Annotated in this window: 51 protein-coding genes and 3 tRNA genes (1 of these 54 running past the window's edge); 38 read left to right on the top strand and 16 right to left on the bottom strand. The window is 34.3% G+C overall.

The features are described 5' to 3' along the window. The 9 genes from BBI01_RS00260 to BBI01_RS00220 form a co-directional block, all read right to left on the bottom strand. On the bottom strand, positions 1 to 44 hold the 5' end (the start) of the coding sequence (locus BBI01_RS00260; RefSeq protein WP_065392690.1) for a BatD family protein. It extends 1,696 nt beyond the left edge of the window; the window shows 44 of its 1,740 coding nt (coding positions 1–44); the start codon lies at positions 42 to 44; its stop codon lies beyond the left edge, outside the window. Continuing rightward, positions 44 to 787 carry a tetratricopeptide repeat protein gene (locus tag BBI01_RS00255; RefSeq protein WP_083189966.1) on the bottom strand — a complete coding sequence of 248 codons (744 nt, stop codon included), beginning with the start codon at positions 785 to 787 and terminating at the stop codon, positions 44 to 46. Before BBI01_RS00255 ends, BBI01_RS00260 begins: the two co-directional genes overlap by 1 nt. A 97-nt stretch (positions 788 to 884) precedes the next feature. Continuing rightward, complete coding sequence (locus BBI01_RS00250) at positions 885 to 1,892, bottom strand: vWA domain-containing protein (protein WP_065392688.1); 1,008 nt, start codon at positions 1,890 to 1,892, stop codon at positions 885 to 887. Then, positions 1,892 to 2,884 (bottom strand): VWA domain-containing protein, encoded by a 993-nt coding sequence (locus BBI01_RS00245; protein ID WP_065392687.1) that lies wholly within the window; start codon positions 2,882 to 2,884, stop codon positions 1,892 to 1,894. The genes BBI01_RS00250 and BBI01_RS00245 overlap by 1 nt, the downstream gene beginning before the upstream one ends. Further along, the gene (locus tag BBI01_RS00240) at positions 2,877 to 3,773 is read right to left on the bottom strand and encodes a BatD family protein (RefSeq protein WP_065392686.1); all 897 of its coding nucleotides are present in this window, start codon (positions 3,771 to 3,773) and stop codon (positions 2,877 to 2,879) included. Before BBI01_RS00240 ends, BBI01_RS00245 begins: the two co-directional genes overlap by 8 nt. 55 nt (positions 3,774 to 3,828) lie before the next feature. Beyond that, entirely contained in the window at positions 3,829 to 4,692 is an 864-nt protein-coding gene (locus BBI01_RS00235; protein ID WP_065392685.1) for a DUF58 domain-containing protein, read from the bottom strand. Positions 4,693 to 4,754: 62 nt separating this feature from the next. After that, entirely contained in the window at positions 4,755 to 5,210 is a 456-nt protein-coding gene (locus BBI01_RS00230; RefSeq protein WP_065392684.1) for a GNAT family N-acetyltransferase, read from the bottom strand. Beyond that, positions 5,210 to 6,214: an AAA family ATPase gene (locus BBI01_RS00225; protein ID WP_065393314.1), complete on the bottom strand. Its 1,005-nt coding sequence runs from the start codon at positions 6,212 to 6,214 to the stop codon at positions 5,210 to 5,212. The genes BBI01_RS00230 and BBI01_RS00225 overlap by 1 nt, the downstream gene beginning before the upstream one ends. A gap of 273 nt (positions 6,215 to 6,487) precedes the next feature. Next, positions 6,488 to 7,789 carry a hypothetical protein gene (locus tag BBI01_RS00220; protein ID WP_065392683.1) on the bottom strand — a complete coding sequence of 434 codons (1,302 nt, stop codon included), beginning with the start codon at positions 7,787 to 7,789 and terminating at the stop codon, positions 6,488 to 6,490. Positions 7,790 to 8,018: 229 nt separating this feature from the next. Between BBI01_RS00220 and BBI01_RS00215 the strand changes: the two genes are divergently transcribed. From BBI01_RS00215 to BBI01_RS00190, 7 genes are all read left to right on the top strand, one after another. Continuing rightward, positions 8,019 to 9,356, top strand: coding sequence for a peptide-N-glycosidase F-related protein (locus BBI01_RS00215; RefSeq protein ID WP_065392682.1), 1,338 nt, complete (start codon positions 8,019 to 8,021; stop codon positions 9,354 to 9,356). A 299-nt stretch (positions 9,357 to 9,655) separates the two neighbouring features. After that, positions 9,656 to 10,126, top strand: a complete 471-nt coding sequence (locus tag BBI01_RS00210; RefSeq protein WP_047095244.1) for a DinB family protein — start codon at positions 9,656 to 9,658, stop codon at positions 10,124 to 10,126. A 105-nt stretch (positions 10,127 to 10,231) separates the two neighbouring features. Further along, a complete protein-coding gene (gene rlmB / locus BBI01_RS00205; RefSeq protein WP_065393313.1) occupies positions 10,232 to 10,969 on the top strand; it encodes a 23S rRNA (guanosine(2251)-2'-O)-methyltransferase RlmB in 738 nt (245 codons plus the stop codon). A gap of 37 nt (positions 10,970 to 11,006) precedes the next feature. Next, positions 11,007 to 12,056 (top strand): DUF6263 family protein, encoded by a 1,050-nt coding sequence (locus BBI01_RS00200; RefSeq protein WP_065392681.1) that lies wholly within the window; start codon positions 11,007 to 11,009, stop codon positions 12,054 to 12,056. 72 nt (positions 12,057 to 12,128) lie between these two features. Continuing rightward, positions 12,129 to 12,359, top strand: coding sequence for a hypothetical protein (locus BBI01_RS22275; RefSeq protein ID WP_083189964.1), 231 nt, complete (start codon positions 12,129 to 12,131; stop codon positions 12,357 to 12,359). A 31-nt stretch (positions 12,360 to 12,390) separates the two neighbouring features. Then, the gene (locus BBI01_RS00195; protein ID WP_065392680.1) at positions 12,391 to 14,931 is read left to right on the top strand and encodes a YfhO family protein; all 2,541 of its coding nucleotides are present in this window, start codon (positions 12,391 to 12,393) and stop codon (positions 14,929 to 14,931) included. 146 nt (positions 14,932 to 15,077) lie between these two features. Further along, the gene (locus BBI01_RS00190; RefSeq protein ID WP_065392679.1) at positions 15,078 to 16,373 is read left to right on the top strand and encodes a glycosyltransferase family protein; all 1,296 of its coding nucleotides are present in this window, start codon (positions 15,078 to 15,080) and stop codon (positions 16,371 to 16,373) included. Positions 16,374 to 16,518: 145 nt separating this feature from the next. Here the strand turns inward: BBI01_RS00190 and BBI01_RS00185 are convergent, their stop codons facing one another. Further along, positions 16,519 to 17,160: a hypothetical protein gene (locus BBI01_RS00185; RefSeq protein ID WP_065392678.1), complete on the bottom strand. Its 642-nt coding sequence runs from the start codon at positions 17,158 to 17,160 to the stop codon at positions 16,519 to 16,521. Positions 17,161 to 17,320: 160 nt separating this feature from the next. Here BBI01_RS00185 and BBI01_RS00180 point away from each other — a divergent pair, with 160 nt between their 5' ends. The 12 genes from BBI01_RS00180 (at position 17,321) to BBI01_RS00125 (ending at position 31,871) form a co-directional block, all read left to right on the top strand. Next, positions 17,321 to 18,289, top strand: coding sequence for a YpdA family putative bacillithiol disulfide reductase (locus tag BBI01_RS00180; RefSeq protein ID WP_065392677.1), 969 nt, complete (start codon positions 17,321 to 17,323; stop codon positions 18,287 to 18,289). A 189-nt stretch (positions 18,290 to 18,478) separates the two neighbouring features. Then, complete coding sequence (gene tssD, locus BBI01_RS00175; RefSeq protein WP_047434135.1) at positions 18,479 to 18,883, top strand: type VI secretion system tube protein TssD; 405 nt, start codon at positions 18,479 to 18,481, stop codon at positions 18,881 to 18,883. A 206-nt stretch (positions 18,884 to 19,089) separates the two neighbouring features. Next, positions 19,090 to 21,024, top strand: coding sequence for a type VI secretion system Vgr family protein (locus tag BBI01_RS00170; RefSeq protein WP_065392676.1), 1,935 nt, complete (start codon positions 19,090 to 19,092; stop codon positions 21,022 to 21,024). Positions 21,025 to 21,026: 2 nt separating this feature from the next. Beyond that, on the top strand, positions 21,027 to 24,116 hold the full coding sequence (locus BBI01_RS00165) for an HET-C-related protein (RefSeq protein WP_065392675.1): 3,090 nt from the start codon (positions 21,027 to 21,029) through the stop codon (positions 24,114 to 24,116). Further along, positions 24,106 to 25,077 (top strand): DUF7738 domain-containing protein, encoded by a 972-nt coding sequence (locus BBI01_RS00160; RefSeq protein ID WP_123862036.1) that lies wholly within the window; start codon positions 24,106 to 24,108, stop codon positions 25,075 to 25,077. Before BBI01_RS00165 ends, BBI01_RS00160 begins: the two co-directional genes overlap by 11 nt. A 105-nt stretch (positions 25,078 to 25,182) precedes the next feature. Beyond that, complete coding sequence (locus BBI01_RS00155; RefSeq protein WP_065392673.1) at positions 25,183 to 26,097, top strand: DUF7738 domain-containing protein; 915 nt, start codon at positions 25,183 to 25,185, stop codon at positions 26,095 to 26,097. 30 nt (positions 26,098 to 26,127) lie between these two features. Continuing rightward, positions 26,128 to 27,084 carry a hypothetical protein gene (locus tag BBI01_RS00150; RefSeq protein WP_065392672.1) on the top strand — a complete coding sequence of 319 codons (957 nt, stop codon included), beginning with the start codon at positions 26,128 to 26,130 and terminating at the stop codon, positions 27,082 to 27,084. A 42-nt stretch (positions 27,085 to 27,126) separates the two neighbouring features. Then, complete coding sequence (locus BBI01_RS00145) at positions 27,127 to 27,618, top strand: DUF4280 domain-containing protein (protein ID WP_065392671.1); 492 nt, start codon at positions 27,127 to 27,129, stop codon at positions 27,616 to 27,618. A gap of 9 nt (positions 27,619 to 27,627) precedes the next feature. Beyond that, positions 27,628 to 29,832, top strand: coding sequence for a hypothetical protein (locus BBI01_RS00140; RefSeq protein WP_065392670.1), 2,205 nt, complete (start codon positions 27,628 to 27,630; stop codon positions 29,830 to 29,832). Further along, complete coding sequence (locus BBI01_RS00135; RefSeq protein ID WP_065392669.1) at positions 29,832 to 30,551, top strand: hypothetical protein; 720 nt, start codon at positions 29,832 to 29,834, stop codon at positions 30,549 to 30,551. The genes BBI01_RS00140 and BBI01_RS00135 overlap by 1 nt, the downstream gene beginning before the upstream one ends. 3 nt (positions 30,552 to 30,554) lie before the next feature. Further along, positions 30,555 to 31,331: a hypothetical protein gene (locus BBI01_RS00130; protein WP_065392668.1), complete on the top strand. Its 777-nt coding sequence runs from the start codon at positions 30,555 to 30,557 to the stop codon at positions 31,329 to 31,331. A gap of 27 nt (positions 31,332 to 31,358) precedes the next feature. Then, complete coding sequence (locus BBI01_RS00125; RefSeq protein WP_065392667.1) at positions 31,359 to 31,871, top strand: hypothetical protein; 513 nt, start codon at positions 31,359 to 31,361, stop codon at positions 31,869 to 31,871. 83 nt (positions 31,872 to 31,954) lie between these two features. Here BBI01_RS00125 and BBI01_RS00120 read toward each other — a convergent pair whose 3' ends face one another. After that, on the bottom strand, positions 31,955 to 33,133 hold the full coding sequence (locus BBI01_RS00120; protein WP_083189958.1) for an MFS transporter: 1,179 nt from the start codon (positions 33,131 to 33,133) through the stop codon (positions 31,955 to 31,957). A gap of 309 nt (positions 33,134 to 33,442) precedes the next feature. Here BBI01_RS00120 and BBI01_RS00115 point away from each other — a divergent pair, with 309 nt between their 5' ends. Next, positions 33,443 to 34,321 (top strand): AraC family transcriptional regulator, encoded by an 879-nt coding sequence (locus BBI01_RS00115; protein WP_065392665.1) that lies wholly within the window; start codon positions 33,443 to 33,445, stop codon positions 34,319 to 34,321. An 89-nt stretch (positions 34,322 to 34,410) separates the two neighbouring features. Next, a complete protein-coding gene (locus BBI01_RS00110; RefSeq protein WP_065392664.1) occupies positions 34,411 to 36,354 on the top strand; it encodes an oleate hydratase in 1,944 nt (647 codons plus the stop codon). A 145-nt stretch (positions 36,355 to 36,499) separates the two neighbouring features. On the opposite strand, the gene BBI01_RS00105 is transcribed toward BBI01_RS00110, so the two are convergent. After that, a complete protein-coding gene (locus BBI01_RS00105) occupies positions 36,500 to 38,173 on the bottom strand; it encodes a glutamine--tRNA ligase/YqeY domain fusion protein (protein WP_065392663.1) in 1,674 nt (557 codons plus the stop codon). 154 nt (positions 38,174 to 38,327) lie between these two features. On the opposite strand from BBI01_RS00105, the gene BBI01_RS00100 reads away from it, so the two are divergent. Then, positions 38,328 to 39,458: an alpha/beta hydrolase gene (locus tag BBI01_RS00100; protein WP_065392662.1), complete on the top strand. Its 1,131-nt coding sequence runs from the start codon at positions 38,328 to 38,330 to the stop codon at positions 39,456 to 39,458. Positions 39,459 to 39,945: 487 nt separating this feature from the next. Continuing rightward, on the top strand, positions 39,946 to 40,098 hold the full coding sequence (locus BBI01_RS22625; protein WP_165602191.1) for a bacteriocin-like protein: 153 nt from the start codon (positions 39,946 to 39,948) through the stop codon (positions 40,096 to 40,098). 8 nt (positions 40,099 to 40,106) lie between these two features. Here the strand turns inward: BBI01_RS22625 and menC are convergent, their stop codons facing one another. Both menC and fbp read right to left on the bottom strand, forming a co-directional pair. Continuing rightward, complete coding sequence (gene menC, locus BBI01_RS00095; protein ID WP_065392661.1) at positions 40,107 to 41,111, bottom strand: o-succinylbenzoate synthase; 1,005 nt, start codon at positions 41,109 to 41,111, stop codon at positions 40,107 to 40,109. Next, a complete protein-coding gene (fbp, locus tag BBI01_RS00090; RefSeq protein WP_065392660.1) occupies positions 41,112 to 42,128 on the bottom strand; it encodes a class 1 fructose-bisphosphatase in 1,017 nt (338 codons plus the stop codon). A 516-nt stretch (positions 42,129 to 42,644) separates the two neighbouring features. Here fbp and BBI01_RS00085 point away from each other — a divergent pair. The 4 genes from BBI01_RS00085 to BBI01_RS00070 all read left to right on the top strand — a co-directional run bounded on the left by BBI01_RS00085 (position 42,645) and on the right by BBI01_RS00070 (position 46,272). After that, positions 42,645 to 43,883 (top strand): aspartate kinase, encoded by a 1,239-nt coding sequence (locus BBI01_RS00085; RefSeq protein WP_065392659.1) that lies wholly within the window; start codon positions 42,645 to 42,647, stop codon positions 43,881 to 43,883. 22 nt (positions 43,884 to 43,905) lie between these two features. Further along, entirely contained in the window at positions 43,906 to 45,747 is a 1,842-nt protein-coding gene (locus BBI01_RS00080; protein WP_065392658.1) for a bifunctional lysophospholipid acyltransferase family protein/GNAT family N-acetyltransferase, read from the top strand. Between the two features lie 109 nt (positions 45,748 to 45,856). Beyond that, a tRNA-Phe gene (locus BBI01_RS00075) sits at positions 45,857 to 45,929 on the top strand. Between the two features lie 270 nt (positions 45,930 to 46,199). Then, a tRNA-Phe gene (locus BBI01_RS00070) sits at positions 46,200 to 46,272 on the top strand. A gap of 52 nt (positions 46,273 to 46,324) precedes the next feature. Here BBI01_RS00070 and BBI01_RS00065 read toward each other — a convergent pair. Further along, the gene (locus BBI01_RS00065; RefSeq protein ID WP_065392657.1) at positions 46,325 to 47,311 is read right to left on the bottom strand and encodes a class I SAM-dependent methyltransferase; all 987 of its coding nucleotides are present in this window, start codon (positions 47,309 to 47,311) and stop codon (positions 46,325 to 46,327) included. 270 nt (positions 47,312 to 47,581) lie between these two features. On the opposite strand from BBI01_RS00065, the gene BBI01_RS00060 reads away from it, so the two are divergent. From BBI01_RS00060 to BBI01_RS00045, 4 genes are all read left to right on the top strand, one after another. Then, positions 47,582 to 48,049 carry a hypothetical protein gene (locus tag BBI01_RS00060; protein WP_123862035.1) on the top strand — a complete coding sequence of 156 codons (468 nt, stop codon included), beginning with the start codon at positions 47,582 to 47,584 and terminating at the stop codon, positions 48,047 to 48,049. Positions 48,050 to 48,102: 53 nt separating this feature from the next. Next, positions 48,103 to 48,915, top strand: coding sequence for a helix-turn-helix domain-containing protein (locus tag BBI01_RS00055; RefSeq protein WP_065392655.1), 813 nt, complete (start codon positions 48,103 to 48,105; stop codon positions 48,913 to 48,915). A gap of 165 nt (positions 48,916 to 49,080) precedes the next feature. Further along, a tRNA-Phe gene (locus tag BBI01_RS00050) sits at positions 49,081 to 49,153 on the top strand. A 247-nt stretch (positions 49,154 to 49,400) separates the two neighbouring features. Further along, on the top strand, positions 49,401 to 50,621 hold the full coding sequence (locus BBI01_RS00045; RefSeq protein WP_065392654.1) for a site-specific integrase: 1,221 nt from the start codon (positions 49,401 to 49,403) through the stop codon (positions 50,619 to 50,621). 481 nt (positions 50,622 to 51,102) lie between these two features. Here BBI01_RS00045 and BBI01_RS00040 read toward each other — a convergent pair whose 3' ends face one another. Continuing rightward, entirely contained in the window at positions 51,103 to 51,426 is a 324-nt protein-coding gene (locus BBI01_RS00040) for a winged helix-turn-helix transcriptional regulator (RefSeq protein WP_065392653.1), read from the bottom strand. Between the two features lie 126 nt (positions 51,427 to 51,552). On the opposite strand from BBI01_RS00040, the gene BBI01_RS00035 reads away from it, so the two are divergent. The 7 genes from BBI01_RS00035 (at position 51,553) to BBI01_RS00005 (ending at position 57,452) form a co-directional block, all read left to right on the top strand. Next, on the top strand, positions 51,553 to 52,152 hold the full coding sequence (locus tag BBI01_RS00035; protein ID WP_065392652.1) for an isochorismatase family protein: 600 nt from the start codon (positions 51,553 to 51,555) through the stop codon (positions 52,150 to 52,152). A gap of 13 nt (positions 52,153 to 52,165) precedes the next feature. Beyond that, positions 52,166 to 52,894, top strand: coding sequence for a pirin family protein (locus tag BBI01_RS00030; protein WP_065393312.1), 729 nt, complete (start codon positions 52,166 to 52,168; stop codon positions 52,892 to 52,894). A 129-nt stretch (positions 52,895 to 53,023) separates the two neighbouring features. Then, a complete protein-coding gene (locus BBI01_RS00025) occupies positions 53,024 to 53,530 on the top strand; it encodes a cupin domain-containing protein (RefSeq protein WP_065392651.1) in 507 nt (168 codons plus the stop codon). 264 nt (positions 53,531 to 53,794) lie between these two features. After that, entirely contained in the window at positions 53,795 to 54,517 is a 723-nt protein-coding gene (locus BBI01_RS00020; RefSeq protein ID WP_065392650.1) for a hypothetical protein, read from the top strand. 28 nt (positions 54,518 to 54,545) lie between these two features. Continuing rightward, positions 54,546 to 54,848 (top strand): ANTAR domain-containing protein, encoded by a 303-nt coding sequence (locus BBI01_RS00015; RefSeq protein WP_065392649.1) that lies wholly within the window; start codon positions 54,546 to 54,548, stop codon positions 54,846 to 54,848. A gap of 61 nt (positions 54,849 to 54,909) precedes the next feature. Further along, the gene (locus tag BBI01_RS00010; protein WP_065392648.1) at positions 54,910 to 55,932 is read left to right on the top strand and encodes an LLM class flavin-dependent oxidoreductase; all 1,023 of its coding nucleotides are present in this window, start codon (positions 54,910 to 54,912) and stop codon (positions 55,930 to 55,932) included. A 317-nt stretch (positions 55,933 to 56,249) separates the two neighbouring features. Continuing rightward, a complete protein-coding gene (locus BBI01_RS00005; RefSeq protein ID WP_065392647.1) occupies positions 56,250 to 57,452 on the top strand; it encodes a hypothetical protein in 1,203 nt (400 codons plus the stop codon). Positions 57,453 to 57,671 lie beyond the last annotated feature (219 nt).

Genomic DNA, 57,671 nt, shown 5'->3' with positions numbered 1-57,671 from the left:
ACGGATGCCAGAGTCAGCAATATGTAAATCCATTTATTCTGCATCACCAATCTTTCTCGTTGCTTTCAGGCATCGAATAAGAATTCTTATTTAAAATTCTTTTGGCGGTTTCTTTTTCCTTATTGTTTATTTTATCCAGGAGAGCATCTTCCAGGTTCTTTGGCATTTTCCCTTCATTATTCTGATTCTGCTGAGGGTTATTCCCCTGATCACTTTTGCCTTCATTCTGCTGACCTTTTCCCTGATCCTGTTTTTGGTCTTTATCACCTTTCTGATCTTCACCTTTGTTCTGATCATTTCCGCCACCGCCTTTGCCTGAGCTATTCTGCTGGTTTTTCTTCTGCTCGTTTTCTTTTTCCTTCAGCTTGGCAATCTCATAATTTTTTCGGGTTGCTTCACTGTATGGATTTTGCTTCAGAGCCTTTTTATAATAATCTGCCGCTTTTTCCGGCTGGTTCATCTGCATGTAGGCATTCCCTAAATTATGAAGTGCTGCTGCTTTATCGGGAAGAGTCTGCGAAAGCTGTTCTGCCTTTTCAAACTCTGCTTTTGCCTCTTCATACTTCTTACTTTTATATAGTGCATTCCCCATATTGTAGTGAGCCGTAAAATCTTTTTCATTGGATTTTACAGCTTCCATATATTTGGAAGAAGCTCCATCATAGTCTTTACCATCAAATTTTTGGTTGCCTTCATGAACTAATGTTCTATAGTTCTCCTGCCCAAACATAAAGCCTGAGAAGGGGAAAGCAACTATTAACGCTAAAAATATGATTTTAGTATTCATCACTTGCAAAATTATTCCTTTATATGTTAAGAAACAGGGTTTTATTTGTTAAAATTCGGTTAAAGTAGCCTTTATAATCATTATTCATAATAGGAGACTACACATTGAAGTCATTTTTAGGATTAAAAATATAAATTAAAAAGAAAAACATGATAGATACAGCCAAAAAATATTGGTAATAATGATTGGCATTTTGTGATTTCACAAGCGTTTCTGATCCTGAAGTCTTCTTATTGATAGCCTCAATGATTCTGTCCGGAGCTTCATTGATATTATTTCCGTCAATGTAAGTACCACCTGTAGATCCTGCCATTTTATTTAAGGCTTCGGTCTGTCTTTTTGAAATTACCGTATTTCCGTTTACATCAGATTTGTAGCCCATCAATTGTCCGGCAGTGTATTCCGGAACAGGAGCTCCTTCGTCTGAACCTATTCCTACAGAAGTAATGATAATTCCTTCTTTATTGGCAAGTCTTATAGCAGCATTATCATTTCCTTCATTATCTTCACCATCACTCAATAATATTACTTTTCTTGATCCTTTGCTTACATTTTTAAATTTTTCAGCTGCCGCCTGCATTCCCTTCAGAAAGTCTGTCCCTTGAATTTTCATGGAATTGGTTTCTATTCCGGTAACGTAGGTTTCGGCGGAGCTATAGTCTGTGGTCAGCGGCATAATTGAAGTCGCTTGCCCTGCAAAAATTACAATTCCGATCTTATCGTTATTCATTTTCTGCATGGTTTGTATCATGAGATTCTTAGCCTCAACCAGACGGCTTGGCTCAATATCTTCCGCATTCATAGAATTGGAGACATCCAACATGAAGATCACATTATTCAATTTCTGATTACTCTTTACTTCTTCTGAACCATTCAGTAGGTCAATAATAGAGAATATCAAAAATAACGTACCTAAGAGGTATAAAGCAGGAAAAAACTTTGTAAATCCTGAATTCTTTTCAAATAAATTATCGTGAAACTGGCTTGCTGCAAAGAGGTCTCTTTTTTTCTTTCTCCATTTTAAAAAACGGATCAAAAAGGAAGCTAACAGCGGCAGAAGCAACAGTAAAAATAAATACCAATAATTTCCTAACGACCAACTCATCAGCTTAAAATTTTATAAAATACCCATCTCAACAACGCATCAAAAAATAACACGCCTAATGCTATCCAAAGAAAAACAGTAAAGTATTCATGATAGTTGTAAAGTCTTGAAACCTTCACATCTGATTTTTCCAACTGATTAATCTCATCATATACTTCTTCAAGGCTACTGTTTGAAGTCGCTCTGAAATATTTACCTCCAGTAGTTTCCGCAATTTCTCTCAATGTATTTTCATCAATAGTCACTTCTGCTTCAGTGAAGACCAGATCACCGAAAAAATCTACAGCGGTAGGCATCAGCGCATATCCATTTGTTCCTATACCGATTGTATATACCTTAATATCATTATTTTTTGCAAGTTCAGCAGCAAGCTGTGGCGGAATAGCGTTTTCAATATTACTTACTCCATCCGTCATCAGAATAATCACCTTACTTTTAGCTTTACTTTTAACCAAATGGTTTACCGCAACGGACAGACCTTCTCCAATTGCTGTTCCGGGTTCAAGCCCTGCTGAGTTCAGGTTTTTAATTTCATCAATAACCACCTGGTGATCTGATGTTACGGGAACTTTTGTAAAGGCTTCTGCAGCATATGCTACCACTCCTATCCTATCATTGGGACGTTTCTGTACAAATTTTATGGCAATATCCTTTAACGCAGTGATACGATCAGGATTAAGATCTTTTGCCAGCATACTGAGAGAAACGTCAATAGAAAGCATTATATCTACTCCTTTCGTATCGTCTCTGTCTTGTGAAACGGTAAAGGTTCTGGGTCTTGCCATCGCAATGATCAGAGCAGAAAGAATGATATACTTTGATATTTTCAATAAAAAAAGTACACCCTGAATTCCACCACTGGCATCCATATTTTTTGTGGTAGGAACTTTGATCCCTTTTCTTTTCTGTTTTCTGATATCTTTTATAAGAAGCGGAATAAACAGCAGAAAAAGTAACAAGAACCACGGACTGTAAAACTCAAAATCAAACATCTTTTCTTAAGTTTTCAAATTCTAAGTCTTTGGATGATCTCTTCACAAAATCCCTGATGTTTGCAAAGTCTTTTTCCATGGTTTCCTGATCCGGAAAGGTTTTGGCAAATTTCACCAGATCTCCTCTAAGAAAGACATCTTCAACAATTTTTTCATTGTCCTGAGAAATGGTATTATTCTTTTTCATTACATCAATAAGGTCATCCGTAAGAAGAACATCTGCTGGAAGATGATATTGCTTAGTGATAAAGTTTCTGGAAATATCAATCAGTTCAACATAAAATGAACGGAAGTTTCCTGCTTCTATATATTTTTTCTTTTTAAGGGAATCCAATTCCTTTAAAGTCTGATTGGTTGCTACAGCAGGAGTACTTTTTGCTTTTCTGCCCCATTTTACGATCATAATGATGGCAAGTATAAGCGCAATTCCGGCTAGAGCAGCCAGAATATAGAATTTATAAAGCTCCCAATAGTCTTTTGCTTCTAATTTTACATCCTTATTTTTCATAATATCATTAATCTGATCAGCTTTTTGGGCTGTATTAATGACTTCAATCTCGTAAGGAATTGTTTTAAGAACTTTGTCGCCTACTTTAAAATCAAGTTCAGGAATTGTAAATTTCCCTTCTTCAAAAACTGCAAATTCTATTTTTCTCTCGTATAGGTTAATATTCTGTCCGATGCTGTCCTTAGTTTCTTCAAAATGGAAAGGAAGCAATTCATTTTTAGGTGCAGAAATCACTTCCTGCCCACGCAGATTATCAACCTTAATAATAAGATGGTTGATTTCACCCAAGGCAATGGTTTTCTTCTCTACATTGGAAGACAATATCTGTGAAAAAGCATTTGCACAGATCAGAAAAGACAGTATTAAAAATATTTTTCTCAATGTTCAATAAATAATAAAGGCAGAACCTTATGTTTTAATGTGGGTAAAACCCGGTTTACTTTTTCTGAAAGTAATTATACAACAATTTTGAATAATCCGAGCCTGTATTAATATTCATAAAACTAGCTGAACTATTTGCAAAGTCTTCTTCCAATGCTCTCAGTTTTTGCTTTTGGGCTTCCGCGAAAGTATATCTCCACCTCGCACTGGAAGTATTCGCCCATATTTGTTTTCCTGTTTCGGCATCATATAATAAGGTATATCCTACATCAGCAATTTCGTTATCTTTTTCATCAAATATTCTCATTCCCAACAGCTGATGTTTCTTGGATGCTACTCTCAGCATTTTGGAATCATATTCATCTTCAAAGTCTGAAAATAAAAAAACGAGGGATTTTCTTTTAAAGATTCCCATCATATATTCCAGAGCTTTATCTATTTTGGATTCGGCAGGAACGTAATCTGCTGTCAGAATAGTACTGATAATGGAAAGAATATGTTTTCTTCCTTTCTGGGGAGGAATTACTTTGTATACTTTATCTGCAAACAGGATCAATCCTACTTTATCATTATTTCCAGCTGCTGAAAATCCTAAACTTGCTGCAATTTCTGCTACATATTCTCTTTTCAGCTGAACTTTGGTTCCATAATCCATTGAAGCGGAAATATCCACCAAAATCATCATAGTAAGTTCTCTTTCCTCTTCCATCACCTTTACGAAAGGTTCACGGAAACGTGCTGTTTTGTTCCAGTCGATTCTTCTGATCTCATCACCAAACTGGTAAGGGCGCACCTCTGAAAAAGTCATTCCCTGTCCTTTAAAGGCACTGTGATATTGCCCCATCAAAGCAGCCTCCGTCTTTTTTCTGGTACGGATTTCTATCTGCTTTACTTTTTTTACAATATCTTTTATCTGCATAAAGGGGTTATGTTTAAGGGTTCCCGGGATTTGAGTTCCGGGATTTCCTTATGTTTTAATTCTTACTTAAACTCAATGGATACATTCAACCATTCGTCATCAAATTTCGGACTGTATTTTTTATAAAAATTGATTGCAGGCTCATTCCAGTTCAATACCTGAAATACCATTCCACTGTACTGGTTTGACTTTCCGTATGCTAAAGTAGCATCAAACAATAGTTTTCCGATCTTTTTCCCTCTCATTCTTTCTGTCACAACAAGATCTTCAAGATATAATCTTCTGCCCTTCCAGGTAGAATATCTGTCATAATACAATGAAATTCCAACAATTTCCCCATTTAATTCAGCCACGAAAGATCCCCAAACGGGAGATGTACCAAAGCCGTCTGCTGTAAACTCATCTAATGTTACAGTAACTTCGTGTAATGCTTTTTCGTATTCTGCAAGTTCTTTAATTAGCTCCAGCATTGAAGCACAGTCCTCCTGAACTGCTTTTCTGATTATAACATCACTCATTATGGCGCCTGAATTTTTGCTAAGATTCTGTTGATAATTTCTTCTGTTGTAATTTCCTCCGCTTCAGCTTCGAATGTTAAGCCCATTCTATGCCTCAACACATCTTTTGCCAATGCTTTTACATCTTCTGGAATAACGAAAGCTCTTCCTTTTAAGAATGCATAAGATCTTGAAGCAATGGCAAGATTAATAGAAGCTCTTGGAGATGCCCCGAAACTTATATAGTTTTTAAGTTCAGACAAGCCGTAGTTTTCAGGATAACGGGTTGCAAATACCATATCCAGAATATATTTTTCGATCTTTTCGTCAAGATAAATCTGATTGATCAATTCTTTAGCATCTACAATATCCTGAAGTGAAATAACCGGCTTTACTGTTGGCTGATGAGATGTGGAAACCATTCTCATTACCTGTCTTTCATCTTCAAAAGAAGGATAATCGATAGTACATTTCAGCATGAAACGGTCACTTTGGGCTTCTGGTAACAGATAAGTTCCTTCCTGATCGATAGGGTTCTGTGTTGCCAAAACTAAGAAAGGTTTTGGCAGCTTCATGGTTTCGTCACCGATGGTCACCTGCTTTTCCTGCATTACTTCTAAAAGTGCAGATTGTACCTTTGCCGGAGCACGGTTGATCTCATCTGCAAGTACAAAATTAGCAAATACAGGACCTTTTTTTATAGAGAAATCATTGTCTTTGATATTATAGATCATTGTTCCCACAACGTCTGCCGGAAGCAAATCCGGAGTAAACTGAATCCTCGAGAACTCACCATGAACAGCATCCGCCAAGGTTTTAATAGCTAGAGTTTTTGCCAGCCCCGGAACTCCTTCAAGAAGAACGTGACCATTTCCTAAAAGCCCTACCAAAAGACGGTCTATCATGTATTCCTGTCCAATAATAACCTTGTTGATTTCTTGCCTCAGAAGAGAAAATAAATAGTTTTTTTCTTTTACTTTTTCCGTCAACTGACGGATATCTTCTGCTTGATATGTATCTGACATAGCTTGATTTAAAATAAGTGGTAAATTTCTGATAAATACTTGCATTAATCAACACAATGAATGCCATATTTGAGTTAAAGTTTGTTAAAAATTTTGGGTTTAACAAGCCTTTTAGATTTCTACATGGGGATAATATGAGTTCTTTGATATAGATCCCGTTGTTTGTTATCATCTTTTATATTATCATTCAATCTGTTATAAAAAATGTTGTGATAAATTAATACCACAACATCTTTTTTATTTTAATGTAGAAACTTTCTTAAAGTAAAAAAATTATGGTCTTGTTATATTTATCGTAAATACATCTTCTGGTTTATCTACAGAATCCTCATAAGAACCTACGTTTACATAATATTCTGTTCCTGCAGTAGTCTGAACTACAATTGTTTCAGAGGAACCACCCCCATTATTATCCATTGTTCCTACACAGACCAAATTATTACATGTTCCGCTATACACTCCTATTTTAGGATCAAAAGAAGCTACTCCAGGGCTCACTTTAATAGTATACGGAGTTCCGTTTCCTGTAAATTTAAACCATAAACCATCGTTCATTCCATCATTTGCGCAAGCTAATACAAATCCACCGTTATTAGTGGAAGACATTCCGTCTGCCTGCACATATGTATAAGGATATTCTGAAACTTGTAATGCTCCGGAGCATGCATCATTTGCAGGGATAGGAGGAATTGTTTTAAAAGTATAATCTGTACAGCCGGAAGATTCTCCGTTAACTGAAACAGACGTAACTTTTAAATAATAATTAGTATTACGGTTAAGAACAATAGATGGAGAAAGGCTAAAGCTTGTTCCATTTACAGTCTGATGATTAATCACATCCGTACCCCCAAGAGTTGTACCTAAAGAAATCCTATAAGAATCAGCTCCTGAAACCTGTTGCCAGTTGATAGTAGGTGACAAAGAAATAAATTGGGCATTGTTCGCAGGATACATTACAATTGGGCACCCCGGAGCAAGATTAGCCGTTAATCCCGTAATACTTATTGCGGATTTATAATCTACTCTTATTCCACCCGGAGGAGATGCAGGATCCACTACTGCACGATCACCTTTATAGACAAGCGTAGAGTTCTGTAAATATGGATAAACTTTAAACGCTTCGTCAAAATTATTAATATCAATACTTGGCGAATTTTCTTTCACTGCCACAACAAGGTTATCAGTATTATTATACGCAAAAGGAGCTGTAAAAATCACTTCAACTTTATTACCGGTCTTAGTTACTGTACCCGCAAATACCTGCGTAAGCTGCGAGGACGGAATCCAGTCTGTACCGGATGTAAAAGTCATTTTCGTCGTATTTCCTAGATAGATTGTCCAGTTTGAAGAATCATTTATCGTAGCAGAGGGATCAACATAAAAGGTAAAACCTGTAATATTTCCGGCTGCATTAGCATTGATTTCCTGCTTAGGATATATCTGCTGAACATAGGAATAGGAAAAAAAACTACTTACAGGAGCACTTCCTACGGCTGAACTTCCAATATTTAGATTAATTTGAGCATTTACACTCAGGACTACAAACAAGAAAGATAAAAGTAAAATTCTTTTCATTATTAATAATATTAACAATAATTACCTTGCTAATTTAACAATAAAAACAGAAATTACTATAATAAAAAAAACATTAACAGCATAAATTTATAACAAATGATATTTCAGGACAAAAACACTTAATTATTTTAAATTTTACTCAACAAAACAACATAAATAACAAAAATAACACTTGATAAAAGTAAATTTAAATGCATATTTTAATATATTTACAACAAATATCCACGATATGTTTAAAAGATTACTTTTTTCAAGTCTCCTATTATCCGGACTCTTCAAATCACAATCTACCAGCATGACCAATCTGATTTCAGATGCAGTATATTATGATGGTTATGCATCTACAGTATCTACTCCTGTTCCTCCAGGTTTAATAAGATTAGGAAACACAAGATATGCCCGAAAATTAACGGATGCTGAATTAAATTCCTTTAAAGCAAAAATTGCCATGAGAGTAACAATAGGTGCTTTATGTGATAATTATGACCGACTTGGAGAAGTATTTCTGGCTATGGTACCAAAAAATCAGGCTACCTATGAAATGAATGATCCTAATGTAAAAAGAATTGAGGTAGGAAGATACATCACCCCTTTCATGAACAAGAACCGTTCTCCTATTGAAGTTCCTTACACTTACGATATCAGCAATCTTTACAGCGTATTTCACGATACCACTCTTCGCAGTACTTATGATTTATATATGGAACTTGATGTTTTTGGAGTTCCATATGCAGCACAAACTCAGGTTCAGGGATGTACCGGCAGGATTGATGTATTTTCGGGAACACTCACTTTTTTCTCAACAGATAATGGCGCCACTCCAAGTGACTACAACACTCTTGTTCCACTCCTTAGCTATAACCGATTAAACAACTATAACAGTACGGATGTTACTGGTGAAACTGTAAGACTTGTCAACTTCAATCTTCCGGAATCAGTGAACAATGCTAAGTTTTTTGTCATTTCCACTCCTCACGGAGCCGATAATGGTGGTGAAGAATATATCAGAAGACAAAACTACACCTATCTGGACGATGTACAGGTACTCACCTATACCCCAGGAGGAATTTCCTGTGAACCTTACAGAGTATACAACACTCAAGGTAACGGAATTTACGGAGCAACACCATCATCATTTGCAGAATGGACATCGTGGAATAATTGGTGCCCTGGAAATTCTGTTCCCATCAGAGGATTTACTTTACCAAGTGTATCAGCTGGAAATCACACTTTAAAGCATACCATACCAACGGCTGTTTTCAATCAACAGAAAGGGGAAGTTTATCTTTCTGTATATATGCAGGGAAAAACGAATGCTTCGCTGAACGTTCAAGATGTTAAAACAATAGATGTTAACATCTACCCTAATCCTACCGCTGATTTTGTCAATATTAAATCAAAAGAAGATGTTGCATCAATGACTCTTTTTAGCATAGACGGGCGCAAGTTGTCAGAAACATTCAAAGAAAACAGAATTAATCTTTCATCATACAGTGCGGGAATCTATTTTTTGAATATTGTATTGAAAAACGGAGTCACCTTCAAACATAAGATTATCAAGAAATAAGCTCTAGATTCTTAAATTAATCTAAAGAAAATCATAAAAAACAGTCAAAAAACTAACATAATTCCCTCTTTTGAATATTTTCACGAGAGGGATTTTCATTCATAAAAACAGGCAATTAAATAGACGGTTAAAGTTAAATTTTCTAAAAGCTATTACAATCCCATCATTTTTTTTCACAAAAAGAAAATAATAAATAATGCTTTTTTTCACGAATCAGGAATTTTTACTTTAATCCCTCAGGCAAAAAATTGTCATTCCCAGATTATTAAACTATTTTTGGAGATTAAAATTTCTGCAAAATGAATTATCATTTTCAAGCACACAGACAGGTAAGAAAAAATCTTTTAGACATCCTACAGAACACCTCTCACGAGGATCTGTTGCTGATTCCGGATGGTTTCAACAATAATATTTACTGGAATATTGCCCATACGGTTGCCACACAGCAACTTCTGCACTATTACCTTAGCGGAAACCCTTTCCGTATTGATAAATACTGGATTGAGACCTACAAAAAAGGGACATTACCTAATTTAAATGTTCAAAAATCAGAAGTGGAAGATCTTGAGTTTTTACTTACTGAAACCTCAAAAATTCTGATGAAAGATTATGACAGTGATTTCTTTTCAGATTATACTCCATACACAACCAGTTTTGGTATGGATTTGAAGAGTATTCAGGATGCTATTATCTTTAACAACATGCATGAAAGCTTGCATTATGGATATGTAATGGCGCAGAAAAGAGCAATTTTAGGAGAAAAATATTAATAGGAAGCAGGAATAAAGGAGGCTGGAAGTTTGTAGTCCACATCAACCATGAACCATCCAATCCCGAAACCTGACAACCTTAAACATAAAATTTTAAACAAATCAATGAAAGACGATTTTATTTTCGGGCTGCGTCCCGTGATTGAAGCAATTGAAGCGGGAAAAACGATTGACAAGATCTTTGTGCAAAATGCACTTCAGGGTCCTATTTATGCTGAACTGAAAGCGATTTTAGCAAAAAATAAAATCCGTCCCAATTATGTTCCGGTTGAAAAACTGAACCGTTTTACAAGAAAGAATCACCAAGGTGTGGTTGCTTTTATTTCGGATGTTCCGTTTCATAAAGTGGAGGATATTGTTCCGCAATTATTTGAAGAAGGAAAAACTCCTTTCTTATTGATTTTGGACAGACTTACTGATGTAAGAAACTTCGGAGCCATCTGTAGAACGGCTGAATGTGTAGGAGTAGACGCTGTAATTATTCCTGAGAAAGGAGCAGCTCCTATTAATTCTGATGCTATCAAAACTTCTGCAGGAGGTATTTATAATATCAAAATCTGTAAAGAAAACAATCTTGCCCATACAGTAGATTTCTTACAGCAAAGTGGAATTACTGTGTTTGCTGCATCTGAAAAGGCACAAAAGCTGATCTATGATGTAAACTTTACAGAACCATGCGCTATCGTTATGGGTAATGAAGAAACCGGAATTTCTAAAGAAGTACTGCATCATTCTGATGAAAAAATAAAACTTCCTATTGAGGGAAAAACTCAATCACTGAACGTTTCTGTAGCATGTGGAGCCATCTTATATGAAGCTGTAAGACAGAAAATGTTGAAATAATTAGTACCAATAACACAACACTTAAAAAAATTAGAAAATGAAAAACATAGCAGCATTAGCGCTAATCTCATCTATAGCTCTTGTTTCTTGTAAAAAAGAAACGGCAAAAGTAACTAAAGTAGATCCTAAAACCGGAAAAACTGTTACCGTAGAAGTTCCGGCTGATTCTGTAGCTAAGGTTGTAGAAAATCCAGCTATTAAAGACTCTGCAGGTATCGTTACGCAGACTTTTAAACTTGAAAAAGGAAAAACATATCCTCTTACAACGTATCAGAGAGACACGAAAACGATGACTGACCCACAGGGGAAATCTATGACGGCTACTTCGGAATCTACAGATGAAATGAACTTCACTGTAAACGATATTAAAGGAAATGTCTATGAAATGACCCTTAATCTTGTTGCTAAAAGAAGCTCTCAGTCTGCACAGGGAAAAACAATTGTAGTAGATACCAAACTTCCTATTCCTAAAGAAGATGAGCTTAAAATGATATGGAATATCAATAGAGCCCTTACAAGCAATAAGCTTGACATGAAAATGGACAACAAAGGGAATGTAATTTCTATCACTGGTTTTGATGCTGTTTACGCAAAAGTATCCACTGCTGTAGGAACGTTAATCAAAGACGCTAATGAAAAAGCAAGCGTTGTGGCAAGCTTAAAAGAATCTTTCAACGAGAAAGTATTGAAGGACCAATTCAATAAAAACCTTGTTATTATCCCTAAAAAAGGAGTAAAAATAGGTGAAAAATGGACAACTTCTGAAAATGCCGACCCTAGCGGAAGCATTAAAGTAACTTCAAACTATGTACTAAAGAGCTTAGGAAACGGAGTTGCTGAAATCGGTGTGACAGGTGGTATCCCTAAAAAAGCTGACAAAAAGACCCAAGGAGGAATTACTCACAGCTTAAGCAGTGAACTTGTTCAGAACGGTACCATTAAATTTGACGAAAATACAGGATGGATTACCAACCAGAACATCACTGTAAAAACAACACAGATTGAAACGCTTTCTGATGGAAAACAATCACAGTCTATGAAAAGTGTTTCTAATTCTGCTGTAATGGTAAATCCTTCTGCAAAATAATTAAAAACAAAACGTTTAAGGTTCAGGATAAAAACAATCAACACTGAGCCTTAAACTTTAAATTCAAAAGTTATGAAGTACATTCTTGAGTTAGTACTCTCTGCTATCGTTATTTTCTTTGTCTGGAATATTCTGAAAAGGATCTTCTTTAAGACTTTTTACAGCTACAGGTTCAATAATCAGAGCCAAAATAACAGACATGAGGACATCAACAACTCGAATAAGAATAACAAACAAAACCTTAAATGGGATGCAGAAACCGTAGACTATGAAGAGGTAAAAGAGAGTAATGACAAAAGGTAGAAAATCCAAGAAATAAAAGATAATAACCAGCATGGCAAAAAATAAAAACTTAATTTATATTGCAATTTCATTAGTAGTATTTATAGTTTTAGCATTTTTATATTCAACCCCTGTATTTTCAGGAAAACAGCTTTTCCAGCATGATATTGTTCAATACAGAGGAGGCGCAAAAGAACTACTAGACTATAGAGCCAATACAGGAAATGAAACCTATTGGAGTGATTCCATGTTCGGGGGAATGCCGACTTATCAGATGGGTAGCCAGTTTAAAGGTGATATCATCAAGAAAATCGACAGCAATCTGAATTTTCTGCCAAGACCGGTCAATTATCTCTTCCTGCTTTTTGCAGGTTTTTTCCTTTTGGGAATGGTAGTGGTCAGAAACTGGAAATACGCCCTGTTGGGTGCTACATTCTTCGGACTTTCCACTTATTTTTACATCATTATTGCGGCGGGACACAACGGAAAAGTAAATACCATTGAATATTTTGCTCCGCTTCTTGCCGGAATTCTATTAGTTTATATCCGAAAACAATACATCTGGGGATTCATTGTAACAACCCTTTTTATGGGACTTCAAATTGCAGCGAACCACCCGCAGATGACCTATTATCTTTTCCTTGCATTAGGATTCTTATTCCTGTCTGAACTGATCAGAGCGATTCAGAAAAAGACACCGATGAAACATTTCCTTATTTCTTCAGGAATCATTGCTGCATCTTGTGTAATCGGGGTTGGAATGAACTCTCAGAGAATCATGGCAAATTCTGAGTACGTAAAAGAAACCGTACGTGGAAAACAGATTTTAACAAACGACAGTCATACTTCAGGGAAATCCGGAATGGATAAAGAAAGTATGCTGATGTGGAGCTACGGACAACTTGAAACATTAAACCTATTCATTCCAAGATTAATGGGTGGTGGAAGCCAGGAGCCTGAAGCAAAAGCAATGATGAACAGAGTGCAGGAACTTGTACAGGAAAATGTAGGTTTACAAGCTGAAATGGACAGAATTTCAAAAGGTTTCAGCGGAATGACCTATTGGGGAGATCAGCCCGGTACTTCCGGACCGGCTTATCAGGGAGCTATTGTATGTTTCCTTGCCGTACTAGGATTCTTCTTCGCATCGAAAAAATACCGTTATTGGATTTTGAGTGCTTCAATTTTAACCATTCTATTGGCTTGGGGAAGCAACTTTATGCCGTTATCCGATTTCTTCATTGATTTTGTTCCGTTTTACAACAAATTCAGAGCACCATCTTCAATCCTTGTCGTAGTTGAATTACTATTCCCTTTAATTGCTATTTTAGGGCTATACAGATTCTTTACAGATGAAAAGCTTACAGAGGAATACAAACAAAAGATCCTCATGTATGTAAGTGGTGGAACATTGGGATTATTATTAATTCTTTTAGTTTTCGGAAAATCTTTACTTGGATTCTCTACAGCTAATGAGAAGACATACTTCCCTCCTTTCTTACTGGATTATCTTGTAGATGAAAGATATAAACTGTTCAGAATAGATGCTATAAAAGCATTCATCTATGTGGCAATTGCAGCAGCAGCATTATTCTTAAGCTTAAAGAAAAAACTTAACCAGAATATTGCTTTGGTTGTGATTGGTGTAATAAGTTTATTTGATTTATGGACGGTAAACAAACGTTATTTAAATGACGAAAACTATGTAGACAAGATCTTTGCTGAAAATCCTTTCCAAACTGAAAGCTCAGACTTATTAGTAGAAAAAGTACAGGGAAATCCAAACCTTGAATCTATTTTATCTACAGTAAATATCAACAAGACATTAGAAATAATTGCTGATAAAGACAAAGCACACTACAGAATCTATAACCAGACTTTAGGAGTAACAAGTGAAACAAATACCTCTTACTTCAAAGCTTCTATCGGAGGTTATCACGCTGTAAAACTGAGAAGATATGACGATGTCCTTAATGAGTATATCAATAGTATTGACAGTGTAAAAACACCAAACGTCCTAAATCTATTGAATGCAAAGTATATGGTTTTCGGAGGTCCTGAACAACCACAGGTTGTTCCCAATCCAAAAGCTAACGGAAACGCATGGTTTGTAAGCGACATTAAATTTGTAGAAACTCCAAACGAAGAAATCAAGTCAATCGGAGTTATCGATAATAAAAAGACAGCTGTTGTAGCTTCTTCTGACAAATCTTATTTTGATAATAAACCTGTTCAGGCAGACTCTACGGCATTCATCAATCTGACGAAATATGAACCTAATGAACTGGAATTCAAATCTCAGTCGAAAACCCCTCAGCTTGCCGTTTTCTCTGAAATTTATTACCCACACGGATGGAAAGTTTCTGTAGACGGAAAAGAAGTTCCTTACATTAAAGCAGATTATTTACTTCGTGCAGTGCATGTACCGGCAGGAAGTCATCAAATCAGAATGGTTTTCGAACCTGAGGTAATTGAAAAGGGAAAATGGTTTTCTCTTCTTAGCTTCGGATTATTCATCGCATTGGCTGCATTTGGAATTTTCTGGATGAATAAAAACAAAAAGAAAGAAGCTTTAGTTGAACCTAATGCATAATTTATTATTGTAAGCTAAAGAAGACTAAATTTAATTAAAGAATACAATTCCAATTGGAAATTTCTGAATGAAGAGCTAGAATGAGATTCTTCACTACGCTTCGCTCCGTTCAGAATGACAAATGAATAATAGACGATTCATAAATAATGGAACAAAAGAAAATATTGATCATCACCTATTACTGGCCTCCTGCGGGAGGTCCTGGTGTTCAAAGATGGCTGAAGTTTGCAAAATATCTGCCGGAATTTGGCTGGAAACCGGTCATTTATACTCCTGAAAATCCAAGTTATCCATTACTGGATGAAACCCTGATGAAGGACGTTCCTAAAGATATTGAAATCGTAAGAACTAAAATATGGGAACCTTATCAGCTGGCTGAAAAGCTTAATAAAAGCAATAAAAAATTTAAGGCGGGACAATTTGATGTTGGTAAAAATCAAAGCTGGAAATCTAAATTATCTATTTGGGTAAGAGGAAACTTTTTCATTCCTGATGCAAGAGTTTTCTGGGTAAAACCTTCCATTCAGTTTCTTGAGAAATATATACAAGAAAATAATATTAATACAATTGTAACTTCAGGTCCACCCCACTCTCTTCACCTGATTGGATTAGGATTAAAAGATAAATTTCCCAATCTTAAATGGATTGCCGACTTTCGCGATCCATGGACTGAAATTTCCTATTACAAGCACTTAAAATTAACCAAAAGCTCTGATAAAAAACACCGCCAACTGGAAAGTGCAGTATTCAAAAATGCAGACATTACACTTGCTACAAGTTATACGGATGCTGAAAATTTCCGTAAAGGAGGAGCTAATTCAGTTTGTATTACTAATGGATTTGATGAAAGTGACTCCGACAAGGCAAAAGAACAAACTGAAAACATACTGAAGGATAAGTTCACTCTAAGCTATATCGGTGTTTTGGAACAACTCAGAAACCCTGAAAATCTTTGGAAAGTTCTGGATGAATTGGTAAAAGAAAACACTGATTTTGCCAACCATTTTAGTTTAAAATTTGTCGGAAGAATTGATGATAAGATCTTAAATTTTATTGAAAATTCAAGTTTAAAAAATCATATCCTGAACCTTGGATATCTTGCCCATGGTAAAGCTGTGGAAGAAATGCAAAACTCAGAAATATTACTGATCACAAATTTCCCAAATGAATCCTCAAAAGGAATTATTCCCGGAAAAATATTCGAATATCTGGCTTCAGGAAAACAGATTTTATCATTTGGTCCCGATCAGGCTGATGTCTCAAAAATATTGGATGAAACTCAAGCTGGAAAACATTTCAGCTACAGTGATTCTGAAACTGTAAAAAAATTCATCCTTGAGAAATTCGATCTCTGGAAAAGCGGTCAACTATCTGAAAACACTCAACACATTGAGCAGTTTTCACGAAAAAATCTTACCAAGCAACTCAGCGAAATTTTATAAAGAAAACAAGTTAGAAGCTGGAAGAAGGGGTTTATAAAATTTGGAAAAACAATTGTCATTTTTCACCTTCAGAATATATTTGAAAATCACTTTTACCTTTTATAACTAAAACTTCTTCCAGCTTCCTACATCCGGCTTCTAACTTTTAAATCGTCCATTGGTCATTTACAACAGCAATCAGGTAATATTTCCCCTGAAATTCTTCAAAAACAAAACGCAGCGTTTTCCAATCCATTTCACTAGTTTTTTCAGTTCCTTTGATATAGTTTTCTGTAAAGTCTTTATGAGGATATATTTTTTCAAGATTATTCAGAGAATTACCACCAGCTATAAATTTACTCTGAGAATATTGGGAGGTCGTAAAATCACCTGAAAAAACCCATTTTCCGAGATAATCATTGATTGTAGCCTTGTAAGGATCACCGGATCCATCCATTTCTCCCCAGGTGAATAATGTTTTTGTAGGCTGGTATTTTTCAAATTCTGCTTTAGAAAAATGTTTGTCTTTCTTAGGATCTACAAAAGCATACATAGAAAAACTAATTCCTTTTTCAGGATGGATAAATGTTGCAAAAGTTTTATAATCTTTAGCTTTTAAAGTTTGTAAAACCTCATCATTTGTCTTCTTCAAACCTGCCATTTTCAAGGTATCATTCTTCACAACTTTTGCACTGTCCGGATTTATTCTGGCAATTGTATCAATTTCATTTGGGACTGGTTTTCCAGGCTCTTTCTTACAGGCAACCACCAAACCCAATACAAGCATTGAAATAAGTAATCTTTTCATAATTTATAATTTTATAATAGTTTTAAAAAGCACCAAAACTGATGCCACAGCTTATAGAGCACGAGATACATCGTTTATGCTTTATAATATTAAAATATAGATATTTTAGATTTAAACGATTCATTCACTCCTTTTCCCATTTACATCGTACCTTTGTTAAATGGAAATTTTGGATATTCTTATTATCGGAGCAGGACCTATTGGCTTAAACTGTGCTATTGAAGCTCAAAAAAACAATCTGAATTATTTAATTATTGAAAAAGGAACCATAGTAAATTCCTTATATCATTATCCTTTATATATGCGTTTCTTTTCTACAGCTGAAAAGCTTGAAATTGACAACGTTCCTTTTATTTCTACAGCCCCAAAACCAGGCAGACAGGATGCTTTAGAATATTATCAGGGTATTGCAAGACAGAAAGACCTCAACATTCATCTTTATGAAAAAGTTTTAAAAGTCTCTAAAGAAAACGGAATATTTCAGATTGAAACAACAAAAGCAAATTATTTGGCAAAAAATGTAGTGGTTGCTACAGGATTCTATGATATTCCAAACCTCATGAATATTCCGGGAGAAAATCTTCCAAAAGTAAAACATTACTACACTGAGCCTTATCCATATGCAAGACAAAAAATTGTAGTGGTAGGATCAAGCAATTCAGCGGTGGACGCAGCCCTTGAAACGTATAGAAAAGGTGCCGAAGTTACCATGATCATTCGTCATTCCGAAATTTCAAAGAGTGTAAAATATTGGGTAAAACCTGATATTGAGAACAGAATTGCAGAAGGAAGCATTAAAGCTCATTTTAATGCAGAAATCATAGAAATAAAGGAAAACTCTGTAGTTTTTAAAGATGAAAATCAGCATACTCATGAGATTGAAAATGATTTTGTACTGGCAATGACAGGTTATCTTCCGGATTTTGATTTTCTGAGAAATTCAGGAATAGAACTGAATGGAGATTACCTGAATCCACAGTATAATTTTGAAACTATGGAAACAAATATTCCTGATCTTTATCTTGCCGGAGTAGTCTGCGGTGGGAAAGATACTCATCTTTGGTTCATTGAGAATTCGAGGATTCATGCGAATATAATTATCAACTCTATCCTTTCTAAAAATTCCTAAAATACAGCCAAACCACGACTACAAGCTACTAATAAACAAATATATACATAAAAAACCTAACACTTGTTAGTAGAAGAACTACTACACTTTTTAAAATTTTCTCGCATTTCTTTTAATTATATTATAAATACCTCTATTTTTGGAAACATATAGATCAAATTACATAATATTAATTAAAAACTATTAATCATGGCAGAAAGAAATTCTAGAGGAATTTTAAAATTCAACAACGGTGAAGGGCAAAAATTATTAAAGCTTAATTATAGCGTTTCAAGATCTACAGACGTTTCTGGACGTGTAGCATCTGACCCTTCTAATGCATTGATCAAAATCACAGTAGAAGCTACTGATAAATCTGACATTCTTGAAAGCTTACTAAACGGAAAATACAAACCTACAGTAGGAGAAATTACATTCAACAAGTCTCACGAAGAAGGAACTTTAACAACATTAAAGTGGAACAACGGTTACGTAATCCAGCATGAAGTAGACTTCGATGCAGTGGATGACAACAGTATGTATATCAGCTTTGTAGTGAGTGCAGAGCAAATTGACCTTGGTAATTCTTCTTATTTCGGTGCGTGGCCGTCTTAATCTTAAGAAAATCACTTACAATATTAGAACTAACAGGGCAGAATTCAAAAAAGGATTCTGTCTTGTCAGTTTGATTATCATTACAAATTCATACAATTTGTCCTGATACACAATGAAAATCAACAGATTATCACTTAAAATTTAAAGAGAAAAAATTATTTCAACGATAATCTGCAAAACAAACTAACAAAAACACAATATTAATCATGGAGGGTAATTTTTCATTTCAACCGAATCGTTATAAAGCGCCTGATAATGCTGATAAAATTTCAGGAAACCATATTCCGGGAATCAACCGTGTGGTAAAGCTGGATATCATCATTGAAGGAAAGACCATCAAACACTTCAAACATTTTCGTTTGCAGCAAAGTGCGAGACGCCATCATCAATTTGAGCTTACACTGGCTCATGATACGTTAGGGGAAGCTCAAAATCATAATCTTGAAGAAGCCCGTTTGTTTCTGGGCAAACGAATAACAGTAGTTTTTAAATATAAAGACTATGAAAATGAGAGCCCAGAAAGAACCTTTGTAGGGGTGATTACCAAAGCTGCTTTCAGCCAGGAAAGAATGAGCCTTGGAAATATTGTATTGAAAGGTCACAGCCCTACTATTCTTATGGATTCTGCTCCTCATACGCAGAGTTTCGGTGGAAGCCAGTCTGTAAATACAGGAATAATTGCAGATAAAATCATTAAAGAAACGCTCGGCTCTGAAAAATTTGATTTCAGGGTAGATGCTCAGAATAAAAGTTACATCAACTACAGCTCACAATATAACGAAACCCATTACAACTATCTGGCACGAACTGCTGAGGCATATGGGGAACAGTTTTATTATGACGGAGAGGTTCTTCACTTCGGAAAACTTCCAGCTCCTGAAAAACCGGTACGTCTTATCTACGGAAGCAATGCAACGGATGTACAGATAGAATTAAAAGCTGTACATACAAAACCTGAATTTTTCGGATACAACAGCAGCGAACATACTAAAATGACAGGATCGGAAAGCAGTATCAGACATCTTGGAGAGGTTCCTGCTAAAGCTTATGAGCTTAACAGCAACATTTTCAAGGCACGTTCACTTTCTCCTGCTCCTGTAAATGCCAATATGTTCATGGATGTGGATGATTCTCAGAAAAGTGCAGCAGGAAGCGCGGCTGTAGAAGTTTTTACCGTTTCCGGAAATACAACGGTTCCTTTTCTATATCCTGGCTGTACCGCTGATATTCAGATGCGTAAACCAGACAGTAATGAAACGGCATATTTTACAAAAGTTACCATCACTGAAACATCCCATGAGGTAGATGCCCGAGGATATTATAAAGGAAGTTTTGAAGCAATTGCAGAAGGAACAGGTTTCATGCCTAAGCCGGATTTTATCATTCCGAATGCTGAGCCTCAGGTTGCTACTGTAATCTCTAATACTGACCCTCTCAACCAAGGAAGAATACAAGTAAGGTTTGATTGGCAGAGAAATCCAGACACCACTCATTTTATCAGAATGATGAGCCCTGATGCCGGAGGAACGGATGCTATTACTCAAAACAGAGGTTTTGTAGCTATTCCGGAAGTGGGAGATCAGGTTATGGTAGGTTTTGAATATCATCATCCGGATTTTCCTTTCGCAATGGGAGGAATGTTCCACGGACAGGTAGCTCTTGGTGGTGGGCTGAATAATCACATAAAATCTATTCAGACAAGAAGTGGAAATAAAGTAATCTTTAATGATAAGGAGGGTAGTATTTTCATAGAGGATCCAAGCGGAAATACTTATTTGATGGACGGTAAAGGAAATATTACCGTAACCGCGCCTAAAAATATGTATTTTAAAGCTGGTGAAAATATAGATATGATAGCTGGTAAGAATTTTACATTAAATGCAGGAGAAAATATATCAAACTCAGCCAATGTAAATATTACTTCAATTGCCGGAACAGATATTATTCAAAATGCAGCCGGTGATATCAGAGAGACTTCTGATAACAGACAGGAAATGGCTGAGAAAGGCATTCACAGACAATCGGAAACTTCACAGTCATTGGCTGGTAAGATCTCCATGTTCAGCGATAAGGAGAATATGACGCTGCAAAGTGCAAAGATCATTGAGAACAACAGTGCAGACAAAGCTAAACTCTTCTAGCCATGGCAATTGTAAAACAGGCAAAAAACATCAAGGTAGCCGTTAATAAGGACTATATTATACAAGCTGAAAATATCAATGAAGTTTCAGATAAAATCAATATTGAGTCATTTAAAGAAAACCTTAGCCTTAATAGTAATAAAAAGGTTGAACAACATGGTAAAGATGGAGGGGTAAAGCACCAATCCTACTCTCCTAAAGAATTAAAAATTGAAGAGAGCGACTATACTTTGGAAAGTACATTTGCTCTGGAACAGCTTTTTTCTTTTGCCAAGAAAGATAGTATGGCTATGTTTTGCTTCTGGATGGCTGATATCTTTGGTAATGATATACCTTTGGAAGCTTACGAAAAGTTATATAAAAACGCCAGTGATAAGAAACAGTCTATTAATCCGAAAATCACAGTTATCAAAGAACTGGACGGCATAGGAGCTTCTTATTATACGGGTGAGAATAAAAAGTACTTCAACCATATTCTTGTATCACAAGGTTTTATAGATAATGCAATAAAAAGTAATGGTCATCATAAGTTATTGATGCTTGCTTTAGTAGAAGAATTCGGGCACCATCTGGATTATCTGTTAAGATTTGAGTATTCATCACAAGAAGGAGATGCTGAAGGAGACGAAGGAGCTAAATTTTCTTCAAGCATAAATACGAAATATAAAAAGTTTTTTATAGATCCTTTTGAACAAAAAGAACAGCATTACGCTACTGCCAATATTAAAGGAACAGAAAAAAAACTGATCTGGGATTTTGCGGATCTGCATACACAATTAAAAGAATATGTAGACAACCGTACTGAATATGATGATCATTATTTTGCTGGTTTTGAGTTTTTCGGAGCTGGTATGGGAGATGATCTTCATGGGCTGGGACATGAAGCTATTGAAAAGAATGCATTAAGTAAGATTGAAAGATATAAGAGTGATAAAAATGTAGAAAGAAAACAGATTTACTTTGGTAACTGGCTCAGAGACTTTTCACAGTTTGTAGATCCTATGATTGTACGTCCCATGGCTAATGCTCTGGATATACTCAGTAAAGAATATAAAGATAAACATCAGAATAAGGAGGAAAACTCAAAATTATTAGATGATTTAGAAAAATTACTGGAAGAAAACAGAGTTACAAAAAATGATCTGAGAACTTATGACCTTCCGGTAGGCTTTGAATTTAAAATGACAGAAGCAAAAATTATATGGGAACCTTCTGCATTTTCTCCTGTGAAATTAAGTAGAGAAGCTATTACTACTCTGGTAGAATTCCTGGGGCTGAAAGAATTTGGAGAATTAGAAAAGGAAGCTAAAAATGAAGAGGGAAAGCCTGAAAATTACATGAAATATATTCAGGACTTCAGAAGTAAATATGCTAAAATAACTCCTGAATTACTAGGAGTTTACAAACCTCAGGAACATATAGACAACCCTGCTGCTCTTCATCCTAAGTTAATTTGTGACGCTATAAAAAAGAAGAACAAAGAAAAGGGAACAAACAAACCATGCCCACCACCTGATTTTAATCATAAATTAGATCCGGATTTTGTAAAAGATCCTGTAGATCAACAGTGGGAGCCTAATGTACAGTTTGGAACAAAAAATTATATCAGAGGTAATGGTTCTGTTCCATTTGAAAGTGCTTTTGAATGTTTTAATAAATTTATTGATAAGTCTAACCCTAATACAGTAGAAGGAAGAATAAATTTTGGTGCGGCACTCCATATTGTTGAAGATTATTATGCACACAGCAATTTTTGTGAAATTGCTGTAATGAAAGTATATGACCCGGAAGTTTTTCCTTGGGATAATTTAAAAGCCAGCTGTGTAAAAGGAACATTAAAAAGTCATACATCAGATAGTGGTGCTAAATCTAATACCCATGCTATTCATTCGATTTTAGAAAAAGAAAGGTTTAAATTTTATACAATTACCAATACACAATTACAACCCCAAGCTGTAAAGAACTTTACAAAAGCCAACAATACAATATATCCTGCCGATTATTATCAAAATCTTTATAAAGATGAATCATACAGCTATCTTAAACACGCCCAAAATAAAGGATATTATTATTCTCATGCAGCATGCCCTATAGTACAGACAGGAAGTTTTGGACCTTTGGATACAATTGCCAGTATAGCACCCAAAGTGAATAATAAAATCTTTTCCATCAAAGTTGAAAAACAGGAAGATCTGAAAGCAGGGGAAAGAACATTTAATGATGCTTTGATTTACGAACTATTGAAAGATATTTCTAAAGCTCAAACCTCAGATACTAAACAAAAAAACGAAACGTATAAAGGAACTGATGACAATCTTTACTCCGAAACCTTCTTAAAATACCTAAAATTCAGAGATTTTATGGTGGAAGAACGTGTATTAGGTTATTCCTTTAAAGATATTACAAATGCATTTGGTATATTTGACTTTATAACCCAATATATAAAAGTTATCCAGAATAGTTTCTATCATTTTTTAGCCTTAACTGCCATTAATATGATAGATGATTATCAAACTTATCTTGAAAATGAACTCACTTTACTTGAGCAAGGGAACTGGAAAGTAAATTCTTACGGGCCTACACATACTCAGCTTGCTAAAGATAATGGTTTGCAGCCATTACATCATCTGGCAGTAAAACTAGCTGAAAACAGAGTGGAAAAACTCGGAAAGCTATTTGCAGGAAGTAAAGACTGGAATACACAGATCAAAAAAATAGGAAGAGAAGAAATTTTCACTCATCCTATGTATACTGACTGGATGGATAAGGCTGTTATAGACTGGTGTTATGATCATCCCCGTTCAGTAACGCTTGCCCGTGAAGCAAGTGTTGTTCTTTGGGGAATAAAACATGGGTATCAAGAACTTGCGGAATTGCATCATCAAATTAAAATTATTAGTGAATTTAATACAAGTTCAGACCAACAAAAAGAATTTCAATCTGCTATGGCAGGACTTCCTGATCAATGGCATAGAGGCTGGAATAAATTAAAAAGCCTTTGGGAAAAACAAAAAGACTTACCTGAGTTAAAATTAAAAACAGCTGAAGAAAGCTATCAGGAAGTATTAAAAGAAAGCGGACATGGACAATAAACTTAAATACAAATTAATATTTCTATTATTCATCATGACACAATTAGTGAGTTGCCAGGATAAAAACATACAAGGCATGGAAGATGGTTTCTATATAAAAGATAAAAAGCTGTATTATAATCAAAAAAATATTGCTTTGGGAATGCCTGTTGATCAATTCGTAGATGCACTTGGAAAGTATGATAGAAAAGTCGAATATTCTACTGGTGGTGGAGAACATTCCGATTGGTTCTGGACTAAAAAAATGTTTAAAGCAAGCACAAGCACCAATGAGAGTGGACAGGAAATAATCATTCTCGCAAAAATGCGAATTGATGAAGAAACAGGTAAACCCGTAGAAGATTATAATGGTGAATATAAAGAATTCCCCAATATTAATGATGTCATTAAAATGTATGGAAAATATGACAGTATTTCTATAGATAAATCCTCAGCTCGTACCAGTACATTTTATGTATGGGACAAACTGGGAATAAATGCAGCAGAAGCCAATGGGGTTATCAGTACCGTCAATTTATATCCTTTACATGTATTAAAAACAATGGATCTTGATCTGGCAACAGGAAAGACATTTTATGACGGAGCAGGAAATGCTCAACTTACACAAGAAATGTTAGAGGACAGAAAGAATGATAAAGCTATATTTGACAGAATGCCTAAACAGGAATTTAAAGGAAAATTCAGCTATAATGGAAACACTATTGATTTTAGTAAAATAGGCAATACTGATTGGAACAATGTGGTTTCAGGGTTAAAAATATCTGGTAGTGATTTTGATCCGGCTGGAGACTCCGAAAACTGGTCAAGAGAAATCAGAGAAAGCTATGATTTGTATATTACAATCAACAGGTTCTCAAATGCTGAAGAATCTGGAAAACTCTCTATCAAGAAAATAGGAAAATATGATACTGTAGGAGATATTTCAATATGGCAACATAATACAGACGAAGACAGAAAGTAAATTTTAAAAGTAAATCATTTAACCTAATAAAAATTACAAATAGGAAATAAAACAAGATAAACACCTAGACATTCTGAATACGAAAAGCTGAGAAAGAAAAAGGATATGTTAAAAAAAATAAATAATCTAATATTACTTATCATTATCATGACACAAACGATCAGCTGTCAGGAAAAAGCAAACAAGAATAACAATAGTTTTCAAATAGATAAAAAAGAAATTTTTTATAATGACAAGAAAATCCATCTGGGAATGCCTATTGAAGAATTTGCAAAGATTGTAAACTCAGAATATCGTGTTGCAAAATATTCTATACCAGAACGAACAGATAAAGTTTGGACATGGAAAGATGGTGGGGAAGCCTATGTAAATGATAGTGGTAAAATCAAATATTATAACGTAAATACTAATGATGATTCTCTTGAAAAGGAATACAATTCAATTGAAGAGCTTGTTAAGAAAGTAGGTAATTACGAAAATTTTAAAGAAGAAAAAGTATCAGGTCAAGAGCAAATCTTTTATGTATGGGACAAGCTTGGATTTAACGTGGCTGTTCACGATAACACTGTAGGACAGATCAACCTCTATCCAATTGCTTTTACTAAAAGAGAAACAGAATACAAATTAAGAGTTCCGGGACCTCCAATGCCTCAAAGTGATGACTATATTTTAACTGACGATAAAACAGATGTTGAAAACTACCAGGTTATGCTGGAACGTCAGCCAAAAACAGAATTCAAAGGGACTTTCTCTTATGATGGAAATACAGCAGACTTTGCAAAAATAGGATACACAGACTATAACAAAATGGTCAAAGATCTACACATTGAAGGAAGCAGCTATGACCCTCCGGGAGATTCTAAAGGATGGGGAAGAAAAATATGGCTGAACTATGATAACTGTCTGATTGATATCCGAAGGTATAATAATGATGGAAAAACAATAAAAGATAAAGTAGGAAAAATAGATGGCGTATTATCTATTGAAATTTGGAGGTTTACAGACGAAGACAGAAAGTAAATTTTATCATAACAGAAGGAAGCACATAAAATGAAAATCAATTGTATAGAAAATAAACTTTTTTTATGGGGATTACTTTTGCTTCTGTTACTGAATTGCAAAGAGGAAAAAGGACAGGATAAACATCCGGACATTCCGGAATTTCCTACCACTACAAATCCTAAAATAGTGATAGAACCTGTACTGAACAATGTAAATGAAATATTATTTAATGATTCGGTATTGGTTTGTAAACATATCGATAGTATCAGTATTTATTCTGCGACATCGGAGAAAAGTAAAACTATTAAAAGTAAGGTATTTGCCTATGGAAACGGGATTTTCATCATAGAAAACAAAGACGGAGAATATGAAGCATTAAACGATATCACCTTACAAAAACAAAATATAAAAACAATTAATGAAGCAGGGAAATATCAAAAAATGAATGATAGCTTAAGTAAAGTGTTTACTAAAAAATCAGAATATGAAATAAGCCAGTTAGCAGATTCATTATTCATCAATTACTTTGCTTTAAAATATCATTTACCAAAGGATAAAATCCCGTTCACGAGAAGTCTGAGAAAAAAAGACTTTTATGTAAAAACAGAGCAGGATGAGTTTTTACTGATTGATGCACCTTATTCTTTAGAGAAATTTATAGATCCTCTGATAAAGCCTGTTTCCAAACAAATGGCTCCAAAATTTAAAAGGAACTTTCAGTTTTTCAAAAACTATTCCCATAAGGATAGCTTTTTTAAAGAATATGATTATGCACTTAAAAGTAAAGACTGGGTATCATTAGGCGGCGGAAATCATTATATCCCTTCCCTGCCTTTCATGGCTGAAGCAGGATATTATTATCTGGATGTATTTTTTAATAACGAAAAAGGAAAATGTAAAATGATAAGAGGTAACCGTCCCAGCTTATATACAATACCCACAAAAATAAAAAACAAAGGCTATTTTATTGATAATGAACAGATTTATAGAATATCTTTGAAATAACCAAAAACATTATTAAACCAAACACCAAAAACAAATAATAATATGGCAGAAAAACACATCGTAGTACAGGGTGCTCTTTGCAAATGCCAGTTTGGACAAGCTCCGGACAAACTCAAGGTACTTACACACCAGAAAGAGTATGCCAATGATAAAAATGCTTCCAAAAAGCTGATTGTTACTACCAAAGAAATCGGTGGGGCAACCTTTGAAAAAAATACTTTCGGGAACTGTACAAAAATGGGCAGCCCTCCCCCGCCCTGCAAAATCATGGTCACAGAATGGCAGAACTTTTACGACAAAGTTCAGCTGAGTAATGGTGGATTTATCATTTTAGAAAACAGTAAAGCAGTCTGTGCAATAGCCGGTACTCCATGCATTGAAATTATTGATCACGGGCAAAGAGCTGAAGCCAGCCAACAAAGTTTTAAAAATTCAGATAAAGATGTACAGAAACAAATCAATCCTTTGGTAAGCCCGGAGGAAATGTACAAAAAACAACCTGAGAACAACGGATTAGAATTTGGTAACCAATAACAGAAAGCCATGGCAAAAGGGATAAAAAGTATAAAACAGCAACAGGTAATTGGTACCAGCGTATATCTGATCGTAGACCAATGGCATGACGGTACAACAGAACTTGATAAAAGTAAAAAATTAACCTGGCTTTGTTTTTCACAGGATAAAAAAAAGCAGCTAGACACCCGTCAGCTGGAATCAAAAGACAGCTATGTCATCAAAATACCACCAAAACTGGCTGGTTCATATCGTTATTATGTAGAAGCCAGTTTTTCCGGCAAAAAAGACCCTTTAAAAGATACAGGCTTATATGTTTATGGTACCACAACGAAAAAAGTGGTCACCAGTAAATGGTGTGCAAAACCAGATGGAGAAGATCTGAGAAAATCACAGTTTTCTTACGGTCATCTTATTTATTTAGGTCTTGAAACCGAAGGTATGAACGGTGACCAGGTAACCGTAGAAGTCTACCGAAGAGTTCCCGGAGGTGGAGGTTCCAAAGACGATCAATACATCACTGCATTCACCCATGTACAGGTCATAGACGGTGAAGTAAATCTGAAGATGGGAAACACCTATCAATGGTATGGCAAAATAAAAAAGCCCAATCCTACTGAAGAATTTTATGTAAAAGTAAAAGATGCTTCCGGAAAATACATCAGTGATGGTAAAGACAGGCTACATGCCCGTTATTTGAGAATTAAGAATAATATTGTCAGTAGAAATTCGGAAACCCCAACCAATCATACACCTACCAAAGTTGATAAACCTGAAATAAGCTTTAAAAGACATGAACCCTGCAGATATGATAAAGTCATCATCGGGGATAAAGACAGCAATAAAAAGCCGTTCAATATTGTCGTATACGATCCTTTGCAGAAAAAAAATATCACGACTTATGAAACATTAGCAAAACATGAGGCTGGTACTACCATTGATCTTACTTTTGAAAAAATAACACACAAAGGTTGTTTTACTCAACCCAATCATAAAAAAGAGATTGAAATTTACATTAATGGGCAGAAACAGAAGACTCAGGTGGTGAGTGGTGATAAATATACATTACCCATTCAGGCTAGAGCAAATACCTATCTTCTTAGAACCAACCCAAGTTTATTCTTCGTTACCCCGGACGCTGCCAATACATATAGAATTGTTACAAAAACATGTGCACAGCCTAATAATCCACTTACGATCAATGTCTATCCCAATATAGAAAGAGAAGTAACGTTTGTACTTACATTATTTCCTTCTTTTGGAGCAGAAGTCAATCAGAAGTTCTCAACAAGGGAAAAACTAACGGATTATAACAAAAAGCAAAGCATGCAATTGATCAGAAATGAAACTGAGATTCTGTACAATGCAAAAGGAGGTTTAGGCTTCGGGCTTCAGGCTAAAGTAAAAGTAGATAATGTAGAATCATCCATTGAACTGGCACACACCAGAAATCAGATTAAGAAATTAATAGGTTTCTACCACACTGTGAATGAAGTTTTGTCCGTATTCGACGGTAGAGGAAAAGAATCTACTTCGCTTGCTTACGACAGAAAAGTACTGCCTAAAGTTACCTTTGATATTGAACCACCCAATGTTGCCTTAGCCTTAAGAATAACCAACAAGAAAGTCGAAAGAACCCTGCAGGTAGTTCCTCAGTTCACCGGAGCACTTGCCTTAAAGCCTATTACCAAAATAAAAATTGGTGTAGATCTTCTCAGCCTTTTACAATACATGGGTGTAGGTGGTAAAATTGCATCATGGATCAAAGATACATTGGAGGCAAAGTACAAGTTTACGATTTATATCATCTTCGAGGTTTCATTAGAAGCAAGAGCTGAGCTTTCCCTTACTTACAATAAAGTAGAAGGATTTGCTCCGGGACCAAGAAAATTGCAGATCGAAGCCGGAGTAGGAATCAAAGGAGGAGTAAAAAGTACCGAATTCGTTACCATAGTTGTACCGGAAGCAGATGGCTCACCACAAAAAGTAAAGGTAGAAAAATGGAAAGGAGAAGCTTCGGGTGCCTCATCGATGTTATATACCTATGAAGTAAATGCTGATTCAAAAGGGCAATACAGCAAACATAAACTGGAATTCACAGGAGTAAAAGCAACCATTGTAGTTTATTCCATCAAAAACGGAATGAAATACAACGAAAGTTTTAAAAAAGATTTCACTATTATTGAAAAGCCGGATAAAGCCTGGTACGAATCAGAAAAAGAGTACACTGTCTAATGAAAATAAACCCGATCATTATTTTTAATATTTTAATTGTTATTTTCCTTTTAATTGCCATTGCAGTCACTGTTTTCATGGTAAAAAACGGGATGAATATCTATTATATCTCAGCCTCTGCATTTACGAGCCTTTTACTTCTTTTCATCCTCTATTCCATTAATAAAGGAATTCCGTCATCTCATCAGGTGATCAGTACGATAGAGAAAAATAAAGAAAGACTGGATTTTAATGATAAAGAATTAATCATCAATTCTCCGGTTATGGAACACAAACAGATCATAGAATGGAATAATGTGGAAGCTATTTACTGCCTGAACATGATCCCGCTGGACGGAACTTACCATAATTTCGAGTATTCAATATTCTTAAAACAGCCAGCAAAAACAGAGAAATACAAAGACTTATCGTGGTACAATAAGTTAGTTTCATCAGAAAACAATTCGTTGGAACTTAAGATTAATGATTACGATAATATTGACTTTAAAAAGCTTCACCCTGCAGTAGAAAAATATCTGATCAAAAAAGAAACGTCAGAAGGTTATCTGCATAAGAAGTTTGGAAATAATATACGTTCCGTACAAGAAAATAATACAACAACAAGTTTTCCGGCGGATCAACCTTTAAAAACATTTGAGCTTTATAAAATATTCGACAAAGAGGATCCCACCAACGATGAAAAACTGAAAGAATATAGAGCAAATGCAATAAAAATATAAACCATGAACAATCCTATCTACAATTTTGAAATAAAAGCTTTTTACTGCCTGGTTGAATTAACAATCAATGATGTTTTGGTTTTTTCTCACTATGAAGAAAACGGCAGTATCTGGGTTGACTGGCCCATCAATCAATATATTCTGGACAGTGGAATTCAATCTTTTGAGGTAAAAGTATTGCCTTATAAAGATCATGATACCCTTTTTGAGAAAGCCCAGCTGGAAATTGGAATTCATGCCATCAGTGAATCAGGAAGTGAAAGAATCGAAGTATTGGAGAAAAAAGAGGTAAACATTCCAAACAAAGCGGAATTACCTTTCTTTATTCAAAAAGGTCCTTTTACCGCAACAGTTCCTTATAAAAATACAGGTTGGAAAGCTTCAGTTGACTTAAAAAAAGAAGACGAAAAAAAACTTTTAGCTGAAATACTTCAATGGAACTCAAAGCTTTTGAACGTGTATACCTCATCTGACATCAAAGAATACAATGTAATATATGGTGAAAGAGAAAAGGAATTTGCCACCGCTTATTACACCGAATATCAGGAAAATACTCCAGAAGTTTTCCATTCAAAATTTAAAAACTTAACAGCTTTACCTAAAGATCTTTACCAATTGGTTCTTTATGCAGACGGAAAGCTTGCTAGCGTTAAGCTCCCTACAGAACTTCCCGGGTTTACCTTTGATCCAAAAGTTAAAGATGAAAATGGATTAGGAATAAGCCTGATTTTATTTTTTCACAGGAAGAAAGAAGGCGCTCCTCTTGAGGTTATAAGATAGTACTTCTCAATCTGAAATATTAGAAAAATGAGTGATGACAAACTAAAAACAATGACATTTAATCAGGAAGGATATACTTTAGATATTCCTGTTTTGGATGAAACTCATTTTGTATCATGGAACTCTATAGACACTATTATTTTTGGTCCGGAAACCATTTATCATGATCATTCTGAATTTATTATTTATCTCAATAAGCCACCTGTAATCAAGCTAAAAGAAAATGCATGGTGGCTGAACAGACTCACTTTCCGACTTAAAAATAAAAACAATAGAAAAATCAGGATTTCTGATGAATGGAACCGTGATTTTTCAAACTTTATAGATCATGCTATAGTGCATCTTAAAAATGTACAGAAAGTAGATATCAATCGAAGAAAAGGAACTCTTATTAAAAGAACAGAAGTAAAAAAAGCTGGCACCATCATCACAACTGAACAATGGAAGCCTGAAAAAACAACAAATCTGAAGTGGGAAATGGTTTATGACAGACACAACAGAACCGTAGTCGATATCTACAACAGAGACAAAGGAATTTAATTAAATTCTAAACAAATAAAACCCAGCCATAATTATATAGCTGGGTTTATTTTTATTATCTAAATTAAATATTTAATCGTTTTTTACATTTCCTCTTCTACTTTATTCTTTTCTTTAAGCATCCATGGAATCACAAAATAAAAAGCTACCGCAATAGCCACGGCAAGCACTCCTGTTCCAATCCAAAGCGTATTGAATCCAAGTTTATCGGCAATCAGGGTTCCTACATAAGGCGTAATGATAAAAGCAATAGAAAAAGACATCCCGTTCAGTCCCATATAAGCTCCTTTATTATTTTCTCCGGAACGTAAAGCTGTAATTGTTGCCATAAAAGGAAGCGTCCAGATCTCTCCGATACAAAGAAGAGTCATAGAAACCAACAGCATCACCATACTATAATCAAATGCTAACATTGCATAGGACAATCCACAAAGAAAAGTTCCTATCAACATCGTAAAAGCAAGCGTAAAATACTTCTCAGCAAGCTGTACAAACCCCATTTCAAGCAATACGATCAAAAAGCCGCTGTATCCTAAAATATATCCGATATTCTGCTGACTCAGATGTGCCGTATCCTTATAAAAGATCGTCAACGTACTGAATAACTGGAAGAAACACATAGAAAACAGCATGCATAATGCACAGAAAATTAAAAACTTATTGTCTTGGTATGGAGAATTTTCCTTTTTAATAACAATGGCTTCTTTTACCTTTTTCGCTTCCAGCTTAGCACGTTTCGCACGTCCTCTGAAGAACCAGATATACATCAGCCCAGCCAGAAAAGCCGCCAACGCATTACTGTAAAAAAGGAATTCATAAGAAATAGCAGACAAAATACCTCCCAACGCAGGACCTATGGAAAATCCAAGGTTTACTGCCATTCTGTTCAGTGAAAAAGCTCTGGTAATATTCTCAGGCTTTGCATATTTTGTAATTGCCACAGAGTTTGCCGGACGGAAAGTCTCACTCACAATACTCTGAATCAAAATAATTCCAGCCAATCCTGCCTCTGTTTTAAAAAAAGGAATCATACAGAATAAAGGTACACTTAATAATAAACTAAGACTCTGAACCTTATATTCACCGATCTTATCCGTGACCATTCCGCCAAACCAAGACCCTATGACCGATCCGATCCCGAAAAAGCTCAGCACAATCCCGGAATTTTCAATACTAAAATGTAAATGATTCGTCATATAAACTCCCAAAAAAGGAAGTACCATAGAACCTGCCCTGTTGATGAGCATTACCAACGCCAGCATCCAACTCTCCTGCGAGAGTCCCTTGAAAGAACTCGTGTATAAATTGATTAGTTTCACAATAATATTTGGTGGGGGAATTTAAAAATGCAAAGGTAGATAAAAATAGCCCTAAACCCTTATTTAAACACTTTTTTATTATAAATACAACCCATAAAAATATCCGATCATCTGTATCCTATAAAAGTGATTTTTTTTGATATATAAAGGCTAAAAAATTTTATAAAATTCGTAAATTGCAGTAATAACAAGATTTTTAATCTTACTTTCCAACAAAACACACATAAAAAATTCGCTCGAATCACAAAAAAAATGGTAACCTACGAAAATTTACATGACACCCTATCCTTTTACAGCATTGATTGTCACCAATCCTATTATATTTCATCGGGAAAACCCATTTTTGACTTTCCTAAATCTCCTTTCCGTATGGATTATTACGCTTTATGCATCTGTACAGCTGGAGAAATAAACATTGAAATAGACCGTCACCAATACAATATCAATGCAGACAGCTTTCTCATAGCCGCACCTTCCACCATTGTAAAATTTCTGAATACCAGCGAAGACTTCATGATGAAGCTGTTATTTTTTGATAAAAATTTTCTGATCAAAAATATATCTAATCCTTTCATCATTGAAAAAATGGATCTTTTCTCCAAAGGATCTTATAATATTGTAAAAACTACAGAAAAAAATTCCACACTACTTCAGAGTCTTTTGGATTATCTTAAAAAGAAATCCAGAAAACAAGGAAAGTTTACAGACGAAATTGTCCGAACCATTATTTTCAACCTCCTTCTTGAAACAGCAGAAATTATAGAAAGAAAAAATCAAACCTGCTCAGAAAAAGAAGATGGAAAAAAAGACCTTTATCTTAAATTCACTAAGCTGATCCGTGATAATATCCGACAATACAGAACCGTTCAGTTTTATGCTGACCAACTTTGTATTTCCAACAAATATCTCATAGAAATCATCAAAAAAACAAGTGGAAAAACACCTCATGAAGTCATTGATGAAGCCCTTTTAAAAGAAGCTTATGTGATGCTTGGAAACCCAGAACTAACCATTTCAGAAATAGCCTTTGAGCTTCAGTTTAATTCAGCATCAGCATTCGGACGTTTTTTCAAAAAACATACTTCAATTTCTCCATCAGAATATAGAATCAACGAGAATATTCAGTCTTAGGAATTTGGGGACACTCTTTCCGACATTCGGGATATGCATTGCTTTATGAATAGAGGTACCTTTATAATGTTAATTAAAAACATTACAAAATGAGTATGATCAATTCAAAATTCGACAAAGTTTTAAATGCTTCTGAGCAGTTTGGAAAAGTAAACCACGAACCGGATTCCAGTAAAGAAGTCCAGATTAACACCCCTGAAAAGACAATGCCCTTTTCAGATCAGATCGGGAATTATCAGAGAAATAAAGGTATTCCCTTACAATCTTACGAAAACAGTAAAATATACATTGTAGGAAGCGGAATTGCCGGAATGTCTGCCGCTTATTATTTCATTCGAGACGGGCATGTTCCTGGTAAAAATATTATTTTTCTGGATCAGCTTAATGTAGAAGGAGGTTCTCTGGATGGTGCCGGAAACGCAAAAGACGGCTACATCATCAGAGGGGGACGTGAAATGGATATGACCTATGAAAATCTCTGGGATATGTTTCAGGATATTCCTGCACTGGAATTACCTGCACCATATAGCGTATTGGATGAATATCGTCTCATCAATGACAATGACCCAAATTATTCAAAAGCCAGATTGATTCACAACCAAGGACAGATCAAAGATTTCAGTAAATTCGGATTGGAGAAAAAAGATCAGCTTGCCATCGTAAAACTTCTGTTGAAGAAAAAAGAAGAGCTTGATGACCTTACCATTGAAGATTATTTCGCAGAATCATTCCTTAACAGTAATTTCTGGTTCTTCTGGCGTTCTATGTTTGCCTTCGAAAACTGGCATAGTTTATTGGAATTAAAACTTTATATGCACAGATTCCTGCATGCCATCGACGGAATGAAAGATTTCTCTTGCCTTGTATTCCCGAAATACAATCAATATGATACTTTTGTAACCCCTTTGAAAAATTTCCTTGTTGAAAAAGGAGTACAAATACAGTTTGATACTTTGGTAAAAGACCTTGACATCCATATCAACACCGAAGGAAAAACCGTTGAAGGAATTATCACTGAACAAAACGGAAAAGAAGTAAAAATTCCAATCGGAAAAGAAGATTACGTAATTGTAACCACTGGTTCCATGACGGAAAGTACCTTCTACGGAGATAATAATACTGTACCTGAAGTGACTATCGACAATTCCAACGCAGGACAAAGTGCCGGCTGGAAACTATGGAAAAATCTGGCTGCAAAATCTGAAGTCTTCGGGAAACCGGAAAAATTCTGTAGCCACATTGAAAAATCTTCATGGGAATCTGCAACATTAACGTGCCGCCCATCTGCTTTTACTGAAAAATTGAAAGAACTATGTGTAAACGATCCATATTCAGGGAAAACAGCTACTGGAGGTATTATTACCATTACAGATTCCAACTGGGTAATGAGTTTTACTTGTAACAGACAACCGCATTATCCCACTCAGCCTGATGATATTCTTGTAGTATGGGTTTATGCCTTATTAATGGACAAAGAAGGAAATTATATCAAAAAAGCAATGCCTGCATGTACCGGAAACGAGATTCTTGCAGAATTATGCCATCATCTTAGATTAACCGATCAGCTTGATAATGTTATAGAAAATACGATCGTTCGTACAGCGTTTATGCCTTATATTACGTCTATGTTTATGCCGAGAGCTAAAGGTGACCGTCCGAGAGTAGTTCCTGAAGGATGTACCAATTTAGGATTGGTAGGACAATTCGTAGAAACCAATAATGACGTTGTCTTCACTATGGAAAGCTCAGTAAGAACAGCAAGAATAGCAGTTTACAATCTTCTTAACCTCAACAAACAGGTTCCGGATATTAATCCATTGCAGTATGACATCAGACATCTATTAAAAGCAACGCAGGCTCTTAATGATTATAAACCTTTCCTTGGAGAAGGAATCTTAAGAAAAGTCCTGAAAAACACTTACTTTGAGCATATATTGGTTGACCGTCCTGAAGAAAAAGAAGAACAACACGAATCTTTCTTCATGGAACAGGTTGGAAAATTCCAAGATTGGATTAAAGGAGTGAAAGGCTAAAGAGTATATTGAACTCTACTCAAATATAAAAATGCATTTTTTTATCGCCACGAATGCATAAATACAATAATTCGAGCATTCGTGGCTAAAAATAAAAAACAGGACTTATTTCTAAGTCCTGTTTTTGTTTTATAGATTCCTGAGATTATTCAGGCTTATAAGAATCTTTTAAAGTTACCGTACGGTTAAATACCAACGTAGCATCCGTAGAATCCTGATCTTTTGTAAAGTATCCGATTCTCTGGAACTGAAGTGGCTCTCCTACTGCTACATCTTTAAGACTTGGCTCAGCAAACCCTTGAACAGTTGTTACAGATTCAGGATTGATGAAGTTTAAGAAGTCTACATCTTTTTCAGCATCAGGCTGCTCAACAGTGAATAGTTGGTTGTAAATTCTTACTTCAACAGGAATTGCATGTTTTGCAGATACCCAATGAAGTGTTCCTTTTACTTTTCTTAAACTTTCTTCTGTTCCACTTCCTGATTTACTCTTCTCATCGTAAGTAGCATAAATGGTAGTGATTTCTCCATTTTCATCTTTCTCTACTCTTTCAGCTTTGATGATGTATGCAGATTTTAAACGAACTTCTCCTCCTAATTTTAATCTGAAGAATTTATTGTTTGCCTCTTCTTTGAAGTCTTCACGTTCAATATATAATTCTCTTGAGAAAGGAATTTCTCTTGTTCCTGCATTTTCCTGTTCAGGATTGTTTTCAGTTTCTACCCATTCCTCTTTATCTTCAGGATAGTTTTCAATCACTAATTTTACAGGATCTACTACTGTCATCACACGTTTCGCTACCTTATTAAGATCTTCACGTACGCAGAAATCAAGCAACTGAATTTCGATCAGGTTTTCTCTCTTTGCCACCCCTACTTTATCAATAAAGTTTCTGATAGCCGTCGGTGTGAAACCTTTTCTTCTCATCCCGGAGATAGTAGGCATTCTTGGGTCATCCCATCCTGTTACTACGCCTTCAGCTACCAATCTTTGCAGCTTTCTTTTAGAAGTAATCATGTAGGAAACGTTCATCCTTGCAAATTCTCTTTGCTTGTTTTTAACCTTCCCTTCTTCATAAACCTGATCTAAATACCAGTTGTACAATGGTCTGTGGTTTTCAAACTCCAAAGAACAAAGCGAATGTGAAATTTGCTCTATATAATCAGATTCACCATGAGCCCAATCGTACATTGGATAAATTTTCCAAGCTGTACCTGTTCTGTGGTGAGGCTTATTTAGAATTCTGTACATAACAGGGTCACGCATATTCATGTTAGGCGAAACCATATCGATTTTTGCACGAAGAGACATTGAACCGCTTTCAAATTCTCCGTTTTTCATCCTTTCGAATAAATCTAAAGATTCTTCTACAGGACGGTTTCTATATGGAGATTCAATTCCTGGCTCTGTAGGATTCTTTCTCTGCTCGGTAATCACTTCAGAAGGTTGTTCATCTACATATGCTTTTCCTTCTTTGATCAATTGTACTGCCCAATCGTAAAGCTGCTGGAAGTAATCGGATGCGTACAAAACTTTATCCCATTTGAAACCTAACCATTCAACATCTTTCATGATAGAATCTACGAATTCCTGTTCTTCTTTTTCAGGGTTCGTATCGTCGAAACGAAGGTTTACAGGAGCGTTGTATTTTTCACCCAAACCGAAGTTGATGCAGATAGCTTTTGTATGCCCTACATGCAGGTAACCGTTTGGTTCAGGCGGAAAACGGAAACGGATCTGATCTTTATTCAAACCGTTTGCCAGATCATCTTCAATAATTTGCTCAATAAAATTGAGTGATTTTTTTTCTTCTTCCATTAAATTAGCTTTTGTTTTATAGCAAAAAAAGTGGCACAAAGTTACGGAAAAATAAGTGTTTTTAAAAATGTTAATTTTAACAGACAATGTATTGTGATTCAGGAATTTTAATTAATTTTATAAAAACTAAAACCATCCTACCAAATTATTCCATATGGCTGTTTATATCTTAAGCAATCGGAAAATTATACGTCATAAAGGCGAAAAAGTAGATTCTTTTTCCAATGATGAATATTCAATCCCTAATTTCAGGATTGCAAAATGTGATTTTGAGCATTATAAAGAACCCACTGCACAAGCCAGAAAAGCAAAAAATTATACTAACAGAAATATCTTAGATTACAGACTCTTCTCAGAGCCGGAAAAACAAGGCTATGAAGAAGTTCTTGAAGTTCTTCTGAGTGAAAAAGGAATAAAAAAATCAACACTTACTGCTAATAATCTTGGGGGCACTCAAAGAATGTTTTATGAGCTGTATAAAAACATGTCCGGCACGAAAGACAGAAGTGATGTAATGATATTTATTCATGGATATGCCTATGATTTTGATGATGAATTAAAGGCTATCATTGATCTTAAAAAATTATTCATTGATAATCCGGCATCTCCGGTAGAACATATTTTATTCGTAAGCTGGCCTGCTTCAAGCAGTATTGTACCTTTGACGTATTTTGATGATAAGGCTTCAAGCATCAATTCCGGAACTTCCTTATTAAGATTATTTTACTTCTATACCCAATTTTTAAAGGATATTTTTTCCAATCGGGATCTTATTCCATGCAACCAAAGGATTCACATCATGGCTCATTCTATGGGAAACAGGGTTTTGCAAAGCATGTTGTACAGTCTTAAGAGAGAGAATATTCTAAGAGTAATTGATCAGGTAATACTTCTCAATGCGGATGTCACTTATAAAGTTTTTGAAGATTCGGAAGAGTCATTTAATAAACTTCCTTTGCTTGCCAATAGGGTTTCTATTTATCTGAACAGACAGGATACAATTCTGGGAATTTCCCAGTTTACCAAAAATATTCTTACACCACGTTTAGGTAAAAACGGTCCCAGCAACCTTGATCCTTACAAAGATATTGTATCTATCATCGATTGTACTTTTGTAAAGGATGATATCCTAACCGGATTAAAATTTGATATCGGAAACCATTGGGGATATCTTTCCAGTTCTCAGGTACAAAACGATATTTTTCAAAATTTATATGGAATAGATCGGAATCTTATCACCAATAGAATAAAGAATAACGAAAATATTTTCACAATTATTTCTTAATGATACATTAAAAAAATACTATAAAATGAACCGTATGTTAAAGTTACAACAAGCCTGAGAAATGGCATAAAGATTGCCAACTCAAATAACAGGGAATTACAATTTTTTTATCATGAAAAAGATTAAAAAAAAGTTTTCTTATATCCTAGAATATATAAAGAAGACCATTTTCGTAAAAGATGTGATTTAAAATAAAACAACAACTTATAAAACTATTAATATCCGACCCTACAATTACTTTATCCTTTAACACTCCCGAAATACCATTAAAAATTCCTACAATAACTGCAGGGATTTCTTTTCATGACCTTCATCAATTAAATACATTTTTTAGACTTTCAGATTTTTAAATTTATGATTTCTGAGCACACATTCAATTACAAAAAGAACATATCAAACACAATATCAACAACATAAACACTATTAAAATTGTATAATTAAAAAAATATATCGATATTTACTCATCAACCCATCAAAATATTATATCATGAAAAATCTAAGAAAATTAGAAAAAAGAGAATTAAAAACAATTAATGGAGGAAATATTCCTGTAGTCCCAATAGGCTGCAACAACTGGGATGCTAGAGCCAGATGCTGCAGAGAGTGGGATTGGGAACATTCAAATAACCCAACCTGTTAATTCATTATTTACTTTTTGAACCAAAGCAGCTCATTTCGAAGATCTAAGCTGGATTCAAAATTATTGATAAATAAAGCTCCAGTACCTAATCCTTGAGGCATTGGATTTTTTTTAGTGAAAGTATACTGAGCGATTGCATTCAAACCAATATTACTTTCCAATGCTGAAGTAATCCACCAACCGATATTGTGTTCTTCTGCCAGCGCAATCCATTCATCAGAGCCTGCAAATCCACCTACCAGAGCAGGTTTCAGAATAATATATTGTGGTTGAATAATCTCTAAAAGCTTTTTCTTTTCTTTTGGATCTGTAATTCCTATCAATTCTTCATCCAAAGCAATAGGAGTAGGAGTTGCTGCACATAGCTCAGCCATATCATTCCAGTTCCCAGCTTTGATAGGTTGTTCTATAGAATGAATATGTAAATCTGCCAACTGTTGTAAAACCGTTACTGCTTCTTCTTTACTAAATCCTCCATTAGCATCCACACGTAATTCAAGTTGCTCTTTAGAGAATTTTTCTCTCAGCTTTTGAAGAATAAAGTGCTCAGACTTCCAATCAACACCAATCTTTAACTTAATACAATGAAACCCTTTCTCCAGCTTTTCCTGAATCTGTTCTTCCATATAACCGACATCTCCCATCCAGATCAGCCCGTTAATTGTAATAGCTGCTTTCGCTTCAGTAAATTCGCTTGGAAAATAAAGATGATCTCCGTTTTTTAAGTTTTGAATTGCCTGTTCATATCCAAACCATATTGACGGAAAATCTTTTAATTCTTCTTTTAAGATCTCCGGATTTTGTGCAATATTCTCACAAAGCCACTTCAGTTTATCTTCATAATCTGGTCTGTCATCAAAGCTTAATCCTCTGAAGATAGCACACTCTCCTATTCCTTTTCTTCCGTTTTCCGAAATTTCAAGAATAAAGGTTTCCTTATCAAGCAAAACGCCACGAGATGTTCCACTCGGGCGTTTGAATTCTAACAGATATTTAAAATATGATCCTTTCATTTATTTTACGCTGTCAATACGCATAAATTCTTCTGCTTTCTCCACCATATCAATGCTTCCACAGAAGAAAGGAATTCTTTGGTGAAGTTCTGTAGGTTCTACTTCCAGAATTCTTCTGAAACCATCAGTTGCTTTTCCTCCAGCCTGTTCTGCAAGGAAAGCCATTGGATTACATTCGTATAACAATCTTAATTTACCGTTTGGAGCCTGAGAATAAGATGGATAGATATAAATTCCTCCTTTCAGCATATTTCTATGGAAATCCGCTACCAATGAACCAATGTATCTGGAAGTGTACGGACGGTCTCCTTCTTCCATCTGGCAATATTTAAGATAATTCTTTACTCCCTGAGGAAATTTAATATAGTTTCCTTCATTAATAGAATAGATCTTACCTGTTTTTGGGAAGGTCATATTCGGATGAGAAAGATAATATGTTCCTAAAGAAGGGTCTAATGTAAATCCGTTTACTCCGTTTCCTGTTGTATAAACAATCATGGTAGAAGATCCGTAGATCACATATCCTGCCGCAATCTGATTAACTCCTTTTTGTAAGAAGTCTTCAAGCTGTACTGGTGTTCCCGGCTCAGTAACTCTTCTGTAGATAGAGAAAATAGTTCCCACTGAAACATTTACGTCAATATTTGAAGAACCATCCAGAGGATCTATCAATACAACATATTTGCTCAGGTGTCCGTTTTCACCACATTTAATATCAATGAAATTATCATTTTCCTCAGAAGCAATACCACAAACCACCTCTCTTTGAGACAAAGCTGTAATAAAAATATCATTAGCGATTACATCTAGTTTCTGCTGTTCTTCACCTTGTACATTCTGGTTTCCTGCAGCTCCTGTAATATCTACAATTCCGGCTTTATTTACTTCTCTGTTTACAACTTTAGAAGCCAATCTTATTGCACTCAAAAGACGAGAAAACTCACCCGTTGAATACTGAAAATCGTCCTGTTTATCGATAAGAAATTCTCCTAAAGTCTGTAATGGCTGATTTGACATATTTTTCTTTTTACGTTTTCCCCAAATTTCGGAAAATTTATCACATTAAGAAAATTTAATTACAAAACACATTACCTGTTGTATATCAATATCATACACATTTAACTCAACATAATATTAAAGTTATGTTATTAATTCTTTCTACAAATTTACTGTTCTAAAAGAATGAAAAATTTAAAAATCAATTTGAGACAATAATCTCAACTTAAATTTGAAAGTCTGGTTACACAAAACAATACAACAAACTGATTTTAATCAATATATCATAAAAAATGTATTTTTTTCATCATTTCATTTTAATTATTAGATTCGTAAAGATCTTTACTTAGAGTGTTACAAGCCAGCAAGCTTTAGTATTTCCAATGTTGCTTTCCTTCTACATTTAGATTATTTTAAGGAAATCTTAATTCTATCAGAGAGTTTGGCTATTTCATATCTCGTTGTAAATTTATAATTTTGACGTCCGTAAAAAACTCATGTAATTTTTTATCTAACAATTTTATTTTTAACAATTTAATGAAAATTTTCAAGTTTGGTGGAGCGTCTGTCAGAGATGCTGAGAGCGTAAAAAATGTGTCAATGGTTCTAAAAAGCCAGGGATTCGCCAAATGTTTGTTGGTCATTTCAGCAATGGGAAAAACAACAAACGAATTGGAAAAGGTGGTAGAGCTTTATTTCAAGAAAGATAATTATCAGGCTGAAATTAAAAAGATAAAACAAAAACACATCGAGATTGCGGAAGGTCTGTTTCCTGAAAATCATCCAGTTTTTGCTGAAATTAATGTATTCTTTGATGACATTGATTCTTTTTTAAGAAGAAACAAGTCTCCCAATTACAACTTTGTTTATGATCAGGTCGTAAGCTGTGGAGAAATGATTTCTACTAAAATTGTAAGTGAATATTTGAATGAAATTCAATTTACCAACCAGTGGCTGGATGCAAGAGATTATATCAAAACGGATAACTCTTACAGAGAAGGCACTGTAGACTGGGCAAAAACAGAAGAATTTATTTCAAGATTAAATCCTGAAATCTGTTATGTGACTCAGGGTTTCATAGGATCAGACGACAATAACTTTACCGTAACATTAGGAAGAGAAGGTTCCGACTACTCTGCTGCTATTTTTGCTTATTGTTTGAACGCAGAAACAATGACAATCTGGAAGGATGTACCTGGTGTAATGACCGGAGATCCAAGAAAATTCAGCGATGTATCTCTTCTTTCTAATATTTCTTACGAGGAAGCTATTGAAATGGCGTATTACGGTGCAAGTGTTATCCACCCGAAAACATTACAGCCATTACAACAAAAAAACATCCCTTTCTATGTTAAATCCTTCGTGGACCCTACAAAAGAAGGAACAAAAGTGGGCGCTTCAGACAAAAACCAACAGGAAGAATCTTATATTTTAAAAGAAAATCAGGCTCTGTTAAAAATTTCTACCAGAGATTTCTCTTTCATTGCAGAAGATCATATGAGCTTAATATTCGGATATTTATCCAAGTATAAAATCAAAGTTTCCCTGATGCAGAATTCTGCTATTTCTTTGGCATTATGTCTGGAGGATAAATTTAATCATATTGAAGAGCTTAATGAAGAGCTTCAAAAAATTTTTAAAACTGAAGCAATTAAAAATGTATCTTTATTCACAGTAAGAAATGCGAAGATGGATCACATTGATAGATTTTACCACGAAAAAAATGTATTATTGGAACAAATTTCTAAGAATACGCTTCAAATGGTAACACAATAATATTAATTGCGACTAAACACACATGAGTTTAATTTCGAAAAACGATCTGATCAAAGCTTCCGGCTTAAGTAAAATTGGATTTCTAAAGAATCCAGTAGCATCTGCCGTGATGAGCATTGCCAAAATAAACGAAGTAAATAAATTATACGACAAATTAAAAGATAAGGAAGGCAAAGACTTTTTCGACTCATTTGTAAGAGAAAGAAACTTAAGCTATGTAGCTTTTGAAGAAGATCTGGCAAAAATTCCGAAAACAGGACCTTTTGTTTTGGTTTCTAATCATCCGCTGGGTGCCATTGACGGAATTCTGATGTGCAAGATCTTATCGGAGGTTCGTCCGGATTTTAAGGTAATGGGTAATTTCCTTTTGGAAAAAATAAAACCTATGGAGCCTTTCGTAATTGCTGTAAATCCTTTTGAAAACAGAAAAGAAGCATACAGCAGCTCTTCAGGAATGCGTGAAACGCTCAAGCATTTACAAAACGGAGGCTGCGTAGGCATTTTTCCGGCGGGAGAAGTTTCTAACAAGAACAATCCTTACGGAGAAATTTTAGATAAAGAATGGGAAAAAACGGCACTTAAGCTTATCAGAATGGCTAAAGTACCGGTAGTTCCTATGTATTTTCATGCGAAAAACAGTCGCTTGTTTTATCAGATAGCAAAACTCCATCCGAGTTTACAAACATTGATGCTTCCGGCTGAAATGATGAATGACAGGGAAAAACCTATCAGAATCAGAATCGGAAGACCGATTACCGTAAAGGCAATGGATGAGATGGAAACTATTGAAGAGCTTGGTGAGTTTCTGAAACGTAAGGTTTACATGATGAAATCTTACTATGAAAAGAGAAAATCTCTTGCTCAAAGCATCAATCTTCAGAATTTATCTGTAAAATTTCCTTTATTAAAGGAAGAAAATATTGTTCAGAATATTATTGACGAAACTCCGCTGGAAGATATTGTAAAAGATGTTGACAAGCTGAGAGGTACAGATAAGATGTTATTCAGCAATGGTAACTATGAAATTTACTTCACTACTTACGAAGAAATTCCTTCTATTATGAGGGAAATCGGGCGTCAGAGAGAATTGACATTCCGTGCTGTAGGTGAAGGAAGTAATCTTCCGTTTGACCTTGATGAGTACGACAAGCATTACCATCACCTTTTCCTTTGGGATAATGGTGAGAAAAAACTGGCTGGTGCCTATAGAATGGCATTAGGTAGAGAGGTAATGAAAAAATATGGTGTTAAAGGTTTTTATACAAGCTCTTTGTTTGAATTTGAACAGGACATTCACCCTTTCTTCAAAAAGGTAATTGAAATGGGACGTGCTTATATCTGCCAGGAATATCAGCAGAAACCTCTTCCTCTTTTCCTTTTATGGAGAGGAATCGTACATGTCTGCCTGAGAAATCCGGACCATAAATTCCTGATGGGAGGTGTAAGTATTTCCAATAAGTTTTCAGAGTTCTCAAAGTCTCTGATGATCGAGTTTATGCGTTCCAATTATTTTGACTCTGCAGTAGCTCAGTATATCACTCCGAGAAATGAATACAAGGTAAAACTTCGCGATAGGGATAAAAGCCTTTTCTTTGAAGAAATGGAATCTGATCTTAACAAGCTGGATAAGATTATTGATGATCTTGAACCGGAATTAAGATTACCAGTTTTGATAAAAAAATACATCAAGCAAAACGCTAAAGTGATAGCTTTCAATGTTGACCCGAATTTTAATGATGCGATTGACGGATTGATGTATATCAGAATCAGTGATCTTCCGGAAAGCACGATTAAACCTGTACTGGAAGAGATGAGTGAGCAGATCAGAAAAGAGCAGGAAAATAATCAGACTGATAATCAATAAGTTTTTTAACAAAAGTAAAAAAAGTACGATGAATACTTGCTTTGTATAGTAAAACATAGTACTTTTGCATCACTTTAAAACAACGAAGTAAGACAAACAAAAATATAATGGTTTCTTAGCTCAGTTGGTAGAGCAATGGATTGAAAATCCATGTGTCCCTGGTTCGATTCCTGGAGAAACCACTTTAAAACCTCTGATTATTCAGAGGTTTTTTTGTTTTTTAATAAAAAGATTTCAATCTTTAAATAAAGCATACCTTCGTTACAAAATATATTAACTTCTAAATAGAATTTCTAAATCCTGGAAAATTTTATGGTCTGTTACTCTTATCTTTAGCATCAAAACTTATGATCTGAAAAATAAAAATACCTAAAAGAATTGGTTCGAATACAAAAATGTATTACTTTTGCATCACTTTAAAAATAACGAAGTAAGACAAACAAAAATATAATGGTTTCTTAGCTCAGTTGGTAGAGCAATGGATTGAAAATCCATGTGTCCCTGGTTCGATTCCTGGAGAAACCACTAAAAAAGCCTCTGATTACTCAGAGGCTTTTTTATTTGTATGTGATGAACATTATTTTGTTCCTTTTACTCTATATATTCCAAATACAAAATCACTTGGGTTGTTTTTTAAGAAATCATCTTCCAATTGAAAAACAGCCTTTAAAATCCTTTGTTTTTCCACATTTGACTCATTCCCTACAAAATGATGGGCGATGTCTTTAAATACACTCTGAAGCAGGTTATTTCCTATTGCCTTTTCTTCCACGGTTTCAAAATATTCATGAATAGCAGGAATAATACTTTCTGAATCTACACATTCGGAAGGATCAGCAATAATCATCCTTACAACACCACTTCCGTAATAACTGTTTTTATAAAGATTAGTTTTATATATTCTCTTATATGGCTTAGGAATAATCTGTAAAGCTTTATTGATATATTGAATTTGCTTTTTTGAATACTGAAGTCTATTCTTTCCTACAAATTCATTAATGATTAAGCAGCCGTCAGGTTTTAAACTTTTAATGACTACTTCTTTTAAAAACTGAAAAATATTCTCAAAATGGTGTAAAGAAGCATGAAAAAAGACGATATCATATTTTCCAGGCTCAAAATTATATTTCAGAATATTTTCCGCATGAAAAGAAATGTTATGTAAATCCTTACCTTTTGCAATTTCATCAGCGATAGACAGAAGTTGGTCTGAAAAGTCAAAACATTCTACTTTCCAATGAGGGTTGAGTTCGGCTAAACGAAGTTCATGACTACACACTCCTGAACCGAGCGCCAGTACTTTTACCTCTGCTGCATCCTGAAAATAATTTTCACTGAGATATTCTTCGTAGGTAGTATCAGGATTTCCTGTAACCAATTCATTCCATCTTAATCTAATTTCAGGAATATTCCAGAAATTGGCTGCTTTAATTTCTTTTTCATTAAAAGCACTTTTTGTCCTTTGAAAAGAGTCTATTTTTAATTTGGAAAAAAGAAAAGGGAGACCTCTTTGATGGAATTTGATATAGATATCTCTAAGATCTTCTAATGTTAAAAGACGCATTATTAATTTTTATCTCTGCAAGTTAATTAAAAAATCAAAGAACAAAAAAAATATTCTTTTTCACATCGTTTCACATGATAAATATTATGATATTTCGGAATGATTCTGTATTTTTTTCTAGCTTTTTATTCAAAAAAAACTTTTAAATTTGGGAAACTCAACAAAAGCAGAATCAATAAACTGCCCTTGAAATGAGATTATCACCAAAAACAATTTCAATGTTTTTAGGTAAAGATTATTATCCATAAAAACTTTTAATTTTCTATTTTTATGAAAAACTTTATCATTCTTTTTTTAGTATCTCCTTTATTTTGCATGGCGCAACTCACTTATAATGACCTTACTTTTTTAGCAAATAACAAAATCAATAAAAATATTGAACATATCCAAAATAAAGGTTACACTTTCAGAGAGGAAAGAACAACCGGAGATGGCACAAAGCAGGTTTATTATGAAAAAGGAAAACTAAGCCGAACAATGGTCGTTATGCGTGTATTAGACAACCAAAGTGTTGTCTTATCTTATGTTCCTGAAAATATGAGTAATTTTGAGAGTATACGGAATGAAATAAATAAAACAGGATTCCAGTTTCTAGAATCTACACACAGCGACAGAGATGATTGCTCATCTTACCAATCAAAAGAATATTTTGCTAAACTTTGTGAAGTAAAATTTCCTGGAAGTACTGACACATCTTATAACATTACTTTTTACAGTAAAAATGTTGTTTCACAATAATTCAACAAAAAACCATGTGAGTTTTACTTAGATTGGGAATTTTTTTTTCAGAAATGACAGAGACTTTTAAAACATTTAAACCACAGGATCCGGTGGTTTCAAAATATGTAAGTTATTATTATCTGGAGATCAAACCGGATAATATTCTCAGAGAATTTGAATGTTTTCCTCATTTTAATAACTCTATTTCTCTTTACAAATCTCATCAGAGGGTTTCTGATGGCACCATTCAATATGAAGAAAAAGGGATTCCGCTTCAGATCTTTACTCCTATAAGGGAAAACATCTTACATGTGAAACAAGCAGGTTCCATTCATCGTATTGTGGTTGTATTTGATCCGTTGGGAATTCATCAATTTTATCGTGAGCTTGATTTTAATGATTTCATAAGAGATTTTGCATTTTTCACTCCTTCTGAGCTTGATCTTTTATTTAAAACCGATAATACAGAAGCGCTCTGCACTCTATTGGACCAATCTCTTTCTATTCGTTATAGAGAATACAGAAATGATTTGATAAGTGAAGCAGTTCAATATATTTTTGATACTCCGGAGGGGCTTTCGGTAGAAGATTTAGCGGAAAAATTACAGATAAGCCGGAGACACCTTACGAGAGTTTTTAAATCTATTTTCGGTATTTCTGTACAAAAGTTTCAGAAAATTGTTCTTTTCAGGAAAACTTTACAACATAAGCTTTCAGATAACCCTGACCAGAATTTCACTTCTCTTGCTCATGAATATAATTTCAGTGATCAGGCACATTTTAATAAGATGTTCGGGAATTTCACCAATCATTCACCAAAGCAGTTTTTAAAGAAAGGAACTCTTTTGGGAACGGAAGATACATTTTGGCACTTATTAAAGTAAACACAAAATAACATTGAAACACTGATAAACAAACAATTATCACATCCCCACTTCCAACCACTGTATTTTTTTTCAAAAAAATTGCACAAAAACTTGCAAGATATTACAAAATGCTATACTTTTGCATCACTTTAAAACAACGAAGTAAGTCAATACTAAATATATGGTTTCTTAGCTCAGTTGGTAGAGCAATGGATTGAAAATCCATGTGTCCCTGGTTCGATTCCTGGAGAAACCACAAGAAATTGGATGATTTCTAACAAAACCCCTCAAATTGTATGATTTGAGGGGTTTTTATTTTGATTAGTATATCAAAATAAGCTATTTTCTCACAAAGTAAAGGTGCCCTTTTCGGTGACCCCTGCATTTAGACTTTTTTAGGTAACCGAATTTCTCTGAAAGTCCCATCAGAAAGGCTGTTCAATAATCGAATATCTTGATTAATGGGTCTCTGGGAATTATTTTAACCTTTAAAAGTCATTATTATGAAAACTAAAATTTCAGTATTGTTCTATGCTAAAAAATCCAAAGCGAAAAGCAATTTACAAGTTCCAGTTTATTTACGAATTACTGTTAATGGAAAACGTTCAGAATTCTCTACAGGTAAAAACGTAGATCTTTCTAAATGGAACCCAGAAATAAGCCGTATAAAAGGCAATTCTGAGGAGGCTCGTACTATCAATAAGTATTTTGATGTGTTATCGTCTAAAATCCTTGAAATCGAACGCAATCTTACTTTATCAGGAGAATCTTTCGAGGCTACCGATGTGAGGAATCTTTTAACTGGAAGACAAGAAACAGAACGTCATTTGATTCCTATCTTCCAAGATCATAATGATAGGATGAAAAAATTAATTGGAAAAGATTATGCACTAGCAACTCTTAAAAATTTCAAAACTTGTTTGGCTCATTTAAAACAGTTCCTATGGAGTTTTTATAAAAAATCTGATATTAATATTAAAAAAATTGAACCTGCTTTTTTGAATGATTTTGATTTCTTTCTTCGTACTGTAGTAAAATGTAATAACAATTCCACAGTAAAACATACCAAGAATTTAGCAAAGATTCTCAAAATATGCTATCAGAATACTTGGATTGAAAAAGATTTAGTGGTGTATTACAAAGGAAAATTCAATGAAGTAGCCACAAATTTCCTGACACAAGAAGAAATTAAATCTATTCAGGATAAAGACTTTGCAGGTCAGGGCTTAAATTTAGTTCGTGACATTTTTATTTTTAGCTGTTATACAGGATTGGCATATATTGATATTCATAATCTGACAAAAAGCCATATTTCTACAGGAATAGATGGTAATTTATGGATAATGACTCATAGACAAAAGACTCATACAGTATCGAATATTCCCTTACTTCCAATAGCTGAAGAAATACTAAGAAAATATGAAAACCATCCTTTAACGACAAATTCGGAAAGGTTACTTCCAATGTATACCAATCAAAAAGTTAATGAGTATTTGAAAACAATTGCTGAGACTTGTGGAATTACAAAGAAACTTACGTTTCATGTGGCACGCCATACATTTGCAACGACAGTGACTTTAGGAAATAATGTTTCTATGGAAAGTGTAAGTAAAATGCTGGGACATAAAAGCATTAAAACCACTCAACACTATGCTAAAATTTTGGATAAGAAAGTAAGTGAAGATATGACTTCCTTAAAAACATTACTAACTGCTAATTGTTAGATATTGCTTGAAGACTTAGTATCAATTTTTATCTTAAAAAAATACAGCCAATATATTGGCTGTATTTTTTGTCAAATAGTCTTCAACGATATTTTTGTATGATTTCTTTTATTAATAATCTTTTTACTGTAATGCCGTCTAAAGGATAAGTCTAATATTTATTAGTTTGCTGAGTTCTTTCTACCTTACCATTGAGTGAAGAAATTAGGGTTTTATAGGTCTATATTTAATAAAATGCTCATGCAATTTATATTGAAAGATATAATTGAAAAATTCAGTTTTCCAATCCATTTGAATATGCCATATATAATATAGAAATACTGTTTTCTTTATTTTTTTAAGTATTTCTAATTTAAGAAATTATATTCCAATGTACAAAGTACTGACCAAAGATGAAAATCCAACACTATATTATATTTGGTTGAATACTAAAAATGGGAAGATGTTTTTGTCCAAAGATACAGTTGATATTAGTTTTTTGTTATAAATCCACATTCTCTTCCCCCCATTTATATAAGCTTAAAATGATAGGCTGTAGTTTTTTTCCTTTCACGGTTAATGAATACTCTACGGTTGGTGGAACAGTGGGATATGCTTTTCGGGATATAATATTGGCTGCTTCTAATTTTTTAAGCTCCTTGACTAACATACGAGTATTTATGTTGGGAATATTGCGTTCCAGTTCTTTAAAACGTTTGGTACCATCAAATAAAACATATATAATTGGAATCGCCCATTTACCTCCTAAAATTTCTAATACATCTTTCAGAACACACTTAAATTCAATTTTAACATTTTTTTTCATCTGTTGAGACCCTTAAATTTATTCAATGCTTTACTTTTTGTTATTACTGTACATTTATGTAACTACTTGCAAATGTAAAGTATTAGGATTAATTTCGAATATAGAATAATTAAAATCTCTAATAAAATGAAAAATTTCACAAAAAACGATACGATTATATTATTAATAGACCATCAAGTTGGTACACTAGGATGGTCTGTAAGCCGTCCAAAAGAAATGATTATCAGCCGAACAGTAGCTCTTGCGAAGTTAGGTAAAGCACTAGGTATCCCAATTGTTTTAACAAGTAGTCAGGAAACACAGGCACAAGGATTATTATTGCCGGAATTACAGGAAATTTTACCTGTGGAATATGCAGCCAGAATAAAAAGAGAAGGAATAACCAATGCATGGAATGATGAGAATTACAAAAAGGCAGTATTGGAGGCCGCTGGAGGTAGAAAAAATGTGATTATGGCAGGTCTTACACATGATGTATGTATTGTTTTTCCATCTCGTTCTATGGTAGATGAGGGATTTGATGTACAGGTTGTGATCGATGCAGGAGGCTCCCCTACTCAAATTGCTGATGAAATTGCTCAACAAACTTGGGAAAAGGGAGGAGTTCGTACAACTACAATCAATCAGTTGGTTGGAGAATTAATTGATAGCTGGGCTACAGAGGATGGTCAGAAAGCTGTACAGATTGTTTATGAAGAGGTTATGTCCAAAATTGGTCAATTTTAAAAAAAGCAAGAAGATGTTAAAAAAAATTGATAACTCTAAGAAATTGGGGAATCAGCATATCTCGATACTATATCCTGGATTAGAACTTTCGGATAGTGATACTGGTTACTACAGTATAGGGAGGATTGATCAGGCACACATTCAAGGCGGAGCCGTAATAAAAATGCATCCACATGTGAATGATGATATTCTTTCTTATTTCCGTAGTGGAAAAGTAAAGCATACTGACTCGGAAGGATTTACGGAGTATATAACCCCCACAAAACTAATGTTGATGAAAGCAGGTAAAATGTTTTATCACGAAGAGGCTATACTTGAAGAACAGGAAGGTTTGCAGATATTCATCCGTCCAGGAGAGAAAGATTCACAACCAGAGGTTATTTTCCAGGAATTGGAAGAAGTACACAGTATAAATGAATGGCGTCTAATAGCCTCTCCTGATAAATCGAAAACTGTTTTGGAACTCAGTAGTCAAACATGGATTTATGACATGCAGATTACACCAGGGAAAGTTTTTAGTCTTCCAGAGGAAGTTAATAAAGAATTTCATTGTCTGTTATATGTTTTTCAGGGCAGTATGGTAGTAAACGATAACATAGAATTAGGCAAAGGAGAAAGTATTTTTATAAAAGATGAAATCATTAGTTTTCAAACCAGTGACAGAGCTGAATTAGTTCTATTTGTCACAGATACGAAATCTCCTTATTATGATGGAGGAATGTATAGTGGAAATCAGAAATAAGTTAAGTGGTAAACCACGGATATAATATATTATATTTTGGATAATTATTGTCCATAAAATAAGGTTAGAAATGTGGTCTTCAAAAAAATAATGATTCTGTAAGCAAAATTAATAATAGTTATAATACTAATGTCGAATAAAACCTACCCTAAAAATATTAAGGTTACAACCCCAGATCAGGGAGAGCACTTTGGAGTAATGGGAGATAATTATAGAATAGTTGTTTCCGGAGAAGATACCAATGGTCAGTATGCTGTTATAGATATGTTAGTTCCTCCTGGTGGAGGTCCTGTACCGCATTCTCATCCTGATATTCATGAAACATTTTTTGTAACGGAAGGAGAGCTACTTTATAAGACGGAATCAGGACAGGTAAATGTACCTGTTGGTGGTTTTATTGATATACCGAAAGGAGGAGCTATTCACTGTTTTAAAAATGTCTCTGATAAAATTGCACGTGTAATTTGTACTATTGCTCCTGCCGGGTTAGACGAATTCTTCAAAGAGTTAGGTGAGCCCGTTCAGGCCGAAGAGTTTTTGGCAGTACCAGAGTTTACTCCTGAGTTTGTGAAACGTTTGGATAGTCTGAATGAAAAATATGGACAAATCTCTTTTACACCTGATTATCTGGATTAAAGTTTATTGCAAATTAATTTAGAAATTAGGACGAAAATATTAAAATTTGAAGTTATTTCTCCAGAGTTTGTAATAGATCATAGGATAATCAGTATTTTACATATTCTGATTAATAATTTAAAAAGTAAACTTAAAGTGAGATTAAGATTTATGCATTAGATATTTCTATAGAATACCTAATGCATTTTTATAAGGCTTTATTTTTTCATTAAAAAATAGTGAATAACAAAAGTTACAAACAGTATAATCCTAAAAACAAACAATATGAAAGAAGATAATGACCAAAGCTTATTAGTAGAATTAGTAGTCAAAATCCGTAAGATGGTTTCTGACATCTCTGATGAAAAAAACAGAATTACTAAACTGCACAACAGTATTCTTGCCAAATTAGAAGAAGCCGGAATTAAAATAGCTTTACAAAAAAATTTGACAGATATATGGGTAAGAGAAAAAAATGAAATCAAGTCCAATATCACCCATATCACCAAGTTGTTAGAGACAATGTATGAAAGACTCCAAAATAAAGATACCAATGGTCTTTCTAGCTTTTGGAAAGAAGGTAAAAATTATGCAGATATTACCAAGGTTAAGTTTTCGGAAATGGGAAAGATGGGAGAAGTCGTTTTTGTAGCTGATGACCTTGAACAATGGAAAGAAATTTGGAAAAACATCAAAGAAAGTGTAGGAGAATTGTTTGATATAGCTGAAACTATCTATACGAAACTATCTATGATCGAAAAGTTAAGACCGGAAGAAATAGACGAACTGACCAAGGATATCGTAAAACATATTCCTCTAGATTATTCATTGGAAGAGGCTGTAAAATATGAAAAAGAATATATGCAGGCATATAATGAATTAAAAGAAGAAGCTTCAAAAAAGAAAAATCTTTGGGATAAGTTCTTAGACATTCTGGCCGGAGGTATTCAAGAAACTCCAGCACATAGGGTAATGCTCAGAAGGTGGATGAATGGAGAAGAAAGATAATCCATAAGAATTCCAAATACCATCCAAAATGAAAAAGAATAATATATTAGTAATAGGTCGTGATCCAAAAACCTTACAAGGTGTTGTAGAAATGCTTAAGGAAAATGGTTACGATGCTCAAGGAGAGAGCATAGATGAGCAGGCTTTGGAGATATTTAATAAATACCATTTTGACGGAGTTTTGCTGGGTGGTGGTGTTGGCCCCCAGAGCAGGGAAATACTTATTCCTGCATTTATAAAGAAAAATCCTCAGATAAAAATTGCATCAGGACATCCATGGCAAGCATTAGATGCTTTGAGTAAAATTTTCAGTTATAGGCAAAAGAGATAAAGTTTAAATTACATGATACTATAAGAGAATGTTTATGACATTTCTAAAAAAGGAATAAAAAATGAAAAAAATAGGATTTTTATCTTTCGGACATTGGTCAAACCATCCTTCTTATCAGGCTAAAACTGCAAGTGATACTTTATTGCAGTCGATCGATTTGTCAGTAGCGGCAGAAGAAATAGGTATAGATACTGTTAATTTCCGTGTGCACCATTTTGCTGCACAGTTAGGCTCGCCTTTTCCTCTTTTAGCCGCAATTGGAGCAAAAACAAAAAGCGTCGAGATTGGAACTGGTGTTATAGATATGCGTTATGAAAATCCACTTTACATGGTGGAAGATGCTGGTGCTGCCGACTTAATTTCAGCTGGAAGACTACAATTAGGAATTAGTAGAGGTTCGCCTGAACAGGTAATTGATGGTTGGCGTTATTTCGGCTACGAACCAAAAGAAGGAGAAACACAGATAGATATGGGACGTCGTAAGGCCTTGGAATTTTTAGAAAAATTAGAAGGAAAAGGATTTGCTGTTGCCAATCCTAATCCGATGTTTCCCAACCCACCGGGATTATTACGCTTAGAACCATACTCAGAAGGTTTACGTGAACGTATCTGGTGGGGGGCAGCTACCAATGCTACTGCAGTTTGGGCGGCTGAACACGGAATGTATCTCCAACTATCCACTTTAAAAATGGATGAAAGTGGAGAACCCTTGCACGTTCAGCAAACAGAAATGATACGGCAATACAGAGAAGCTTGGAAAAAAGCTGGGCATCAAAGAGAACCTAGAGTTTCGGTAAGCCGTTCCATATTTGCATTAACGAACGATGCAGATCGTTTGTATTTTGGAAGAGATGCAAATAGCAAAGACCAAATTGGAATGCTGGGGGAAGGCCGTCAGGCTGTTTTTGGGCGTAGTTATGCTGCTGAACCGGATCAACTTATCAAGCAGTTGGCAGAAGATACTACTATTGCAGAGGCAGATACACTACTCTTAACCATTCCTAATACACTTGGCGTTGAATACAATGTGCATGTTCTTTCAAGTATTTTACAACATGTGGCCCCAGAATTGGGTTGGAGATAGAAGTATCTCGAATGATGCTTGATGAATGTTGATATATTTATTTAGAAGGTCATTATATCTAGAATTAATAATAAACAGAATCACAGCTTTAAATAGGAGGGCTATAAGAGATTATCCTAATCTTATAGTTATTATTATTAATATAATGTTCATTCAAACTTTAAACAGATATCGACGAAAATATATACTTTCAAAAGCTAATCATTATTTAAAATGAAGTCTGTTAAATACTATAGAATAGTAGAATAATTTTTATGTTTTTTGAATGTATTAGCTATCCAGACAAATAGACTTGAAAAATAAATTAAAACTTTTAAATGGAACTAGAAAAATATTATTTTGAAAATTCTAAATCTTTACTACATGCTTTGCCCGAAAATGAAATCGAAGCAATAATTACGGATTATAAAAATGGGGTTAAGGTTTTGGATATTGAAAAGAAATATGGTTTAGTAAAATTAAATAGCTTCTTTAAGCAATTACCTTTTAAGTTAAGTGATGAAGTTTGTGAATATTGTAATATTCCGATCTACATTAAAGTAAAAAGAATAGGAAGTAGAGTTAGTGAATTTAAGTTATGTATAAAATGCCAGCATGATAATTCGGGAGATTGTAACTGTGAACAATGTGCTAATAAAATGAAAATAAAGAATGAAGAGAGGACAAGAAATCTACAAATTCTTTGGAATATACACTATGTCGAACACTATAATTTGAACTATACCTTAAATGATCTAAGTATTTATGATGAAATTCATCTTGTATTGCTTTTTCAGTCTTATTCAAAAGTTACTAATTTATTAAATTTCTTTAATTTTAGGCAAAATAGATTTCAACTCCATAGAATTTCTGGCGAGTATTATTCAATAATAAATAATTTTATCGACAGAAAAATTCTAATTCCCGATATATATTATTTTGACTCTTATGGGGCGATATATTCATCAAATAGATCATTACCCACAATAGAATCTTTAAAAATTAATTGGATTCTCAATATTAATAAGTCACCTGGTGTTTTATTTACACTTTCTGAACTAATTACAATTATTAAAGAAAGATCTTATACTTTAGAAGATAAAAAGGCATTATGGAAAGAAATTTATTATTCCGAAGTTAAGAAATATATTGATTTTCAGTCAAAAAAATATTTAAAAATAAGTATTGATGATCAAATTATTGAACAAATAGTTGACCAGCTGTTGCCTGCATTCCCTATATCAAAAGCATATGCCTTAATTTATTATACTATTAATTCTTCCATACGATACACATTGGACTATTCTGCAAATGAAAGAAAAGTAAATTCTTATTTTCGAAACAGGATGTTTGAACATATTTTAAAATATCAGGATCATAAGAATTTAAGAGACTATAATCGGCCAACACAAATTGAATTAAATTATTTTAATCAATATGTTCTTAAAAATATATTAAAACAAGAGAATACCTATTTCTATATTTCAAGAGATAAGATATTGGGAGGGAATGAAAGTGAGGTAAAACCACTTATTCTCTAAATCTCTTTATTTATCGACATTTGCTGAAATCAAGATTCAGCTACTCACCGAATTAATCACTTTTGAAATGTAGGTTTTTGATTCGTTTTATTTGTAAAAGTTTAGATTAAATCTGACAGTTAAAGGGCAAACGATTAAGTTTGTAAAGCAATAAAAACAAAAAGTTTAACCCTTTAAAAAGTCAGAAATGAGTTTAGAAACAAAAGTAATTAAAAGTCG

Origin of the sequence: Chryseobacterium artocarpi, from assembly GCF_001684975.1 — a bacterium.
Lineage (GTDB): Bacteria > Bacteroidota > Bacteroidia > Flavobacteriales > Weeksellaceae > Chryseobacterium > Chryseobacterium artocarpi.
This window is presented reverse-complemented; position numbering and strand designations above follow the sequence as displayed.

Bases quoted from the DNA above. Each gene is read 5' to 3' on its own strand.
- BBI01_RS00255 (WP_083189966.1), bottom strand. From the start codon at position 787: ATGAATACTAAAATCATATTTTTAGCGTTAATAGTTGCTTTCCCCTTC.
- BBI01_RS00250 (WP_065392688.1), bottom strand. From the start codon at position 1,892: ATGAGTTGGTCGTTAGGAAATTATTGGTATTTATTTTTACTGTTGCTT.
- BBI01_RS00245 (WP_065392687.1), bottom strand. From the start codon at position 2,884: ATGTTTGATTTTGAGTTTTACAGTCCGTGGTTCTTGTTACTTTTTCTG.
- BBI01_RS00235 (WP_065392685.1), bottom strand. From the start codon at position 4,692: ATGCAGATAAAAGATATTGTAAAAAAAGTAAAGCAGATAGAAATCCGT.
- BBI01_RS00230 (WP_065392684.1), bottom strand. From the start codon at position 5,210: ATGAGTGATGTTATAATCAGAAAAGCAGTTCAGGAGGACTGTGCTTCA.
- BBI01_RS00225 (WP_065393314.1), bottom strand. From the start codon at position 6,214: ATGTCAGATACATATCAAGCAGAAGATATCCGTCAGTTGACGGAAAAA.
- BBI01_RS00220 (WP_065392683.1), bottom strand. From the start codon at position 7,789: ATGAAAAGAATTTTACTTTTATCTTTCTTGTTTGTAGTCCTGAGTGTA.
- BBI01_RS00215 (WP_065392682.1), top strand. From the start codon at position 8,019: ATGTTTAAAAGATTACTTTTTTCAAGTCTCCTATTATCCGGACTCTTC.
- BBI01_RS00210 (WP_047095244.1), top strand. From the start codon at position 9,656: ATGAATTATCATTTTCAAGCACACAGACAGGTAAGAAAAAATCTTTTA.
- rlmB (WP_065393313.1), top strand. From the start codon at position 10,232: ATGAAAGACGATTTTATTTTCGGGCTGCGTCCCGTGATTGAAGCAATT.
- BBI01_RS00200 (WP_065392681.1), top strand. From the start codon at position 11,007: ATGAAAAACATAGCAGCATTAGCGCTAATCTCATCTATAGCTCTTGTT.
- BBI01_RS22275 (WP_083189964.1), top strand. From the start codon at position 12,129: ATGAAGTACATTCTTGAGTTAGTACTCTCTGCTATCGTTATTTTCTTT.
- BBI01_RS00195 (WP_065392680.1), top strand. From the start codon at position 12,391: ATGGCAAAAAATAAAAACTTAATTTATATTGCAATTTCATTAGTAGTA.
- BBI01_RS00190 (WP_065392679.1), top strand. From the start codon at position 15,078: ATGGAACAAAAGAAAATATTGATCATCACCTATTACTGGCCTCCTGCG.
- BBI01_RS00185 (WP_065392678.1), bottom strand. From the start codon at position 17,160: ATGAAAAGATTACTTATTTCAATGCTTGTATTGGGTTTGGTGGTTGCC.
- BBI01_RS00180 (WP_065392677.1), top strand. From the start codon at position 17,321: ATGGAAATTTTGGATATTCTTATTATCGGAGCAGGACCTATTGGCTTA.
- tssD (WP_047434135.1), top strand. From the start codon at position 18,479: ATGGCAGAAAGAAATTCTAGAGGAATTTTAAAATTCAACAACGGTGAA.
- BBI01_RS00170 (WP_065392676.1), top strand. From the start codon at position 19,090: ATGGAGGGTAATTTTTCATTTCAACCGAATCGTTATAAAGCGCCTGAT.
- BBI01_RS00165 (WP_065392675.1), top strand. From the start codon at position 21,027: ATGGCAATTGTAAAACAGGCAAAAAACATCAAGGTAGCCGTTAATAAG.
- BBI01_RS00160 (WP_123862036.1), top strand. From the start codon at position 24,106: ATGGACAATAAACTTAAATACAAATTAATATTTCTATTATTCATCATG.
- BBI01_RS00155 (WP_065392673.1), top strand. From the start codon at position 25,183: ATGTTAAAAAAAATAAATAATCTAATATTACTTATCATTATCATGACA.
- BBI01_RS00150 (WP_065392672.1), top strand. From the start codon at position 26,128: ATGAAAATCAATTGTATAGAAAATAAACTTTTTTTATGGGGATTACTT.
- BBI01_RS00145 (WP_065392671.1), top strand. From the start codon at position 27,127: ATGGCAGAAAAACACATCGTAGTACAGGGTGCTCTTTGCAAATGCCAG.
- BBI01_RS00140 (WP_065392670.1), top strand. From the start codon at position 27,628: ATGGCAAAAGGGATAAAAAGTATAAAACAGCAACAGGTAATTGGTACC.
- BBI01_RS00135 (WP_065392669.1), top strand. From the start codon at position 29,832: ATGAAAATAAACCCGATCATTATTTTTAATATTTTAATTGTTATTTTC.
- BBI01_RS00130 (WP_065392668.1), top strand. From the start codon at position 30,555: ATGAACAATCCTATCTACAATTTTGAAATAAAAGCTTTTTACTGCCTG.
- BBI01_RS00125 (WP_065392667.1), top strand. From the start codon at position 31,359: ATGAGTGATGACAAACTAAAAACAATGACATTTAATCAGGAAGGATAT.
- BBI01_RS00120 (WP_083189958.1), bottom strand. From the start codon at position 33,133: ATGCTGGCGTTGGTAATGCTCATCAACAGGGCAGGTTCTATGGTACTT.
- BBI01_RS00115 (WP_065392665.1), top strand. From the start codon at position 33,443: ATGGTAACCTACGAAAATTTACATGACACCCTATCCTTTTACAGCATT.
- BBI01_RS00110 (WP_065392664.1), top strand. From the start codon at position 34,411: ATGAGTATGATCAATTCAAAATTCGACAAAGTTTTAAATGCTTCTGAG.
- BBI01_RS00105 (WP_065392663.1), bottom strand. From the start codon at position 38,173: ATGGAAGAAGAAAAAAAATCACTCAATTTTATTGAGCAAATTATTGAA.
- BBI01_RS00100 (WP_065392662.1), top strand. From the start codon at position 38,328: ATGGCTGTTTATATCTTAAGCAATCGGAAAATTATACGTCATAAAGGC.
- BBI01_RS22625 (WP_165602191.1), top strand. From the start codon at position 39,946: ATGAAAAATCTAAGAAAATTAGAAAAAAGAGAATTAAAAACAATTAAT.
- menC (WP_065392661.1), bottom strand. From the start codon at position 41,111: ATGAAAGGATCATATTTTAAATATCTGTTAGAATTCAAACGCCCGAGT.
- fbp (WP_065392660.1), bottom strand. From the start codon at position 42,128: ATGTCAAATCAGCCATTACAGACTTTAGGAGAATTTCTTATCGATAAA.
- BBI01_RS00085 (WP_065392659.1), top strand. From the start codon at position 42,645: ATGAAAATTTTCAAGTTTGGTGGAGCGTCTGTCAGAGATGCTGAGAGC.
- BBI01_RS00080 (WP_065392658.1), top strand. From the start codon at position 43,906: ATGAGTTTAATTTCGAAAAACGATCTGATCAAAGCTTCCGGCTTAAGT.
- BBI01_RS00065 (WP_065392657.1), bottom strand. From the start codon at position 47,311: ATGCGTCTTTTAACATTAGAAGATCTTAGAGATATCTATATCAAATTC.
- BBI01_RS00060 (WP_123862035.1), top strand. From the start codon at position 47,582: ATGAAAAACTTTATCATTCTTTTTTTAGTATCTCCTTTATTTTGCATG.
- BBI01_RS00055 (WP_065392655.1), top strand. From the start codon at position 48,103: ATGACAGAGACTTTTAAAACATTTAAACCACAGGATCCGGTGGTTTCA.
- BBI01_RS00045 (WP_065392654.1), top strand. From the start codon at position 49,401: ATGAAAACTAAAATTTCAGTATTGTTCTATGCTAAAAAATCCAAAGCG.
- BBI01_RS00040 (WP_065392653.1), bottom strand. From the start codon at position 51,426: ATGAAAAAAAATGTTAAAATTGAATTTAAGTGTGTTCTGAAAGATGTA.
- BBI01_RS00035 (WP_065392652.1), top strand. From the start codon at position 51,553: ATGAAAAATTTCACAAAAAACGATACGATTATATTATTAATAGACCAT.
- BBI01_RS00030 (WP_065393312.1), top strand. From the start codon at position 52,166: ATGTTAAAAAAAATTGATAACTCTAAGAAATTGGGGAATCAGCATATC.
- BBI01_RS00025 (WP_065392651.1), top strand. From the start codon at position 53,024: ATGTCGAATAAAACCTACCCTAAAAATATTAAGGTTACAACCCCAGAT.
- BBI01_RS00020 (WP_065392650.1), top strand. From the start codon at position 53,795: ATGAAAGAAGATAATGACCAAAGCTTATTAGTAGAATTAGTAGTCAAA.
- BBI01_RS00015 (WP_065392649.1), top strand. From the start codon at position 54,546: ATGAAAAAGAATAATATATTAGTAATAGGTCGTGATCCAAAAACCTTA.
- BBI01_RS00010 (WP_065392648.1), top strand. From the start codon at position 54,910: ATGAAAAAAATAGGATTTTTATCTTTCGGACATTGGTCAAACCATCCT.
- BBI01_RS00005 (WP_065392647.1), top strand. From the start codon at position 56,250: ATGGAACTAGAAAAATATTATTTTGAAAATTCTAAATCTTTACTACAT.